The 57,671-nt window shown below is 48.9% G+C and carries 37 protein-coding genes, 2 tRNA genes and 1 riboswitch; of the genes, 16 read left to right on the top strand and 23 right to left on the bottom strand.

Going from position 1 to position 57,671, the window contains the following annotated elements; genetic code table 11:
• Positions 1 to 146: 146 nt before the first annotated feature.
• Complete coding sequence (locus tag F4Y64_01390; GenBank protein MXX96253.1) at positions 147 to 950, top strand: SIS domain-containing protein; 804 nt, start codon at positions 147 to 149, stop codon at positions 948 to 950.
• Here the strand turns inward: F4Y64_01390 and F4Y64_01395 are convergent.
• The 5 genes from F4Y64_01395 to F4Y64_01415 all read right to left on the bottom strand — a co-directional run bounded on the left by F4Y64_01395 (position 916) and on the right by F4Y64_01415 (position 11,783).
• Positions 916 to 2,544: a T9SS type A sorting domain-containing protein gene (locus F4Y64_01395; protein ID MXX96254.1), complete on the bottom strand. Its 1,629-nt coding sequence runs from the start codon at positions 2,542 to 2,544 to the stop codon at positions 916 to 918. The two genes, F4Y64_01390 and F4Y64_01395, sit on opposite strands and share 35 nt — an antisense overlap.
• 5 nt (positions 2,545 to 2,549) lie before the next feature.
• Entirely contained in the window at positions 2,550 to 3,599 is a 1,050-nt protein-coding gene (locus tag F4Y64_01400) for a PorV/PorQ family protein (protein MXX96255.1), read from the bottom strand.
• A 7-nt stretch (positions 3,600 to 3,606) separates the two neighbouring features.
• Positions 3,607 to 7,008 carry a hypothetical protein gene (locus tag F4Y64_01405; GenBank protein MXX96256.1) on the bottom strand — a complete coding sequence of 1,134 codons (3,402 nt, stop codon included), beginning with the start codon at positions 7,006 to 7,008 and terminating at the stop codon, positions 3,607 to 3,609.
• Complete coding sequence (locus F4Y64_01410; protein ID MXX96257.1) at positions 7,008 to 9,755, bottom strand: TonB-dependent receptor; 2,748 nt, start codon at positions 9,753 to 9,755, stop codon at positions 7,008 to 7,010. Before F4Y64_01410 ends, F4Y64_01405 begins: the two co-directional genes overlap by 1 nt.
• 108 nt (positions 9,756 to 9,863) lie before the next feature.
• On the bottom strand, positions 9,864 to 11,783 hold the full coding sequence (locus F4Y64_01415; protein ID MXX96258.1) for a T9SS type A sorting domain-containing protein: 1,920 nt from the start codon (positions 11,781 to 11,783) through the stop codon (positions 9,864 to 9,866).
• 284 nt (positions 11,784 to 12,067) lie between these two features.
• Between F4Y64_01415 and F4Y64_01420 the strand changes: the two genes are divergently transcribed.
• The 3 genes from F4Y64_01420 to F4Y64_01430 all read left to right on the top strand — a co-directional run bounded on the left by F4Y64_01420 (position 12,068) and on the right by F4Y64_01430 (position 15,849).
• Positions 12,068 to 13,084 carry a methionine synthase gene (locus F4Y64_01420; protein ID MXX96259.1) on the top strand — a complete coding sequence of 339 codons (1,017 nt, stop codon included), beginning with the start codon at positions 12,068 to 12,070 and terminating at the stop codon, positions 13,082 to 13,084.
• Positions 13,085 to 13,140: 56 nt separating this feature from the next.
• Positions 13,141 to 13,959, top strand: coding sequence for a hypothetical protein (locus tag F4Y64_01425; GenBank protein MXX96260.1), 819 nt, complete (start codon positions 13,141 to 13,143; stop codon positions 13,957 to 13,959).
• A gap of 630 nt (positions 13,960 to 14,589) precedes the next feature.
• The gene (locus F4Y64_01430; GenBank protein ID MXX96261.1) at positions 14,590 to 15,849 is read left to right on the top strand and encodes an ATP-binding protein; all 1,260 of its coding nucleotides are present in this window, start codon (positions 14,590 to 14,592) and stop codon (positions 15,847 to 15,849) included.
• Positions 15,850 to 16,110: 261 nt separating this feature from the next.
• Here the strand turns inward: F4Y64_01430 and F4Y64_01435 are convergent, their stop codons facing one another.
• The 4 genes from F4Y64_01435 to F4Y64_01450 form a co-directional block, all read right to left on the bottom strand.
• Entirely contained in the window at positions 16,111 to 17,472 is a 1,362-nt protein-coding gene (locus F4Y64_01435) for a T9SS type A sorting domain-containing protein (protein MXX96262.1), read from the bottom strand.
• A gap of 12 nt (positions 17,473 to 17,484) precedes the next feature.
• Positions 17,485 to 19,314: a TonB-dependent receptor gene (locus tag F4Y64_01440; protein ID MXX96263.1), complete on the bottom strand. Its 1,830-nt coding sequence runs from the start codon at positions 19,312 to 19,314 to the stop codon at positions 17,485 to 17,487.
• Between the two features lie 94 nt (positions 19,315 to 19,408).
• A riboswitch (cobalamin riboswitch) is annotated at positions 19,409 to 19,663 on the bottom strand.
• Between the two features lie 486 nt (positions 19,664 to 20,149).
• A tRNA-Asp gene (locus F4Y64_01445) sits at positions 20,150 to 20,224 on the bottom strand.
• A 63-nt stretch (positions 20,225 to 20,287) separates the two neighbouring features.
• Positions 20,288 to 20,360: transfer RNA gene (locus tag F4Y64_01450), tRNA-Phe, on the bottom strand.
• A gap of 60 nt (positions 20,361 to 20,420) precedes the next feature.
• Between F4Y64_01450 and F4Y64_01455 the strand changes: the two genes are divergently transcribed.
• Positions 20,421 to 21,365: a threonylcarbamoyl-AMP synthase gene (locus F4Y64_01455; GenBank protein MXX96264.1), complete on the top strand. Its 945-nt coding sequence runs from the start codon at positions 20,421 to 20,423 to the stop codon at positions 21,363 to 21,365.
• On the opposite strand, the gene F4Y64_01460 is transcribed toward F4Y64_01455, so the two are convergent.
• Entirely contained in the window at positions 21,349 to 22,116 is a 768-nt protein-coding gene (locus F4Y64_01460; protein ID MXX96265.1) for a phosphatase PAP2 family protein, read from the bottom strand. The genes F4Y64_01455 and F4Y64_01460 overlap by 17 nt on opposite strands.
• A gap of 392 nt (positions 22,117 to 22,508) precedes the next feature.
• On the opposite strand from F4Y64_01460, the gene F4Y64_01465 reads away from it, so the two are divergent.
• The 3 genes from F4Y64_01465 to F4Y64_01475 all read left to right on the top strand — a co-directional run bounded on the left by F4Y64_01465 (position 22,509) and on the right by F4Y64_01475 (position 25,390).
• On the top strand, positions 22,509 to 23,447 hold the full coding sequence (locus tag F4Y64_01465) for an ABC transporter ATP-binding protein (protein ID MXX96266.1): 939 nt from the start codon (positions 22,509 to 22,511) through the stop codon (positions 23,445 to 23,447).
• 108 nt (positions 23,448 to 23,555) lie between these two features.
• Entirely contained in the window at positions 23,556 to 24,101 is a 546-nt protein-coding gene (locus F4Y64_01470; protein ID MXX96267.1) for a cob(I)yrinic acid a,c-diamide adenosyltransferase, read from the top strand.
• A 50-nt stretch (positions 24,102 to 24,151) separates the two neighbouring features.
• Positions 24,152 to 25,390, top strand: coding sequence for a peptidoglycan DD-metalloendopeptidase family protein (locus F4Y64_01475; protein ID MXX96268.1), 1,239 nt, complete (start codon positions 24,152 to 24,154; stop codon positions 25,388 to 25,390).
• Here F4Y64_01475 and F4Y64_01480 read toward each other — a convergent pair.
• The 3 genes from F4Y64_01480 to tmk all read right to left on the bottom strand — a co-directional run bounded on the left by F4Y64_01480 (position 25,371) and on the right by tmk (position 29,851).
• Complete coding sequence (locus F4Y64_01480; protein ID MXX96269.1) at positions 25,371 to 28,244, bottom strand: glycosyl hydrolase; 2,874 nt, start codon at positions 28,242 to 28,244, stop codon at positions 25,371 to 25,373. The two genes, F4Y64_01475 and F4Y64_01480, sit on opposite strands and share 20 nt — an antisense overlap.
• A 67-nt stretch (positions 28,245 to 28,311) precedes the next feature.
• Positions 28,312 to 29,028: a hypothetical protein gene (locus F4Y64_01485; protein ID MXX96270.1), complete on the bottom strand. Its 717-nt coding sequence runs from the start codon at positions 29,026 to 29,028 to the stop codon at positions 28,312 to 28,314.
• A gap of 136 nt (positions 29,029 to 29,164) precedes the next feature.
• Complete coding sequence (gene tmk, locus F4Y64_01490; protein ID MXX96271.1) at positions 29,165 to 29,851, bottom strand: dTMP kinase; 687 nt, start codon at positions 29,849 to 29,851, stop codon at positions 29,165 to 29,167.
• A gap of 218 nt (positions 29,852 to 30,069) precedes the next feature.
• On the opposite strand from tmk, the gene F4Y64_01495 reads away from it, so the two are divergent.
• From F4Y64_01495 to nqrF, 3 genes are all read left to right on the top strand, one after another.
• Positions 30,070 to 32,064 carry a TonB-dependent receptor gene (locus tag F4Y64_01495; GenBank protein ID MXX96272.1) on the top strand — a complete coding sequence of 665 codons (1,995 nt, stop codon included), beginning with the start codon at positions 30,070 to 30,072 and terminating at the stop codon, positions 32,062 to 32,064.
• 3 nt (positions 32,065 to 32,067) lie between these two features.
• On the top strand, positions 32,068 to 32,871 hold the full coding sequence (locus F4Y64_01500) for an SAM-dependent chlorinase/fluorinase (GenBank protein ID MXX96273.1): 804 nt from the start codon (positions 32,068 to 32,070) through the stop codon (positions 32,869 to 32,871).
• A 295-nt stretch (positions 32,872 to 33,166) separates the two neighbouring features.
• Positions 33,167 to 35,458, top strand: a complete 2,292-nt coding sequence (nqrF, locus tag F4Y64_01505) for an NADH:ubiquinone reductase (Na(+)-transporting) subunit F (GenBank protein ID MXX96274.1) — start codon at positions 33,167 to 33,169, stop codon at positions 35,456 to 35,458.
• A 184-nt stretch (positions 35,459 to 35,642) separates the two neighbouring features.
• Here the strand turns inward: nqrF and F4Y64_01510 are convergent, their stop codons facing one another.
• The 5 genes from F4Y64_01510 to secD form a co-directional block, all read right to left on the bottom strand.
• A complete protein-coding gene (locus F4Y64_01510; GenBank protein ID MXX96275.1) occupies positions 35,643 to 36,923 on the bottom strand; it encodes a HAMP domain-containing histidine kinase in 1,281 nt (426 codons plus the stop codon).
• 33 nt (positions 36,924 to 36,956) lie between these two features.
• The gene (locus F4Y64_01515) at positions 36,957 to 38,225 is read right to left on the bottom strand and encodes an adenylosuccinate synthase (protein ID MXX96276.1); all 1,269 of its coding nucleotides are present in this window, start codon (positions 38,223 to 38,225) and stop codon (positions 36,957 to 36,959) included.
• Between the two features lie 85 nt (positions 38,226 to 38,310).
• Entirely contained in the window at positions 38,311 to 38,655 is a 345-nt protein-coding gene (locus F4Y64_01520) for an STAS domain-containing protein (GenBank protein MXX96277.1), read from the bottom strand.
• Between the two features lie 15 nt (positions 38,656 to 38,670).
• Positions 38,671 to 39,612, bottom strand: coding sequence for a protein translocase subunit SecF (secF, locus tag F4Y64_01525; protein ID MXX96278.1), 942 nt, complete (start codon positions 39,610 to 39,612; stop codon positions 38,671 to 38,673).
• Between the two features lie 33 nt (positions 39,613 to 39,645).
• Complete coding sequence (secD, locus tag F4Y64_01530; GenBank protein MXX96279.1) at positions 39,646 to 41,529, bottom strand: protein translocase subunit SecD; 1,884 nt, start codon at positions 41,527 to 41,529, stop codon at positions 39,646 to 39,648.
• Positions 41,530 to 42,098: 569 nt separating this feature from the next.
• Between secD and F4Y64_01535 the strand changes: the two genes are divergently transcribed.
• The 4 genes from F4Y64_01535 to F4Y64_01550 all read left to right on the top strand — a co-directional run bounded on the left by F4Y64_01535 (position 42,099) and on the right by F4Y64_01550 (position 50,527).
• Positions 42,099 to 47,063 (top strand): DUF1998 domain-containing protein, encoded by a 4,965-nt coding sequence (locus F4Y64_01535; GenBank protein ID MXX96280.1) that lies wholly within the window; start codon positions 42,099 to 42,101, stop codon positions 47,061 to 47,063.
• 4 nt (positions 47,064 to 47,067) lie between these two features.
• A complete protein-coding gene (locus F4Y64_01540) occupies positions 47,068 to 48,246 on the top strand; it encodes an AAA family ATPase (GenBank protein ID MXX96281.1) in 1,179 nt (392 codons plus the stop codon).
• Between the two features lie 187 nt (positions 48,247 to 48,433).
• Complete coding sequence (locus tag F4Y64_01545) at positions 48,434 to 49,414, top strand: hypothetical protein (protein MXX96282.1); 981 nt, start codon at positions 48,434 to 48,436, stop codon at positions 49,412 to 49,414.
• Between the two features lie 51 nt (positions 49,415 to 49,465).
• Positions 49,466 to 50,527: a Gfo/Idh/MocA family oxidoreductase gene (locus F4Y64_01550; protein MXX96283.1), complete on the top strand. Its 1,062-nt coding sequence runs from the start codon at positions 49,466 to 49,468 to the stop codon at positions 50,525 to 50,527.
• A gap of 64 nt (positions 50,528 to 50,591) precedes the next feature.
• Here the strand turns inward: F4Y64_01550 and guaB are convergent, their stop codons facing one another.
• Genes guaB through F4Y64_01575 form a run of 5 tightly spaced genes read right to left on the bottom strand, consistent with a single transcriptional unit; the run spans position 50,592 to position 55,242 of the window.
• Positions 50,592 to 52,106 (bottom strand): IMP dehydrogenase, encoded by a 1,515-nt coding sequence (gene guaB / locus F4Y64_01555; GenBank protein ID MXX96284.1) that lies wholly within the window; start codon positions 52,104 to 52,106, stop codon positions 50,592 to 50,594.
• Positions 52,103 to 52,876 carry an rRNA pseudouridine synthase gene (locus F4Y64_01560; protein ID MXX96285.1) on the bottom strand — a complete coding sequence of 258 codons (774 nt, stop codon included), beginning with the start codon at positions 52,874 to 52,876 and terminating at the stop codon, positions 52,103 to 52,105. Before F4Y64_01560 ends, guaB begins: the two co-directional genes overlap by 4 nt.
• 35 nt (positions 52,877 to 52,911) lie before the next feature.
• On the bottom strand, positions 52,912 to 53,595 hold the full coding sequence (gene scpB / locus F4Y64_01565; protein ID MXX96286.1) for an SMC-Scp complex subunit ScpB: 684 nt from the start codon (positions 53,593 to 53,595) through the stop codon (positions 52,912 to 52,914).
• The gene (locus F4Y64_01570; protein MXX96287.1) at positions 53,588 to 54,310 is read right to left on the bottom strand and encodes a hypothetical protein; all 723 of its coding nucleotides are present in this window, start codon (positions 54,308 to 54,310) and stop codon (positions 53,588 to 53,590) included. The genes scpB and F4Y64_01570 overlap by 8 nt, the downstream gene beginning before the upstream one ends.
• Positions 54,310 to 55,242 (bottom strand): NAD-dependent epimerase/dehydratase family protein, encoded by a 933-nt coding sequence (locus tag F4Y64_01575; GenBank protein ID MXX96288.1) that lies wholly within the window; start codon positions 55,240 to 55,242, stop codon positions 54,310 to 54,312. The genes F4Y64_01570 and F4Y64_01575 overlap by 1 nt, the downstream gene beginning before the upstream one ends.
• A gap of 164 nt (positions 55,243 to 55,406) precedes the next feature.
• On the opposite strand from F4Y64_01575, the gene F4Y64_01580 reads away from it, so the two are divergent.
• Positions 55,407 to 57,191, top strand: coding sequence for a GWxTD domain-containing protein (locus F4Y64_01580; protein MXX96289.1), 1,785 nt, complete (start codon positions 55,407 to 55,409; stop codon positions 57,189 to 57,191).
• Positions 57,192 to 57,671: the final 480 nt, after the last annotated feature.

Here is a 57,671-nt window from a genome sequence, read left to right on the forward strand (position 1 = left end):
ATACATAGCGCCCCGTAGCCTTATCTGACGGCCGTCCTACTATACCAGGGAATCGAGGAGGGAAACAAGAAAAATCCTGTATCTTACGAGGCATGTCGAGAGATAGCAAGTATCCGCAATAATTCCCAAAAAAACATACAATCTGAATGAATCCTGCCCAAGCCTATCTAAACGAGGCCAGCCGTGTGCTGGAACGAATCTGTAGAAGTCAAATGGATGCCTTGGAAGAAGCGGCGGATATTTGCACGCAAAGCATTATGGGAGGTGGTCTGGTGCATCTCTTTGGGTCCGGCCATTCTCGTATGGCGGTCGAAGAAATGTTTCCCCGCTATGGAAGTTTCCCAGGGTTTCACCCAATTGTAGAGTTATCTCTCACTTATCATAACCAAGTCGTGGGGGCGAATGGCCAGCGCCAAGCTATCTTTCTTGAACGTGTTGAGGGACTAGGAAAAACAATCCTTCGCAACTTTGTCCTCAAACCCCCAGACAGCTTTATCGTGTTTTCCAACAGTGGTGTCAATGAAGTTGTCGTTGAGGTGGCATTGGAAGCCAAAGCCAGAAATCTGCCACTTATTGTGGTCGTCTCTGAGGCACATTGTAATGCTTCCCCTACTCAGCACAGTAGTGGGAAGCGGCTCACGGATTTGGGTGATGTTATCCTGGATAACTGCGTGCCTGCAGGTGATGCAATGGTTCATATAGAGGGACACCCTGACCCCATCGGTCCAGGTTCTACCGTCGGTGTCGCACTGCTGGTCAACAGCCTAAAGTGTCTGGTTGCTCAGAAACTCACCAACTGTGGCATGCCACCGATTGTATTGACGAGCAGTCACCATATCGGCAGTGAGGCATCCGCGGCCAGATTTGATGAGTGTTTTGATGATTACCGTGCCCGGGTCCGCAGAGTTTACGGAGCTACCGAAGGACAATCAGCGGCTTGGTCGCCGTAAAGACCGTAGAAGCAAATCCGTCAACCAGGATTCTATATAGATAAACTCCACCCGGCAAGGTGGATGCATCCAAGGTCGTGACATACCACTGTCCGGAGTCCCTGTGCTGATTTTCCCCGGTCATCACTAGCCGACCATTGAGGTCAAAAACCTCCAAAGAAACGACACCTGATTCTCCTTCAAGAAAATATCTGATGGTGGTCTCGCTGGACGTTGGATTCGGGAAGGATTGTGCCAAAACACTGGTGAGCTCGGGCTCTACAGAAATTTCGTCAATTGCGAGTCTCTGCTGCTGACCGCTCTTGTTAAGAGCAACTAGCTCATAAATATGTTGCCCCACGCTAGGAAGATCAATCGTACTTCCGTCCACAGCACCTTCACCTCTGGTGATCTCTGTGACTCTTTCATCTTTTTCACGTCGCCGAATTACAAATTCATCAATGCCGTAATCCGCGGTAAACTCCCACTTGAGCCCCACGATACCCGATTGATTGAGCCGAGCTATGATGGTTCCCCCTCCCAATAGATTATTGCCTCTCAACAGCAGATCTTCTACTTTCATCATAAAATCTGAAAGCATCCGATAATTATTATCTCCCGGGCATGCGGTACTGCCAAAATCACGATGTCCTCGCATATAGTCTGGAGGCACTTCATAACGCTCAGACATGAAGCCAAAGGTGGCCACTAACGAATCAATAGCCGACAACGTCATTTCATCACGACACCTTGCACCTTCTGGAGGGTGATAACATCCCATGAGAGATATCCCAATATTCCCTGTATTTGCCCCTCCGGCATGGGCACCATGAGCCAAACGCGGCCCCTGATCAAAAGGCTCTGACTCATTCAAAAAAGGGCGTCCCTGATACAGGCGTCCCTCTTGATCCATTAGAAACTGGTATCCAATATCACTCCATCCACGACCATTCTGATGAAAATCCTGAATCCGACGAACCTGCTCCAATCCTTCCGCAAGTGTCGTCGCTGCAAACCCCGCAGTATGATGCAAGGTCATATAATCATAACTTGGGCGATTCAGGGGGATCGGGGTGCCTCGGAATGGCTGTGCTCCCCATTCCGTGCGTCGACGAATGTGAGGTGCTCGGATCAAAAAATCATCACTCTCTTCAACCTTTTGGGTTGATTGACCAAACCCATCCTCATCATCTAGACGCTGATCAAAGGTCCCCGCACTCAGTATGCGCACCTCGTAAGAGGAATCCACTGCAAAACGAATTTCCAAGCTGGATGCCTTAAGGACACGGTCCCCACGGTATGCCGCAAGAAATGCATTATCCGTAGCACTACGGACGATGTAGAATGCCTGCCATTCTCCCCAGATCCCATCCTGTTCAAGAAAGCGAACACTACCAGATAGGGAATCACTGTCCGTGAAACCCTGTAGGGCAATTCCGGTGAATTCGGCAGGAAGTTCATGGCTGACAACACTCACTGTCAGGGTCTTTCCTAGGATAGTAATCTCCGGGGATTGAAGTTCAATTTCTGCATGAATAACGTCATGCAGAAGCTGTGCCCGGGCTGTTGTTACAAAAGAAAACAACAAAAGAAGGCAGAAAAACCATGACCTCATTAATCCTAAAAGGAAAGATTGAAGGTAAACCAATGGGTTTGTGTCAGGCGTCCGAAGTCAGCATATGCATAATCAAATCTTGTAGCCAGATCCCTATTGATACGAACCATGAGGCTGCCACCCGCAGTCAATCCCTGTTCGGTATCAGGCTCAAACAGGTTTCGGTACCCAGCCCTGAACGCAATGAGGTCCCGGAAGCTGTATTCTGCACCTGCATTTACATATTCTGCGTTATCATTGGGATGCGCAGCATCAGTCGTGATCAGAATCCGATGGGTTCCAGTATCCATTGCATCCCAGGCTAAGCCCACTCGAAAAATTAATGGCATGGAGAATCCATCCATGCGGTACTGCGCATTGACGATCTCAGCTGTTCCAATCGTATTCGGACTCGGATCTTCACTGAAAAGAATATCCCGCCCATCCATGCGCATTTTGGGACCCAGGTTAGACATGCTAGCTCCAAGACGGAGCCTCTCGAATGGTGTAGTAAATAATGTCCCTATATCAAATGCAATGGACGAAGCTTTACTGTGCCAAATACGCTCCTGAACAAATTTCAAGCTCCCACCGATCGAAAATTGATCACTTAGGTTTCGCGCGTAGGTGAGTTGAAGTGCAAAACTGAGGGCGTTGAACTGCTCTCCCGTCCCTTCCGGCTCCATCTCTGTACGAACAGGCATGTCTCCGCTATTCACCATCAGCAGTGAGAGTCCTATAGAACCAACCGGCTCCACCGTCGTGCCAAACGCGACAAAGTTGTAGTTAATATCTGCCAAGTACCGAGTATTGCTCAGTTGCAAGTGGCTACCCGAAAGCCGTGCAAACCCTGCCGGATTCCAGTACACGGCACTCATGTCGCTTGCTTCGGCCACATATGCACCACCAAGGGAAATAGCGCGTGCCCCTGCACCTAATTTTAGAAATTGGGCAGCCGTAGTTCCAACACGAGTAATGGTCCCTTCTTCAAGTGAAGCCGGATCATCCTGTGCCATGACCAAACCATTGGTAGACACCCCCAAAAGCACAATAAGCACATAAATGAATCTTGCCATGTGAGATTTACTTGATCACGGCAAATTTTCCGATGTAGGACCCAGCTGGACTGTCTACGTGGAAGATATAGAGACCATACGCCAAGTTCATATTGTCCTTGGTTCGCATATCCCAGAACACTTTTCCATTGTCCAGTGGAGCATCATGGTAAAGGGTCTCCACCAACTCTCCTGCCAAGGTATAGATTCGGATCGTGCACTGTTGGGGTACATTCGCAAAATACAACCTTCGCTCACCCCGTTCGGCACGTGAAATCGGATTGCGAGGCTCAAATACCGATGTGGCAACGTATGGATTCGGAACCACATAGATATCCTGTAATTCCTGAGCCGCCAACGTGTCGTCCGTTCCCGCTGCAACGGTACGGAATGTGTACTGATCTCCTTCCGCAAATGGCTTTCGAGTAGCTACAAAAAGTACATCCCCATCTTGCGGGGTTGTACCAATATCGTCCATACGTATCTCCCAGGTAGCAGTCAACTCCCCATCCAATTGCTCCAGAAATACGATACGTTCATTTACGTCCCACACCCTATTACGGTTGACATCTGGAACGAATACCTGAATTGGACGATTGGCTTGTGTCACATTGACAACCTCAAATGGAATCGGAATATTGTTACTAAAACCGGTACCGATTGGAGAGTCTGCAAACCTGATTTCATAGTCGAAGGGCTGAGTCCTGCGTCCAGGACCGGTGCTTGCTTGCTGAAATTGAAAGGGAATGTCTGTACTGTTACCGACCCATCCAGAAGCTTCCACATCAAATTCCAGGGGATCTTCCTGTACAAAAATGTGAAGTCCTTCAAATACAATGTTAGCCTCCTCGCTCTGCAGATACCTGCTTTCAAAAATCGGTGCGTATTGAAAAGAGACCATCAACTCTTCCCCAGCACGAACCCCTGCACTCGGATTTATGTGGATGGTCCCTAACTGACCATTCACGCTATAGTCGGTATCACGTGCCAGAAGTCGACCGTCTTCGGTTCGAAGCTCTACAGAACTCTCGACAATATTCTCATATAATGTGCTTTGGCTTTTCCCGGGTGCTGCCCGAATGATTGCCGTGACCGGCCCCTCGTTGATAACCGAATACGCAATCCCCTCCTCAGTCTCATCGAACTCAATACGATAGGCCTGATTATCCCTGACTGCCAGTTCGTCAACTACGTTGATGACAATCGTACCGGTTGCGTGTCCACTACTATGGGTTAAGCCTGATGGATCCAATGCCGACGCAGAGACATAGCCAGCTACCCTGGGGCCCGGTATAACTGCAGCAGTATTTACATCAAAAATGTACCGATCCGTCGTTGGATCGTACGTGATCGTTTTGCTGGTCTCGCTTGGTGGAATTCCATTCGCGAATGCATCCCCGGCTGCACCTGCAAACCCCCGATCATAAGCTGCAACTGAATAATAGTACGTCTGTCCATTCACGACATTATTGGAATCAACAAACGTATGGAAGAGTCCCGTATCATCACCTAGGTCATAGGTTACTCCTCGACCGGGAAATGGGATCGGGCTGGGACCATTTAAGCCATTGTCCAGATCAAACCGGGCATCTACTCCGAGTACAGTCTTGAGCGGCGTGAAAAGAAAATTACTTCCGTTGATATCTGTAATGGTCTGCTGATCGGAGAACTCATGATCGGTTGAACGATAAATCACATAACCTTCAAAGTCACTTTCTCGTGTGAGCGGATCCACAGATTCCTCAGCTGCATCGTCCCAATACAGTGTGACCTTCTTGTCCCCCGGCACCGCTCGGAGATTTGGTTTCTGTGGCGGTTTCGCAAAGACATAACCCACATCGTAGATCTGTTGGGCTATATTTGCATTGAGTCGTAAGTCCTCCCGATTTTGGCCAACAATCAGCGCGATTGAAAACCGTTTGGTCGCTCCGGCCCGGAGCCCAAAAGATCCCGATCCATAGAGAAACACATAATCTCCCGGTGTGGTTGGCACAACGTCAAATCGTCCAGGCTGAACAAATCCCCACACACGTTCATCATTACTGACCCGATTTCCTGCAAAAGGTGGGGAAGCAAAAGAGGTAAGTCCAAACTGGTCACTTTCATCAATATCCGTGAATTCAAAATTTGGCTCTCCAGGCTTTGTAATATCAAACTGATCTCCCGCAGTCGGTACCCCATCGCCCTCTCCCTCATCACCAGTACCTGGGATGCCATCTACACCGACATCATCAAGGTCAGGATTCCAGTCCCCATCATTATCAATCCCGTCCGTCCATGATTCATCAACGAGACCATCATCATCATTGTCAATACCATCGTCATCAACCCCTGGACTTTCCAGAAATTTGTATCCAAAATACCCCGGCACGCGCCCAGCAATGTCACTAATACCATCATCGTCCCAAGCAAAAACCATGTTGAGATTTTCGTCGTAGAACGCCCAGTCATCCGGCCAGTCGTTTGGGCCTCCTACGTGCGGGTCCCCCCACATTCCAAAAATCACTTTATCAAGGTCTTTCTCACTTTTATTCGTGATTTTGTAGATCAAAAAGATCACATCTTCTGCCAAAGGGTTTGCCCATTGGTACAACCGAACTTCCACTTCCAGCCCCAGTCCTCTCTTTGTACTGTCACTGGGGAAGGGCCAGTAGCTGAACTCGCTATTGTTGTAGTCATTCATAAAATATAGGGTCTCCTTATCCGCATTGGAGGCCCCTTGTCGGAGTGCGCCAGGCCACAGGTACTGCTCTAAAGTTTCATTGTACCAGTCATCCGGCCATGAATCCGGTTTCCCATCCAGATCATTATCCGCGTCATCGTTTGTTGGAATCTTGATGGATTGGGGATTCACGACTTGCAGCCCTCCGAAACTCCCGACGGGCTCCGCACACGATATAGGTTGCCAACCCCAATACTCAGAGCCATCCGGCGAGAGTTCTCCACCATTGGAAACCAGGCCATCAGAAACAATCCGCATCACATATACCTGATTCCCGTTCTCATCCAATACCGGCCTGCCGTTGTCATCCCGCAGGGGAACACTCTGAGGATCTCGAGCACGCCCGTCTTCCCGATAGGTGTCAACGATTTCTGCTGCAACGAAGGGCCCAAACTCATAGCCATAGCCGAGACCATTCCATACAATATCCGTGATGGTATTGCCGGGAGCAGAGATTGACCCAAAGTTGAAGATCTGCGTGGTAATCCGATTGCCATTCAATATGACATCCCGGCGGTTGGTCAGTCCTTCTTCACAATCCAGATTTGCCCCTTTTCGAAAGGGTATCTTACCCAAGTTGGTGAGCCATGCATTGACTTCATGCTGATCCCAGCCTCGCAAGCGCTCCGTTTGGTTTTGTTGAGCATGGACCTGACTAGTGACTAGAAATAGGCCCAGAACCAAAGAAATCCCGAATCTAAGATTCATTAGAAAGAAACCGTTAGACCGGCTCGTACCTGACGTGGAGAAGAGTACCAATGCGGCCGTGTATCATATTCTTCTAGGGTATGAACGCCCGGAAGATGATAATTCCGTTCCCATGTGGCATGAAGGTTCCGCTGCGCTGATAGTGAGTAGGTTGCACGACCCGTATCGTTAAAGACAAAGTTCTCGTTCAAGCGATCCAATAGATTAAAGACCTTTACAAAGGCGCGGATCGGTACACTGACCACATTAAACTCCTTGAATAGGTGTACATCTATGTCCAATTTCGCTGGCTTGCGTCCACTGCGTGTAGGCAGGTCCACATTCTGATCCAGAATCAGCGGCGAGTATGGATAGCCTGTAGCGAACTGACCACTGAACGAGAGTCCCAGCCTTCTGGAACGCGACAAAGTCACCGTGGAAGAGATCACATGGCGTTGATCAAAGGTTAGTGGAACCACCTCTAACTCATTCTCCCGGCCAGATAACCGATTAAAGAAAAACCGATTCGCATCATCATCACTTCCTTCCGCAATCTGGAACGTGTAATCCAGCGTGGCCGACAAAAACCCGTCACGCGCCCGGCGCTTGGTCAAGGAAACAGTAAGCCCGGTCACATTCGCATATGCCTTGTTCAGGTAAATATTGTAGAGATCTTCTCCGGCAATCGTAGAGTGGCGCACGAGCTGCAGCGCCATATAGTCTCGTATGTTTTTGAAATACCCCGTCAGATGAATTGCTAATAACTCGCCAATTTGCTGCTGCACTCCAAACTCATATTGCACGGTCCGTTCGGGGCGCAGGTTTGTGTTGCCAAATGTTGGCGCACTCCCCTTGGGAAATTCAAATTCTGGATTTACAAACAGATTGCGCAAGGAAGGCATTTGCGCAAAGTGTCCATAGGAAAAGTGAATGATCCCGCGTTCCGTGATCGGAAATGAGACTCCGAGGCGGGGAAGCAATAAGTTTTTGGTAGATGCCTGACCCAACTCTCCCTGAGGGTTAAACAGATCTGGGATGTAGGTACCATTTGGATCAAAGCGCTCAAATCGCAACCCTGCATTAATGATAAAGTTATCGAATTCAAGCTTGTCCTGAGCATACGCACTCAATTCGAGGACTTTCTGATCATCATACCGGTCGTGGGACGGATTATCTACCGGCTCAACCGTGGGTTCTAAATACCGATTACCATCAAAGAGTACAACAAAATTCTGGCGGCTCAGACTGTGCTGTTGAACTTCGACTCCAGCCTTTACCTCGTGTGTGATCCCGAACTGGCGCGTAAAGTCTGCCTTACCACGAAGGGACTGGGAATCCTCGTAGATATGGGATTTTTGGTTCCCCCCAAAGAGATAATTGATTCCCGGAAAGCCAGTGACATTGCCCCCACCAATCCCTCCGATATCCTTAACATAGCGTTCATCAAACGGATCTTCATAGAGAAAGTACTCATACGAAGCCTTAGCCCAAGAAAGCTTGACGGTGTAGAATGTTCGCGTATCCAGAGTATGCGTAAAGTGCAAACTGTGATTTTGATTCCGACGCTGATTACTGGCTACCCCGTCAGGATTATATCGGTACCCAAAACTGAATCCTTTTGCCTTGCTATTATCAATCAGGTACGAATACTCCAACTGTGTATTATTCGTTGGCCTAGCCGTCAATTTTGAGAGCACATTGAACCGCTCACTCGGGTTCATTGCTACACGTTCATTAGGAAGTGCAAGCCCTCGTCCTCCAACTACACTCCCATCAGGGAGAGTGATGGTACTGTCTGCGTAATCCCACCAAGGATTACCATGGATTTCATAGTACCATGGATTACTGTTGAAATTCGCTGAATCGCTCGGCAAATGCTGCCGTATTCCGTACAGATGACCGTCGCTATTATCGTACCTCCCTGAAACTAGAAACCGCAATCGGGGACCCAAAGGGATGGGACCACTGAGAGACCCTTCTATGGTCGTGGAATTAAGATTCACTCCTTTGGGCAAAAGGAACAGATCCTCATTTCGCGTCACATAGTCTCCCCCGTAAGCAGTGACTGATCCTTCATATTCCTCTCCACCTTCCTTGGTGACCAGATTGACGACTGCAGACATTGCCTTCCCGTATTCCGCGTTAAAGGCTCCAGAGATCACCGTCAGTTCTTCTATGGCATCAATCGCCACGCGTGTATTGATGCCGTTCGTATTGAATGGATTGCTGACGGCAAGTCCATCAACTAGATAGGAAATCTCATTACTGCGTCCCCCGCGCACATGCAGCTCTCCGCTGGCTCCGGTCGTTACGCCCGCAGTCGTAGCGAGGACCCCAAAGAGGCTCTCCACGGGAAGTGCTTCAATTTCTTCGGAAATCACCGTTTTTTGGGAGGCAGTCAAATCCTTCCGAACCAAGGGACGCTCTGCCTGAACGATTAACTCTTCCCCCTCAATAACTGACTGGTTGAGTCTAACGTCAATCCGGGTAGTCTGACCGCTGGTAACCTGGATGTCTGTGATGCGCTGACTCTGGTAGCCGATGTAAGAATATACGAGCGTATAGAATCCGGGACGCAGGTTAAGCAACACGTAGTTCCCTTCCACATCTGTGGTGGTACCACGCCCAGTGCCTTCAATAAGAACCGCAACCCCGATGAGCTCCTCCCCGTTACCCGCATCCTCTATGTGTCCGGCAACTTTCCCCTGCCCCAACGCAGGCATACACCAAAGACAAGTCAGGAATACGAGACCCCAAAGTTTGCGCATGTGTTATCAGAGATTCACAACACGAACGATCCTCAAAACCAACTTATTCCGTGAGCAGACCAGATGGAAGGGATGAGTCGTCCCTTCCATCTGGCATAGCTCATAACACTACTTTACAAGAACCATCCGTCTTGCATGTCTAAACTGGCCCCACTCCAAGGTGTAGATATACTGACCACTTGCAACTGCCATCCCACTATCCCCCAGTCCATTCCAATCGACGGAGTGCGTACCCTGAGCGTAGTTCTCGTCATTGATCAGAGTTCGAACCAGGCGTCCCGTCATATCATAAATTCTGACACTGATACGCTTATCCACTGGAAGCGTAAATGAGAATGTCGTGGACGGATTGAACGGATTGGGATAATTCGAATGCAGCTCAAAATCAGTGGGAATAATCACCCTGTCATTTGAAATACGAGTAGCGATTCCATCACCCGAAAGAATACGCAGGAACGCCCGCCCGGGATTGGGAGCGGCAGATGTGGTTGTACGGGTGTACGTTGAGTCAGCAGGATTGAAAACTTCGCTGATTACAAAGACACTATCGGAAACCGCTTGGAAATTCATTGCAACCTCGTTTTGCCCATCCCCATCTACGTCTCCCAAGTAAGCAAATTGATGTGCGGCTCCACCCGATCCTTCAAGATAAGTCGTCATGGTTCCCGCGCTGTCGCGGTTGACCGTATTAAACATCAACTCAGATGGAATCGGGAATTCGACATTCCGCACCGAGTAGTTCGCTGGGTCTTCCACATCGTCCCCACCATTGAAGTCTACTATTGTGACCCATCTGGGGGCAGCCCCAGTTTCCCAGGCTGATGGAGGATAGCCTGGGCCTGTTCCAATCAATTCTGGAATCCCGTCCATATCAATATCACCGGATGTGATCCCCCAGCCTATTGCATTCTCAACAATCGGATAGACTGCATTATTCATACTTAAATCAGCACCGGTTGTATCTGGAGTAAAGTGAATCTCCAATGGATTCTCGCCAGCTTCATAGTTGATTAGAGCCACTCTGCGAGTGTTGAAATCTGGGCAATAAACCTCATCATCTCCATTCCCATCCATATCCACTGCCGTGCACCCAAACAAGGAGACCGTGTCGCCAGGACCTAATCTCGCGTAGGCATTATCCCCTACAGGACTTGCGTACAAGTTAGGAGCGAGTACATCAACATTTGAAAAATTCAAATTATTCCAACTCTGCAGTACAATCTCGTAGGTTCCGTCTCCATCCAAATCGGCCGGAAGGATGTCGTATGCACTACCGCCTCCGCGATTAACTGGATCATAATCTTCCGAACTCCTACTGCTCCATCTCGCTTCTTGTGTCCATGTTGCAAGCGGCGTACCTAGGTCATTTGCGGTGACTACATACCAGCTATCGTAAGCATTGTTACTCCCATTATTTCCAAAGAGCAACTCTTGGATACCGTCTCCGTCCACATCAGCCATATTGATCTGTTCAGTTCTCCACCGATCAGGAAGATCTCCATCAAAATCCCAGAGACTGGGCAGCCCACTAAATTCATTATTACCCGTGGCTTCCATGGCAGCGAGTCGTGGTCCAGCAAAAAATGTTTTGATGATGTTATCATCCGCAATCCCATACCCTACAAAAAGGAAAATTTCTCCCATACCATCACCGTCCAAATCTCCTGCTCCGACTCCTCTAGCATTATTCGCAGTTCCTGAAGTAGGCTCCAGCGGTGGGGAAGAGTAAATCAACTCCCAAGTGTCTACACCAATACTTTCAAGTACGTGCACACGGCCACCCCCTGAATAATCACTAAGAACAACTTCCATTTGTCCATCACCGTCCAAATCGACCGGGCCAGCAATACTTCTAGCACCAGAATGAATACCAGGTATGTAAGCAGGCGCGTCATAGTCAAGAGTCAATATCTGACCAGCAAACCCCTCTGACTGGCTGGGCTTCCACTCAAAGTCAACTTTTTGAGCAATTGCAGGAGCTACACAAAAAAGCAGAAGGGAAAAGAATAGTAAAGTGTTTCTGTACATGTGATTTCGTGATTTAATTATAGATGTTCAGGCTGCAGCCCAAGGCACTCTCTGACTTCGACTGGCAATCCCAATGGCTCAACGCGTCAATATAAGCAATCTCGTAACAATTGTGGCCATGTACATCCTAAGGCTATGCATAGCTGCGTACAGGTTCTTCATACTCTACTTACTGCACGATTTTCAAGTAGCATTTTGACCCATCCAAATTCGTCCAAGCACTATTACCCTTTGAGAGTTCGCTAAAATTCTCTTACCTTTTGCCTCATCTGATCAATCCTTATATGATGCTGACGACTAGTGTAATCGGTAGCTATGCCATCCCCTCTTGGCTCATTAGCTCAATTGAAGCGATGAAACGCGGCGAATATGGTCCGTTGGACATTCAGGAGACGCTTGATGACGCGGTGGATATGGCACTTCGGGACCAAGAAGAAGCAGGTATTGATATCGTGAGTGATGGAGAAATGCGCCGATTTGGCTTCTTTACTGCTGGCTTTTATGAGCGACTGGATGGGTTACGTGCTCTTGAACCGCTTCGAAAACTGGGGCCGGGAGGACACGACCAGCGCGAGCGCTATGAAGCTGTCGAACCATTCTCCGCACCCAATGGACTTGGACTGGTTGATGAGTTTCTGTATTCAAGCATTCGCACTGATCGGCCCTTAAAAGTCACCTGCCCTGGCCCCTATACACTCGCAGGACGGATCCAGACCGGGGGAATCTATGCTGACCGCATGGCGGTGTCTGCCCGTTTTTCCGAAATCATCAATTCTGAACTGAAGGCTGTGGTTGAGGTTGGTGCCACTTTTATTCAACTGGATGAGCCATCCGCTGCAGTCCATAAAGATGCGCCAGGTAAACATGTTGAACTCTTTAATCAATGCGTCGAGGGTGTAGACGCAGAAATCGGACTTCACCTATGCTTTGGTAACTATATCGGTCGCCCAGTTGCTCATCGGACATACGCTCCCCTCTTCCCACGTATCCTTGACATTGCAGCAGGGGAGATTCATCTGGAATTTGCCAACCGGGAAATGGCAGAATTAGAACTTGCTGGCGAAATTGCTGCCACTGGCCGGAAGGTCGCCGCGGGCGTCATTGACGTAAAAAATTACTTTATCGAGACACCGGAAATTGTCGCTGATCGAATCCGTCAAGTCTTACAACATGTACCTGCAGAACAGTTGGTGCTTGCTCCAGACTGTGGTTTCAGTGAAACTGCGCGCTGGGCGGCACGTGCGAAGATGCATGCCCTCGTTGAAGGTACACGCATAGTCAGATCTGAATTGGGTGTATAGCAGTTTTGTAATAGGGTGTCACGATTCGTATTGAGTGGCAAGAAACCATAGATAGAATGCCAAAAAATCAGAAAACAGGTTCTCGGAGCATGATGATCGTAATTGCGATGATGATCGGTGTTTCCGAGATCGCAGTCGCGCAGAATAAAAGTTTCTACGCAGGCACTTTCGTCGGAACTGAGCACGTTAACTTTGAACATGCAAAAACCGTGGACAATACGGATGTACCGGCGAATTATTTGCAGAGAGGAAATATCTACAGTACGAGCGCTTCAGCGAGCGAATCAGGTTTTAGTACGGGATTTCTCGTCGGCTACCGCCTAGATTTGGACCCAAGCAACACCTTTGACATAGGCCTTGAGATTGATGTGCAATTCCACGGCGGCGCGGCAAACGGTATGTTTCCCGGAGACGGACAATCCAATAGTAGAACCCAGTATGGAGAGGCTTGGCCCGACAAGTGGAGTGTGAAGAGAAATAACAGCTATGGTGCGGCATTGATGTTCCGTGTGAGCCCCTCGTTCATGGTTTCGCTTCTTGGCGCGGATACCGGTATTTACATTCTCGGCAGAGTACGCCGCTTGGATGCAGATTTAATTGTCAACTACGACGGGTGCTTTAATCCGCTTGAACTTTGCGGGCCGGGGGAGTTTGATCCAGGTACCGATTCCCATGACGAAACATTCTACACATTTACTGTAGGCGCGGGAATCGAAAAGATGATCGGAGATCGGCTAGGGGTCCGCGGCGAATTGCACCACACACAGTACGGAAAAGAAGAATGGGAAGCCTTTTCGGGGGAAGAAGCCAGGGTTCCCATATCACTTGATGGAAGTGAAACCGGGTTTTCCGTAAAAGCGATTCTCTACTTCTGATTCAGTTCTCAGGCGTATTTCCGTTTAACCTCGCGGTGATCTGTTAGTAGCTTCTATTTCACCAACTTGCAGCTAAAGAGGGGATTGTCGAATCAAGCCCAGGCGAAGAGTATCCCCTCCATTCATGTTCGCGCTCCACAGACCAACATCGTCCTGATTTCCCTGAAATTCAACGACATTGGAATCGTTGATCCCCCGTAAGAACCTCAACTTGATCAGGTCTCCAACGCTGTTCCCGGTCTGTATCTCTTTATTTAATTGAAGCCTCGACGAGTTGAACTTAAGCGTGAGATGTTGGGAAGGGCGCGAGGCCACGCATTCTGCGGTTCATCCAAAATATTTTTGACAATCTGCCGGAGGGTATATTGACAATTTTCCGAAATACTTGCTGACAATCTGCCGAAGACCATTACATTGTTCTAATATACCGTATATCCGTGTATGGAGCCTATCAAAAGAATCAAACCGGCATTCGGTACTGAACTTCTCTGGTGAACTAATTATTCATAGAATCGTTAATTGACAATCTGCCGAAATTATTTTGACAATTTGCCGATAACACTATCAACGATATCAACACGAAAATATAATTCAACGTCTGCTGTATGATTCGCTGAAAATCTACCACAAATGACTACACAAAAATTTATTCCTCGACAATCTGAACAGTATCTTGCCGAGTTAATTCCACACTCGCCAGTTGTATTAATTCATGGCCCTCGACAATCTGGCAAGACAACCTTGGCAAAACTGATTGGTGACCGACTCGGATATTCCTATTATACATTCGACAACTCGAAAACCCTAACAGCAGTGCAAAGCGACCCGACGGGGTTTATGAATGCACTCCCAAACCGCGTCATACTTGATGAAATTCAGCTTGTCCCAGAGCTATTCCGACTACTAAAACTGTCTGTGGACCGTCAGCGAAGGAATGGTCAATTTATCCTGACTGGTTCAACCAATGTCCTTTATCTACCTGGGTTGATGGATGCGCTCACTGGTCGCATGCTCATCGTTCGCCTACATCCTCTGTCTCAAGTGGAAATTGAACAAACCAAATCGGTCCCTTTCCTCGAGCGATTGTTTACGGGAGATTTCCGAATGAGCCAATTCGAGCCTCTTGGAAGTAATCTAGCAGATCGAATTGTGGCTGGTGGCTATCCCCCTGCTCTGGCGATCCCTGTAGATAGCATACGCTCTTCTTGGTACAATAGCTATGTCGTCAGCTTGGTTCAGAATGATATTTCTGGGCAGCTGAAGGTTCATTCTCCTGAATCGATTCCCAGTTTACTTACTGTTGCAGCCAGTTTATCTGCACAACTGTTTAACGTGTCCGCTATCGCAGCAAGATTGCAAATGAATCGCAATACGGTTCGGCATTACTTGGCAATTCTGGAGCGCCAATTCCTGATCAAGAGACTGCCACCCTGGTACAGCAACCGCATGAAAAGGATGACCAAGACTCCCAAAATTCATATCGGCGACACTGGCCTTGCATGTTCACTATTGAATGTTGATGCAAATGATTTACTGAATGACCGTAGCCTCCTGGGTCAACTCGTAGAGTCGTTTGTCTTTCAGGAATTGAGACGACAAGTCAGCTCATCGGGCAAACCATACAAGTTCTATCATTTTCGAGACCGTGACGGGATTGAAGCAGACATGATCATTGAACTGGGAGGCTCCAAATTAGCCGCCATTGAAATAAAGGCGGGGGCTTCGATAATTAGTTCCGATTTCAAAGTACTACGCAAGATTAAGGCAGCTCATGAAGATAGATTCACGTTTGGTGCACTGCTGTATGACGGAGAACTTTGTGCAAGTTTTGGGAATGGGATGTTTGCCGTCCCTATCCGCATGCTCTGGGAAACCGACTCAAAACCGTGAAGTAGTCAAGATGAGAAGAATTCATATCCACTCAGGGGGCGCTACCGCTAAAGCTGTACGAAGTCTTTTCCGGGGGTGTGCCATTCTTAGTGGAGGTTCGTCAAGTTAGGGTTTTGGGACTAGGGTTGCCCACCTAAGCTCCACCAAAAATGACACCTCCCCGTGTGAAATAAGGGATCAATTAGTGAGAGAATTCGTCATGTGATTTGTGCACATGTTGGAGGTTCATCGGGGTGCTGGGGGATTTTCGCACGGATACGATTAATGGGTCCGTACAAGCGTTTCGGTGGCCACTACCTGACTATCAATCATCAGCCGACTGAAATAAGCCCCCGCCGGCAACTGGTCAGCTTCCCATACAACGCGATGCTCTCCGGCTGACCGTAGACCAGACACCGGATGGGCAACCTCACGACCCAATGCATCATAGATCGCCAGAGATACTTGCTGAGTCCGTTCAAGCGCAAAAGTGAGTGTGGTGAAGTCATTAAAGGGGTTCGGATAGGCTGGTGACAAACTTACAACTTGAGGCACGCCAATTTCATCCACGGCTGTAGCCTGAGGGGATCTATGCAAGACGAAATGCGCTGGAGCAATGCCCGCAGTGAATCGACCAACTTCTGACAGGTCATCTCGATTTGCAATCTGAACGAAACCGGGTTGTGTAAAGCCTATGAGCGGGTTACTGTCAAATCGACCAATGTAGAACAGGCGCTCAGTCGCATCGTAAGCCAGACCACCCACACTCTCGGTCCCCGAGAAGGGGATGGACTCCTTGTACATGTTTGTGGTGGCATCAAAAACCAAGACCATCGCACTGTCGCTACGAATCAGAAATATTTCTTCACTCTCGGGGCTATAATGGGAATCTTGGCCAGGCCCACTTGAGCCGATTTGGTGGCTGAATTCAATGCGATTCAGGATGTCACCGGTTTGCGGATTCAGCACGACGGCCGCGCCATTGGTTCTATCGACTATCTGAGTGAAGTCCGAATTCCAGACCGTTTTGCCCGTACAAAATGCCCAGAGATCGCCCTGCTGGTCAACTTCAAGGTGCCGGGGACCATCACATCCCAAATCGATCGTTTCAATTACCGTATCGGTCCGGGTGTCAATTACCGTAAGCGTAGAGTCACTACCCCATCCTGAGTTGGCCACGAATGCACGACTGCCCGCCACGGCAATGTCCTCAGGCCTAGAGCCTGTGTCTACAGAGCCGGACACAGTCCGTGACTGCAAATTCAGCACCTTGACTTTGCCTGGATCCAGTTGCTCAGATACGTAGGCTTTGTCCTGACCAACCACGCTGATATATCGCGGGCTGGCTACCTCACGAATCTGGCCGACACGCATATTAGTGGATAAGTCTAAAATATCTACATTGTTTGATGTATTTGATGCGATATAGCCATAATTACCGTGTAGCGTGATGCTTTGGGCGATAGTGCCAAAGTCAGATAGAACCTGCTCTGCCTGTCTGGTTGATAAATCGTACCATGTAATCGAGGCATTACCGTCAGAAAAATTCCCTTGATTAGCAATGTACACGCCATGAATTTCCTGCGCGGAAACCGGTGCGGAGATCAACAACATCAAGGTGCAAAACCGAAAAAACTTGGTCATTTTTGAGAATATTTAGTGAAAGGTGAGAGTTAGAACCAGCCGTACTTGCCTCGGAGGCATTGGATTGGCCGGCAGATATTCGTAGCGGGCATCCAGAAGGTTTTCACCGTGGATACCCAAGGAAACAGGACCCATGTACATCTTCAGTTGGCCGTGTAATAGCCAAAAGGGATCTGATTCCGTAACCGACGTTACCGCAAGTGCGCCAGTGTAATTTGCGGCAATACTGGCTGCCAAAAACCTCCAGCGAAAGTGTGCGTGGCCTTTGATTGCATTCCGTGGGATAAGCCGCAAGAACAAATCGCTCTTCTGTGCCACACGTATCCACACCAAACCAGCTTGAGCTTTCATCCTCGTAGTAAGCGGCCGTTGAAAATCAACAGAGGTTTCCAGGCCGTAATTAGTCGCACGACTGACGTTCAGCGGTGCCCAGTACCCGGTCGGCGTGGGCTGCCAAACAATTTGATCGCGCAGCCGGATCATGAAGGTGGTCATTTCAATCTGAAGCCCACCATACAGCCATATCAGACCGGCATCGTAAGCCTCACCACGTTCAGGCTTCAGATTTGGATTCCCCCCCGGTAACCAAAACCGGTCATTAAAGGTAGGCATCCTAAATGCCGAGGCTGCCGTGCCCTTTAGATGGAGGTTGCGTCTCAGACGGACATTTACTCCGAGACTGGGAATGACTGGACTAATCCTTTTTGGTCGGGCATAATGATCCACGCGCAGGGCTGGGTAAATGGATATCGGCCCCCAGTTACCTATCGCGTGGGCATATATAGCATAACGACGCTCCAAATTACCCTGTCGCAGACTTGGGTGATCTGCTTGACCAAAACCCGCCTCTACTCCTCCACCCAGTTGCCAGGCGCGGATTGGCGTTAGTTCAATATCGGCCTGGATAGATGATAAAATCGTTCGCCCAGTGTTATCAATGTGCATACGTGGATTGATGTAACGGAGCGCCCCCGCTTGCACGAGACCCCCGGCCTTCAATGAACCCCACGCCCACTTCCGCCTAACATGTGTCCAGACACGCAGATGCTCATCCCACTGGCGCTCACCTGCGGGCAGCGAGGAATTAATGTCCGGCAGCCCACGTTCAGCGTCATTGTACCATGCACTCACCCGCCATTCGTCATTGGGTCGGGTCCATGTCATTGACCCGAAGATCGAACGTTTTTGTTGGTCGCCTCCTTCGCGGGGTGATTCTTGCGGGGGGAACAGTGCACGATTCAGGTAAGGATAGTCACCTCTATACCGATCTATCTCACCTGCCACTGTGCCCGCTAGGCGTCCCTTGCGCATGGTTCCGTAAACGGCACCACGACGTTTTCCCCATGCTCCTGTCTCAGCATGTACTGTGATGAGGTTTTCGGAGGATGCTGTTTGAAGGTTTACCACACCGCCAATAGCATCGGTGCCATATAGAACTCCACCCGCGCCAGAGGTGACCTCTACCGCATTCAACAGTATCGTTGGCAACAGGGACAGATCCAGTTGTCCAGCTTGTGGGCTTGCGATTCGGTGGCCATCCAGCAGGACAAGAGTTTGTGAGGCCGTGCCGCCACGCTGAGATAATGTAGATAACCCTCCTACGTAATGTCGCACATACAACGCAGAACGTTGGCGCAGTAGATCATCCACGGTCAGCGAGCCAGATTCAATGATGGCACTCCGATCAAGCACCTGCGTCCGTATGGGGGCGTGCACTACAGAAACGGGCACCCGCAAAGCGGTAACCGTAATCGGAGGAAGCACCACAGTACTATCGGCTACTTGCGCGGCGAAGACCGGAAGCGGCTGAAGTGCACAAAAAAGAAGTAGGATACGCAGCATGTTAGTGCCTGAACCCCAATCAAGAGATCCCGGCCGCCGCGTCAGCTGGTCATCCCAGCAGATGCCGACCACAGACCTCAACGCCCGGAGGTTGGTGGCGCGTTTTCCCGTCGGCAGGTTTCCTGACTCGCCGTACGCACACTCAGTGTGCCCGAAGAAGCGGTGTTCATAGCCTTCCCATCAACTCAGACAGTGACTATGTACTCCCTCTCTCCTCTTCTCTGAAAGTATCACTACTTCCGTACGGCCTACAGTTGCGGGTACAGTCCCGGCTTATTCTTGCAGCAAGAAGGCACCGGATTCCCCTTTACCCAGGCAAAATGCCCGGACCGAAGGCGCAATGGCCGCAATATACGAATAAAGATTTATTCCTTGTCAAGTGGAGAGCCATTACCTAGGAAGTGTTCGGTATGTTGGTGTAAGCCTGCAGACGAAAACCTCCCCGCACGGTTCAGGCAGCTGTGCATCTTGAATGGAGTCACAAACCACCAAAAGGCAAATTCATTTCCATTACCTATCTTGGCGCGTCGAAATGATGCTTACGGAGTCCCTGCGTGCCAGTATGCCACGGGCTCCGTAAGTTGATCATCTTTTCGTAGGCTCACAGCCTCGCAGAAATGCATCCGATTCAACTATGATCACATCATGGCAACCTTGGATTTTGTAATCCTCCGTTGATTTTCAATCGGCGTGAATATTTCAATGATCTGGACGAGACAGCGGATCGATTGCATAAAGAATTGCTGGAATTTCGGATGGAGGCAACACGTTGGGAAAAAAGAGAATGACCGACAATAAAAAGGGGGCATCTCAACAGTGAGACGCCCCCTTCATGCGGTCCGGACGGGACTCGAACCCGCGACCTCTGGCGTGACAGGCCAGCATTCTAACCAAACTGAACTACCGGACCAGCAAAAGTAAAACTACGAGATCCAAGTTATTTTAACAACTGCGACCCATGATTGTTTTGCTGTGGTCAGGGAGGGATTTGAACCCCCGACACACGGATTTTCAGTCCGTTGCTCTACCACCTGAGCTACCTGACCGGCAGAGCGCATAAACCCATTACGAAGGATTCTGGTTTCAGTCGGATACCGTCGAAGACTATGAATACACATTTTACTGAGGATCCAGCTAAAGCTGCGACCTATATTCGTGATGGTAAACTGGCAGTTTTCCCAACCGAAACGGTGTACGGGCTTGGGGCCAGCGCCCTTGATCAAGACGCTGTTGCACAGATCTATCAGGCAAAAAGACGCCCCTCTTCCAACCCGTTAATTGTTCATCTAGGATCACTTTCAGATATTCTGCGCGTGGTATCTGAGGTAACATTTATCGCAGAAAAACTGATGGAAGCATTTTTTCCTGGGCCCTTGACTCTCATTCTTCCTCGACATCCCTCCATCCCCACGATTGTTACTGGTGGCTTGGATACTGTTGCGGTCCGAATGCCCGGTCTGCCAATTGCCAGAAAATTTTTGGAATCCGCCTGTACTCCGGTTGCTGCACCTTCTGCTAACATTAGTGGTCGCCCCAGTGCTACCACATGGCAATCTGCTGCAGAAGATCTGAATCACCGTGTCCACTGTATTCTTTGCGGCCCTCCGGCAACCGTGGGTCTTGAATCAACAGTTGTCGACTGCACCGAAACCGCACCTACGCTTCTCCGGCCAGGAGCAATCAGTATGGAAACGCTGCGTACTGTGATTCCAGAATTTTCAACCGATGCCCCCAAAGCATTTCGCAGTCCCGGAATGTGCTACCATCACTATACACCCGCTGCTAAAATTCAAATTGTAAGTCATCCTGAAGAGATAAATCCAGGGAATCACACAGGTTACATTGGCCTTGAGGCACCGCCTTCAGACATGCAATTCAAGAAATTCCTAGTCCCAAATCATGTCGAAGAGTATGGTCACTACCTTTTTGAGTTTTTCAGAGACTGTGACCGCTTGGGGATCACAATGATTTACTGCCAGGGGGTCGCCGAATCCGGGCTCGGCCACGCACTGATGGATCGTCTCGTACGCGCAGCTAAATCGTCCAAGTAAGGGAGATCCTGTTTGCGCTCAATCCCAGTTGTGGTCCACCCGCCAAACGCTGATGCCTCCGTGAGAGCAGATACCCAGTCCCAAATCCAATCAATGCCCCTCCCAGTACATCGCTGAACCAATGATATTCATCTGCCATCCTCACCACTGCAGTCCCTACCCCCAGAACAAAGAGGGCTCCCGATGCAATACCAGGGTAGTATAAAACCCATGGGGTCGTAACGGCAAAAACAGTTGTAGCGTGCCCGGATGGAAAGGAACGATCTCCACCGAAGGGCTTAAGCGAATTAGGGCCTAAATCAGCATGTGGCCTGGCACGCCCAACTACAAGTTTGAGTGCATTCGTTAGCAGGTTTGCCAAAACAATTGACTCCAGAGAGGTGAACGCAGCATCCTGAAAATAGATATCACCACTGGTCAGAGATCCCACAAACACGATCGCTGCCATGGGACGGATAATATTGGCATTGCCTACTTCATGCAACACCCTGCGCATGCGAGGTGCCGTTGAATCAGCAAACTTTTTCGCCTCGCCTGAAAGACTACGATCAAAATGCGACACCGCCAAAATACCGCCAGCAGCAACTCCGAGTGTCAGCCCCGTCCGAACTGTTAATGTCGCCTGAGGAACCGCAGTTATATCTCCAACTGTCCAGCGTACAAATCTCAGCGGATCTGCTGACTGTGCTTCAGCAGTATAAGCTATGAGCATGCAGATCAACCCCGAAAAAATGCTCCATCGCTTCATCACCAGTCGTTATCCGTTTATGTGTATATCTCCATACGATACCAGCCTACCCCGGGTATCTACGATAAATACTCTGATTAGCCCTTCGAGGCCCAATACACTCGGCATAAATCGAAAGACGTAGGAGCCGGTCTCGCTGGCATTCGAGATACTGTCTAATCTGCGTGGGATTCTATTACTGTCATAACTGGTGACTTCTAGGCCTCCCTGAACGGAATTGGATAATCGAATGCGAACTGGAATTGCAACGGATGCCCCTGGTGGGACTGGATTGGGAAAAGCCGGATCTATAACGATACGCCCACTATACACCGGAGAGATCCGCCAGTCGTCATCATCTTTGGATTGGATGGCCCCATTTTCAGCTGTCTTCGTAAATCCCTCTGGATCTGAAAATGCTTCATTCTCGAATGTATCCTGATCCTCCCCGGCGTCGCAGGCACCGAGTCCACCAATTATCGTTAACGCCAGTACAATCCGAAAAGCTATCATCAACCGCATCCCGATTCGTGAAGGTTACGCAATCAAACAACAATGTTCCAGACACCCCAACGGCCCCACTGCTGACCGTTGCTGATTTGAGCATTCAGCTTCTGGGGACTCCAATTGTTCATTCTCTTCAATTTAATCTGCATCCAGGAACGATTACTGGGCTTGTTGGACCGAATGGTTGCGGGAAGACGACGCTACTTCGCGCAATCTGTGGCTATTTACCGTACTCGGGGTCAATCCTGCTCGAAGAAAAAGAAGTCAGCGAGTGGCCTAGACGGGAGTTGGCACGTAAAATATCTTTTGTCCGACAAGCCCCCATACTTTCTTTTGATTTTACGGTGGAAGAGCTTGTCCTATTGGGATTGTTGCCACACAAATCGCTTTTGGAGGGAATCTCCCGTCAAGATCAGGAGTCACTGAACGAAGTCTTGGAACAGATTGGACTTTCGGGTTTTTCGAAACGATCTGTCCAATCACTTAGCGGCGGTGAACGTCAACGCGCATATCTCGCGCAAGCGATCCTACAGGATTCGGCACTGCTCCTACTTGACGAACCCACTGCTCACCTGGATATAAGTCATCAGTACCAGTTCCTTGAATTGTTGAAAGACTTGGCCACTAAAGGAAAAACTATTCTTGCTGTCTTTCATGATCTTGAACTTGCAGCAAAATTTTCCGACCGCCTATTGGTATTGCACCGAGGATACCAAATTGATCATGGTAGTCCCGCAAATATTTTGAACGATGAATTATTCGCCAACGTATTCAAAATGCGCGCCAGTGTTGGGATAAACCAGAATGGCGAACATAGAATCACCTATGTATCCTCCCTAAAATCCTAACCTCCAAACAGATCAATCAGGGAAATGACGTATCTTAAAAACTACCGGGCTTTAACCGCCTACCTGCATTGAGTAAGCCATAATCGATGGCTACCTCCAAGGCACCTCATGAAGATCTACACCCGTACTGGAGACGATGGCACCACCGGGCTTTTTGGTGGAGGTCGAGTACCAAAATTTCATCCACGTGTCCAGGCTATGGGTGCCGTAGATGAAATCAATGCTGCTCTGGGTACTGTCTGTGCAGTATTGCCTGCTCAGTCGGAATCTATGCGCTCATTCATCGTGCATCTTCAGCATGAATTGTTTACCCTTGGGGCAGATCTTGCAACACCTGCTGACTCACGGGCAACGGTCCCACGCATTGAGCAGGAACATGTACAGGCCCTTGAGAGAGCAATTGACGACTGGGACGCCAAGCTAGAGCGCCTCCAGTATTTTATCTTGCCAGGTGGCACCCAAGCAGCTTCCATGCTGCATCTGGCACGTGCAATATGTCGGCGTGCAGAACGTGCCCTTTCAGAACACCTGGATACTATCTCAACAAATCCGTACGTTCTCCAGTATCTTAACCGATTATCTGATCTACTTTTTGTTCTTGCTCGGCGGGCAAACCATGATTCAGGTACTCCTGATGTGAGATGGGTTCAATGAGTAATCGCGATCGGCACATAGCAAGAAAGCGAACTTGACCTTAGCATTGGATGTGGGAAAACATGAAACGCTTCTATATATGCCTTGGCATATTGGCTATATTCCAACTACCGATTACCCCGGAAACTGAGACGGGATTGTCCGCATCCGCCGAAGTAAAACGGAATCAGTTTGATCTGGCTGAGACCGGGCTAATAGAGCATACTTCCGAAGTCAAGCGAGGGGAATCTTTGGGATCAATTATGTCCGAATGGGGCATATCTCAGGACAAAATTCATCTTGCTTCCCAGAAAGCTGCATCATTCGTGGATCTTCGGAAAATTCAAAGAGGCAACCCCCTGTATGCTTATACCGATTCGATCAAGGGGACCACTTCGTTTATTGTCTACCAACCCAGTGTTGAGCGCTTCCTGGTGTTTGATTTACGTGACTCTGTACTGGTTCACGAAGGGGTTTTCCCAGTATCTAAGATTTCGCGTACTGCATCGGGTACTATCGAGTCTTCACTTTATCAGGCAGTGACGGATGCAGAACTCCCCGGAGAACTCGCTATGAAATTGAGCGAAATATTCGCTTGGCAAATCAGCTTCTTTCACCTGCAACCCGGAGATGACTTTTCGATTGTGTATGAAGATCACATCGTGAATGGGCAATCCATTGAAACCGACATTGAGGGAGCCCGCATGAATCATGACGGGAAAGAATTCTTTGCCTTCTATTTTCCTTCTGACAGTGTCAGTGGTTTCTATGATGAAACCGGACATGCACTGAAACGACCGTTCTTGCGAGCTCCCATAGAATACACACGCATATCCTCTCGATACAGTCTGAGTCGTTTCCACCCGGTCCAAAAGCGTTATAAACCCCATCTGGGTACTGACTTTGCCGCTCCTACAGGAACCCCGATCGTTGCAACTGCAGACGGCTCCGTAACCCATGCATCGTACACGGGCGGAAATGGGAACTATGTGAGAATCCGCCATAACGATGTTTATAGCACGGGCTATCTGCATATGTCCAGAATCGCAAATGGGATTCGTCCAGGAGTACGAGTGGAGCAAGGCCAGTTGATTGGCTATGTCGGCAGTACCGGCATAGCCACAGGCCCCCATGTCTGTTATCGCTTTTGGGAAAATGGTCGGCAGGTGGATGCCATGAGGGTAGAAATGCCTCCCTCCGAACCACTGTCCGAATTACTGCTGCCGCAGTTCACTCAAATCATCAGCGAATTGAAGCCACAGCTAACGCCCCCGAGTACCACAGCAGCGGCTAGCGCCGTCGTTCCCTAACCCGGAGTGTAACGGTATCTTCCTCGTCTCCGAGTTGGAAACGAACCTGATATTGTCCAGGAAGCATATAGTACACGCCATTGTCCGCCGCCTCCAAGCTTTCTTCATCTTCTCCCACTGGTACCGTTACCTGATCCACAGATAGATCGTACACAAGGAAGTTCAATCCCTGCTCCGCTTCTTCCACCAGAGTACGGACTACCGCTCCCTCTCCATCTGTTATATCTACTGTCGCCTGCCCCATAGATCCAGACCAGTAAGCAATCTGGAGTTCCGGTTCAAAATAGTCTCCCCACCAGACAAAACGATTCCCCCAGTTTGAATTATAAATCTGTTCCTCCGGCTCAAATGCCACTAATGGACTCGCGATGACTTCAGGGGTCAGGGCCTGGAGTGGGGCGATATCTGCACGATAAATGGATCGGCCATGTGTCCCCACGAGCAGATGGTTTCGACGTGCTTGCAGTTTCAGATCATGAACAGGCACATGTGGAAGCCCATTCTGCATTGCCGTAAAGGAGTCTCCTCCGTTTGTGGACACATATAAACCATGATCTGTACCCACATACAGCAAGGCGGAATTGACTGGATCTTCAAGTATAACATTAACTGGCTCCGTCGGTAAACTGGTGTCCAGGGCCTCCCAAGTCTCTCCAAAATCATCGGATCGGTAAACATACGGAGCAAAATGATCCCACCTGTATCCATTGAGCGTCACATAGACCCGGCCAAGTTCATGATTTGATGCTTCGACACGGCTCACCCATAACTCCCCCCAGTCTTCTGCCGTGATATCTTTCCACGTATATCCCCCATCCTTTGATACATGTACCAGTCCATCATCTGAACCGACGTAGAGTAGCCCAAATCTGAGTGGCGACTCATCTATGGTGGTTAGTGTACCGTAAGGAACATCTCCGCGGCGGCCTCCGCGTGTCAAATCATCGGAGAGTGTTTCCCAGTCATCTCCGCGGTTAAAAGAGCGATGAAGTTTATTGGAACCATAGTAGAGGACATCCTGATTATGGCGAGACAAATGAATCGGAGTCTGCCAGTTATATCTGAGAGGACGCTCTCCTAACTGATGACGTGGTCGAACTGATGTACTTGTTCCAGTACTTGTTTCAATACGCCGATATGCACCAAACTGCGAGCCGGTGTATATGATGTCGTTTGTACGAGTATCAACCTCAACCTGCATGCCATCACCGCCTAGGTATGACCTATACGAATACCTTCCACTGCCATGCCAGCCGGTTGACTCTTGATAGGTATGAGGGCCGCCCCATACCCCATTATCCTGCAATCCTCCGTAAACATGGTAAGGGGTTTGATCATCTACGCCAATCGCATAAAACTGCCCCACTGATGGTGTATTTCCTTTAAACCAGGATTCACCATTGTCATAGGTAATGTTCAAACCCCCATCATTCCCATTGATCAGGTGACCTGGCCTGGATGGATTGATCCAAAGAGCTTGATGATCCACATGCACGCTCGGCCCACCGATGGACTCCCAAGAGGCACCACCATCGCCTGACGTCAAAAGTGGAACACCTAGAATGTAGATGCGCTCAACGTAATTCGGATCAACACGGATTTCTCCAAAATAATAGCCATAGGAATTGTATACGCGGTCGAGATAGTTTTCATGAGTCCGTGACCATGACTGTCCTCCATCTTCTGAGCGATAAACTTCCGCACCCACCACAGGAGTATCGAACAACTCCCTGTTCGCATCTTCAACGTACCAAACCAGATGCACCGGCTCAAGCGATCCCTCTTCCACCATCGTTCGAATCTCCTCAACGTCGAATTCGAAATTATTCTCCTCGAGGTATTCTGCAATCGCCTCTTCGTCCAATTCCAGAAACTCCGCAGTGGTCATTGAGCGCAGTGCTTCCCGTGTCAAGGCGGGGACTTCGTCCTCGTCTTCTGTTGGCCTGCGAGACTGATTGTCAATGAGGGCATACAAAATCTGAGGGTTACCAGGGAAAATTGCCAGCCCAATACGTCCAACCGTATCACCACTGGGCAATCCCTCTGCTGCCATCCGCTCCCAGGAAGTCCCCCCATCAATTGACTTCCATATCCCCGATCCACTTCCTCCTTCGACAAAATTCCACGCTCGGCGATCGCGTTCCCAGCCTACGGCATACAAGATATCCGGGGTTGAAGGATCGATTACAAGGTCAATCACGCCGGCTGTATCCGAAATAAACAGCGTCTGGGTCCAGGTTTGTCCACCATCACTCGTCTTATAGACCCCGCGATGGGGACTGGAGGAATACAGTGCCCCCAGCGCAGCGACCCACACGGTTTGAGAATCTGTGGGGTGAATGAGAATTCGGCCAATCCTGTGTGTGTCACTGAGTCCCATATGCTCCCAGGATTCACCATGATCCAGGGATCGATATATACCGGTCCCTGCATAGGAGGAGCGACTCGAGTTATTCTCCCCCGTCCCGACCCAGATTACCTCATCCCGAGCCCAGTCAACCGCAATGTCTCCCATCACCATGGACGCCTCCTCGTCAAACAAGGGCTCGAACGAGAGTCCGTTGGTCCTGCTGCGCCATAATCCGCCAGATGCGTACGCCACGTACATCTCTGTGGGATTTAATGGGTTGGCATCAATGTCTACGATCCTTCCACTCATGACGGTTGGCCCGATGCCCTGTAACTCCACATTGGACAAGGGCGAAGACTGTGCATCCAGGAGACGTTGTTCAAAGCTACTCAACCGTTCAGCGGCGGGAGTTGATTCTACAGGTGACAGCATCTCCGGCACCTGTGCCACAGAGAGATGAACTCCAAAAAGGAGGAAAAAATAGGGAATTAGACCACGTCGCATCAGAAGAATCGAATAAGTGTAGGCGCCAAAGTTACGACGATCTACGCTTATGATTCATATCCCCTGACTAATCGGCAGTTAACTCTGCCAACCTCTCCAATCGCCTGAATGAAATTTTGTCTCGTGCAGACTTACATACGGACATCGGAACTCCGTCACCCGAAATTGTGATCAGAAACCGATCCTCCACCCATGAATGCAGCTCACAGACTTCGTGGCCACGTTCATTGTGATATTTTTCGTAGATAGGATATTCTTTCGATCGGTTCTGGAAAATGTGTGTGCGCTCAAAACCCCGGTCACTCTCACGATCAATGTCCTCACCAACCCAGTCTGACAATGCCTCCGCGGCGAGCTTGCCAAATGCCGCCAAATCAATGATCGTGACCGTAACAACTTGTTCTCCATCTTCATACTCGCCACTTATCATCGAAAAACCGCTCCCAATTGAAAGTGTCTGTCCTTCGGTGATCGTCGGTCGAACCCCATTCACTCTTTCAGGCAGAAGCTTCTGTAAGTCCTGATAACTGATTGCAGGAGTGTGAGGGGGCTCCCCTAGTGTCTCTTCAAGAATTTCTCCTAATACTGTCGTGATAGACTCGGTATTCTCCGTATCGTACACTTTCTCAGGAAAAACACTTTCCATACCTTCTGAATTCGACATCACTTCAGAAGCATCTACCTCCTCTTCCTCGGAGGTCGTTTGGCACCCCAAGAGAAGGAGCATGAAAAGGTTTGCAGAAAAAATCCGAACCCACACGGCCTGAGCTGAATAATGTCGCATATGGTCGCCTTGGAGCAAGCTTCTTTACACTGCCTTTACGTTACGATTCCTATCAAGATTCATTATTACTGAATTCAATCTTATGGGAGCGAATGGAGATGGATAGGTATTCTAAATGTCTCGTCAACCTGACGAACTATCCTGCGTTGGAATTTTTGTACTGAACCACTGCATCACAAACCTCTTGTCCTATATCATCCATCGCGCGTAGTGTGCCATTACGATCCTGACAGTCTATGATGAGACAGGGATCTATAATCCGTGAAGTGATCAGCGCATGATATACCTCTCTCACACTTGAGAGATAGATTACGTCACGCTCGTGTAAATCATAAACCTTTTCCGTGTATGTCCGCGTCTCCTTCTGGGCTACCAATTCCTTGGAGGTATGAGCAGGCACTTCCAGAAAGAACGTCAAATCAGGTTTCGGCAGATCATAGATCTCGTATTCTAGGTTAAAGAGCCATTCTGTGAACGTTGCGCGTTCCGGGTTTGTGATCCTGGCGCTTTGATACGCCAAATTTGATGCTACATATCGATCCACAATCACCAGATCATTCTCCTCACATGCCCGCTCAATATGAGCACGGCTCTCGAGACGATCCAAGGCAAAGAGTGTTGCTGCAAATACAGGAGGAACCTCCTCAAGCGTACCAAACTTCCCATTCAAGTACGCCGCAACCATCTTTGAACAGTGGGTATCTTTGTAGCGTGGAAAGGAAACGAGTTCGGAGGTATACCCTAACTTTCGGGTACGCTCCAGAAGTTGGGCCGCCTGCGTCCCTTTTCCTGAACCATCAATTCCCTCAATCGCAATCAGCATCTTTTGTGACCATATGCAATTAGGCACCGAATCATTGAGATTTAGTTGCAGAGAGAAAACACCACACCCGACAAAATAGAATGGGCTTGTGGATTTTCTATGCTCTAATTTACAGAATTAACGTTGACCATTGATAGGGCCTCATTTAATTCCTTCTATGTGCCCCATATTCCCAGTGGCAACCTCTAAGCACCACTGCCTAGATACTTCTCCAAGTCATGAATATCCATTCTCTCTTCCTTGTATGCGGCTTTGTATTCCTCGTCCATTTGAGCCCGGCACAAGATTCTACGGTGTATTTACCCACGATGACGGTCCAGGCGACACGGCAACTGGAAACATATGCAACGGCCACTCGAAGCATTTATATCCAACAACATGACATAGTTGCCTCCGAACCCGGTTTATCACTACAGCGTGTACTGAGAGGGATCCCCGGGATACAAATCAGTGAACGTGGCCATTATGCTCTTGGTGAGCGTATCCTCATTCGGGGAATGGGATACCGTGCCGCATTTGGAGTTCGTGGGCTGCAGGCATTTCTGAACGGGATCCCCCTCACTATGCCAGACGGTCAAAGTATGCTGGATGTAGTTGATCCAGTGTTTATTGGATCTTCCGAACTGCTTAGAGGCCCCAGCTCCCTTTTTTGGGGGAATGCCAGTGGAGGGGTTTTACACCTTGTCAATGTTCAAAGCTCTTCCCCGCTACGACTCAGGTACATGAGGGGGAGTTATGGCCTCAACCATGTGCTGGCAAGTACAGGCCTGAAACTTGGCCCTCATCAGATACAGGCCTATGCTTCACTGGTGGAAAAAGACGGATATCGAGCACATAGCAAGGGGGATTTTTTTCGCGCAGGTCTAAGCACCCGAACAATCCCCAGCCCCAAAACAATCCTCTTGGTAACACTCAACGCCGCCATCCAGGATGTTCTGTCTCCTGGTTCCCTTACACTTGAACAATTATCCTTTGACCCGAGACAGGCAGATCCCAGGTATGTAACTACAGCGGTAGGTAAAGCCAGCACCCATCTACAGGGCGGTGTGACACTGCATACACAAATGGGTCTGGGGAATTTGTCTGCGACCGCTTATGGAATACGAAGATCTCTTGAGAACCCGCTCACCTTTGCGTGGAGTGAATTGGAGCGTATCGCGGGTGGTCTGTATGCCCAATTCCAGATGGATATCGGAAGTGCAGTCGGATTCACTACCGGTATAGATCTACGACAATTACAAGATGATCGCGTGCGATTCAACAATGATGCGGGCCGCCGGGGGAATCGTACTCTCCTTGACCAACAGGAAAACGTTGGCAGCCTTGCCGTGTTTGCGGGCCTGAGTACACAACTCTCATCTCGGGTTGGGGTATCCGCTGGAGTACGACTTGATCGACTGCAATTTGAGATGATGGATCATCTACATACAAATGGGGACCAAAGCGGTAGCCGAAACTTCACTGCACTGAGCCCATCACTGGGACTATCTTACCGTACTACCTCCCTAACGTGGTATGCCAACTGGAGTACTGCTTTCGAAACCCCGACGACCACAGAACTCATCAATAGCCCATCTGGCATGGGTGGATTCAATTCAGATCTTAATCCACAACAAACCAGGGGAATGGAAGTCGGCATGCGCGGCCAACTTGATGACTTGAAATTAAAACTGGATTTTGCACTTTTCTCCTTGCGCATAAATGATCGGCTTCTGCCTCAGCAAGGAGAAGATGGACGCACCTGGTACAGTAACGGCGGAAAAAATCGCCATAATGGTGCTGAACTTGCGCTCGAATGGCCTGTAGACTCCCCCCTTCATGCCCAAATAACCTACAGTTACGGATCTTTCATCTTCCTTAATGATCCTGGGGACGGTCTGGAAATTCCAGGAGTGCCTGCCCATCAATTTCATCTATCGCTACACGGTTCGACTTCCAAGGGATGGAGTGGACAGGTTGTTCTTGAATCTGCATCAGAGATGTGGGGGAACAATGCAAATTCCGCCAAATCTGATGGCTTTACAGTCCTGGATGTGTACCTTGCCTACTCGGACTGGGACATAGGGCGAATTACACTGCACCCCTTTGTTCGAATTCAAAACATTCTGGATAGCCAATATGTACGTTCGCTGGTTGTGAATGCCTTTGGGGGACGCTACTTTGAGCCGGCCGAGGGTCGCTCGATTCAAGGAGGTATCGGAATCAGTCTCTGACTCATGGATCGCCATAATCCCATTGTGACTCTGACGACAGATTTTGGCACTCGCGAAGGTTATGTAGGTGCCATGAAGGGCATGATGCTCGGCATCAACCCGAACTTGATGCTGGTTGATATTACCCATGAAGTTCAAGTCTTTGACGTCATGGCGGCGGCGTTTGTGGTGCAGCAGTCCCTGCAATACTTTCATCCAGGAACTGTCCATCTGATTGTTGTGGACCCCGGCGTTGGATCTGAGCGTCGCGCCGTCGCATTGAGACATAATGACCATTACTTTGTCGGCCCAGACAACGGATTGTTTGCACTCCTTCTGGAAACGGAAACACCCGATCAAATGGTCGAACTGAAGGTAGACAAGGACCAATCGCTCTCTTCTACCTTTCACGGTAGAGATCTCTTTGCACCTGCAGCTGCAAGATTGGCGAGTGGGGTTCCGCTTGAAGACCTGGGATCCCCTGCTTCGCACTTAGAGCCGCTTCACTGGGCATTGCCGATCGATGATGAAGAAGGTATTCGAGGCTGGGTCGTGTATGTTGACCACTTTGGAAACTGTATCACGAATATTTCCCGTACCCTTTTTGCAAGACGTTCAGTGGGAAGAGAGGTAACGGGCTATGTCGGAAGTGGAATCATCCGCAATGTTCATCAGACCTATAGCGATGTGCCTGTGGGGGAGGCCTTGATGTTGTTTGGGAGCACCGATCTACTTGAGGTTGCCGTAAATCAGGGCAGTGCTGCAACCCTCCTTCACATCCAAAGAGGAACCCCCATCAATATCGTGTTCGGTAGCTCCGTGGCCTAGTTCCCAACCAATATCAGGATACATTCAAATATCCCCCAGATTCCTACCCATTCACGCGGATTCAGGTTAGTTTCGGTAAAGACTGCTTTTCTGCAATAGGCGGAAGATCCCCGTGTTACCTACACTCAGGATCATTTTCTGAGATCCAAAATGCCCACCTTTGGATAGTCTAAATCACGGGCATGAACCGGTGCCCGATCAATCAGTAAAGACACCGGAATTCAGAGATGGTTGGATATTCTCGTAGTCACTATGGGCACAGTTTTTTCAGTTATTCACTGTAATTCCTAACGGTATGCCCCATCACGACCACGATACCGCCGTGTTACTGCACCCGCCTAAGCACCTTGATTACAGTTTAACGGGTGAAAATGCGGCCGCTGCTATAGAGAGAGGCTTGGCCGAAGCCGATTGGTATCAGAGTCCTGTTTCCCGCGCGCGGCTACGCGAACTTCTTGAACGGCGAGATGGGCCAGCCATCCGTGACACAATCATCTGGTTTGTCCTCATCGCTCTGTGTGGCTGGCTAACTATTGTCTTCTGGGGAACAGTCTGGGCAGTGATACTCTATCTGACCTATGCGGTCCTGTTTGCATCCGCTTCCGACTCTCGTTGGCATGAAGCAGGCCACGGAACGGCATTCCGCACCGACTGGATGAACAACGTGCTTTATGAAATCGCCTCATTCATGGTCATGCGCGAATCCGTTATACGGCGCTGGAGTCACACCCGCCACCACAGTGATACACTCATCGTGGGACGTGACCCAGAAATTCTAGTCCCGCGTCCCCCTGATGTCAAGGCAATCGTGTTGAGATTTACCAATCTTTCCGTGTATTTGAAATACTTCAAGACGATTACGCTCCACGCCCTTGGCAGACTGACTCCTGCTGAGAAGACCTTCGTTCCCGAGAGCGAATTTCCGAAGATCTACCGCAACGCACGAATCTACTTTGCCATCTATGCTGGAGTCGTTGGCCTCTCCATCTCCACATTCAGTATTCTGCCTCTAATGATGGTCGGCCTCGTCAATCTGTTTGGCAGCTGGCTCATGGTTATCTATGGCTATACCCAGCATGCTGGTATGGCAGAGAACGTGTTGGACCATCGCCTGAATTGCCGAACGATCTACATGAATTGGGTTAACCGCTTCCTCTACTGGAATATGAATTACCACACGGAGCATCACATGTATCCCCTCGTTCCGTACTACAACCTCCCCAAGCTCCACGAAGAGGTTAGAGATGATTGTCCGCCTCCATACACGAGCTTACTAAACGCTTACGCGGAGATCATTCCCACAGTCTTCAGGCAGATTCAGGATCCCGCATACCATATCAAGCGCAGTCTTCCGGCGCCCAAAGCAAGAGACGAAGAGGCCAAACTTACCTCCGCCGCTGATCCAGACACGGAGGGATGGCTTGAGGTTTGCTCGGCGGAGGACCTGGGTAAGGAAGATGTCATTCGCTTCGACTATTCCAAGAAAACCTTTGCCCTCTACCGAGACGATGAAGGCAATCTCTATGCCACGGATGGTGTCTGTACGCACGGCAATACTCATCTTGCAGATGGTCTCGTCCAGAGCAAGATCATTGAGTGCTCCAAACACAATGGTCGCTTCAATCTGGCTGATGGCTCCCCGGCCCGTGCCCCAGTTTGTCGAGGACTTGCCACGTACCCGCTGGAGGAGCGCAATGGCCGACTTTGGCTCAATGTTTCGACACCTGGTGGTGATGGGACTCGGGAACATAAAGTGTATCGTTTCCGGGTAGTCAGCAACCGGAATGTCTCTACGTTTATTAAGGAGCCTACATTGGAGCTGATTGACAAGACTCAGAGTATCGGCGCCCGTCCGGGCGAGTACATGCAGTTGGATGTTCCTGTATATGATCAGATATGCTTCAGCGATTTTGATATACCCAATCCCTATGCGGATGTATGGGAGCGCCAACATGTCTTTGACTTGGTCGTCGCAAATTCCGAAGAAGGTCGTCGCAACAACTATTCCCTCGTCGGAGACCCTGACCGTGATGAGGTCGTGCGCCTAAATGTGCGCATTGCCACCCCTCCTCCCGGACAGGAATGTCCTCCGGGCGTCGGCTCCAGCTATATGTTCAATCTAAAGCCTGGAGACGAAGTCACTGCCATCGGACCATTCGGGGATTTCCATATCAAACCCACACAAAAGGAGATGGTATACATCGGCGGCGGTGCTGGCATGGGCCCCCTACGTGCACACCTCAATCACCTGTTTGAAACCGAACAGACTAGGCGCCGGGTCAGTTACTGGTATGGCGCGCGCTCGAAACAAGAGATCTACTATTCGGATTACTTCGAGCGACTTGCATCCGAGCATTCAAATTTCAGCTTCCATCTCGCCTTGTCTTCACCGCTCGAAGAAGATAATTGGAGTGGTCATATAGGTTTTATCCATGAGGTGGTTTTTGCGCAATACCTGAAAGACCATCCTTCGCCAACCTCCGTTGAGTACTATCTCTGTGGCCCGCCGATGATGATCAAGGCATGCAACAGAATGCTGAGAGATCTAGGTGTGGACGCTCACCAGATAGCCTACGACGAATTCTAAGCATTGCTACATACCATGGGTGTAGCGTGAATGAGTCGAGGCTTGGATTCGGAAGCTTTAGATTCTAGGGACTGCCTAGATCCTTCAATAAGAATAGCAGGTGCCTGTCAGAAAGAGCTTTGTTTTCGACTTCGGCTCGTTTCAGTGGGCGTCCTGGGATAGGGATTGTGGAAAATCACTCGTGTTACGACTGCGGAAGCAGAATCCGAAACGTTGAGCCTTGACCAACAACCGAGTGCGTCAACGTCAGCATACCACCGTGGTAATCCACAACAATACGTTTGGCTAAGCTAAGTCCTAGGCCCCATCCCCGCGTCTTTGTACTGTACCCCGGCTTGAAGATAGTTGACCAGTCTCCACGGTCAATTCCCTTGCCATTATCACTCACATCAATATAGACACGGTCTTTCTCCTTACCCGAATTGATTTGAATTCGTCCCTTCTCATTTTCAATGGCATCCATCGCATTCTTGAGCAAATTTTCAACCACCCAGGCAAATAATTCCGCATTGATTGGAGCCTGTAATTCTTCCGGAACATCCACGGTAAGTGCCATACCACGACGAGGAAATCGCCTACGAATATAGTTCGCTGTTGCGTCTACAACTGGCGCCAGCGCCTGAACTTCAAGCTTCGGTACCGAGCCAATGTCATTGAACCGATTTGCAACTAGGCCAAGACGTTGAACATCTGCATCCACTTCTTTCAGGGTGTCGTGATCTGCTTCGGGATTCATACGCATCACCTCAATCCAGCCCATCAGGCTTGAGATTGGCGTTCCCAACTGATGGGCGGCTTCACGAGCCATTCCGACCCATAGGTTACTTTGTTCACTCCTGCGGGCATACGAAAAGCCGAGATAGCCAAACGCTATAAACAATGCCACAAATGTGAGCTGCAAGTAGGGGTAAATTCGCAAATCCCGAATGATGGAGCTTTCCCCATAATGCACTCTCTGAATTAATCCCGGGGCAAGATCCATCATAATCGGGTCAAAATTTCGATCCATTCGGGCGATGCGCTGCATAACCTCAAGGGAATCCTCCGGCGTTAGCTCACTGTCCTCTGGAATACCAAGATGCTGCCACGTAATCGGGTTCCCCACCTCATCAACAATTGCCGCCGGCACATCAGGAGGGTCGGAAATAATATCAAAAATGAAGTCATTGTGATCCCCCGGAGGTAACCTGCTTGCCCATGCTAACGCCGCCCGATGTTGCTGAGTCATCGGATCATTTGGATCCAACTTGTCGGCAATAACACGAAAATCGGCTTCATAAGGGTTTTGTGTTGCCGCAAGTGCAACCTGTTCAATTGCAGCAGCCCATATCGTGACGCTCGTACGCTCGCGCTCTTTTAAGTGCCGAACGAGGTTACTGGTATACAGGAGTGATGCCAGTGCAATGCACATAGCAAACACGCTGAGCAAAAGCTTGAGCTTACGCTTCGCGATAAAGGCAAACATGGACTAAGTGATCTGCAAGTGAAAGAGGGCTCGTCAGCAGCCCATTTGAATCGTCTGAGAACGCTTTGGGCCCGTCGAAATCATCGTAACAGGTATACCCGTAAAGGATTGTATCCGATTAATTAGGTCCTTTGCTGTACCCGGCAATTCATTAAAATCACGACACCCACGTATATCCTCCTCCCAACCCTGCATCACTTCGTACTGGGGGCTAACCGTATCTAGAAGCCGGGCATCGTTGATGAAACGAGAATCCGTCACGCCCCCCTGCTCGTATTCAACACACACCTTTACATTTTCCAGGCCAGACAAAACATCCAATTTCGTGAGGGCCAGTTCTGCAAATCCATTAAGCCGACAGCTGTAGCGAAGTGCAACCAAATCCAGCCATCCACATCTGCGTGGTCTGCCGGTTGTCGCACCAAATTCGCCGCCGGCATTCTGAAGATATGCCCCGGTGGTATCGGTTAATTCGGTTGGAAATGGACCATGACCTACCCGTGTACAATATGCTTTGCTGATTCCGATGGTTCGAGTGATAGCAGTAGGGGGCACTCCGAGGCCGGTACAGACACCACCGGCAGTTGGTGTACTGGAGGTTACGTAAGGATAGGTACCAAAATCAATGTCCAGAAGACATCCCTGCGCCCCTTCGGCGAGGATCTTCTTCCCATGATCAAGCGCTTCATGCAGAAAATGAGCAGTATCTGTAACGTACTCTGCAAGGGTACGTGCGCAATCTGAATATTCTGCAATAATCTCTTCTGCGTCCAGGCCTCGTTCACCGTAGCTGCCGCGAAGAATCAGATTCTTTCGTTCCACTTCGGCCCGCACGCGCTTCGAAAACACGTCTACATCAACCAACTCCGCAATCCGAATCCCTGTCCGCGCGACTTTATCCGTATACGCCGGCCCAATCCCTCGTTTCGTTGTCCCAATTCGATCTGCAGACCGAATGTTTTCTAGCGCTTGGTGATACGGCAAAATACAGTGTGCATTTCCAGAAATCCACAACCGTCCCTTTAAATCATATCCCAACTCCTGAACATTCTGAATCTCGGAAACCAACGCCTTCGGATCAATGACTACCCCATTACCGATAAGGCAATGTACACCGGGTGCAAACACACCACTCGGCAGGAGATGGAGAACATGCTCCCTGTCGCCCCACTTTATCGTATGTCCGGCATTGGCACCGCCCTGATAGCGTGCAACGATATCAAACTGGGATGCGAGCAGGTCTACAACTTTCCCCTTTCCCTCGTCACCCCACTGACTACCTACCACAACCGTTACTGCCATCCGGGAATCATTACAGGACACATCCCCGCATTGAACAGTCCTTGGACATACGAACTGCTATGGAGATATGTAGGAAGGTTGTGGTTTAGGAAGTCTGATAGCTCTCCGCTGCTTCCTGAACCGAGTCAAAGTGTTCGAACACCGTAATCAACTTGGTTACTACAAGCAGGGATCTGATTTTCGCAGCCGGGTTCGCGAGACGTACGTCACCGCCAGCATTTCGCATCGTGGTCATGGCACTGATCAGCATCCCAAGACCACTTGAATTCATGAATTTGACTTTGGCCAAATCCACAACCACATTTAATTTGCCCTGTTCTTTCAGGCTACCGAGCGTGTCCTGGAGCTTTGCTCCCATTGGGCCTCCCATAACATTCCCTCTGAGAGTGATGACTGCTGCATTATAAACTTCATCGACTGAAAAACTCATGCTTCTTGCAAAGGATTAGCGGCGGCCGGCTTTCTTGGCCAAACCAGACCGATGATACAATTCAACCACTACAGGAGTGGCTACGAAAACGGACGAATATGTCCCGATAATGATACCTATGATAAGTGCAAATGAAAAACCACGCAAAACCTCCCCCCCAAACATAAACAACGTTGCAACAACTAGCAAGGTCGTTCCTGAAGTAACAAAGGTACGACTTAGCGTCGTATTCACCGATCGATTGACAACGGTTTTGTATGGCTCTGTCTTAAACAGGTTCGTGTACTCACGAATACGATCAAAGATAACTACGGTATCATTTAAAGAGTAACCTACAATCGTAAGAAAGGCTGCTATGATTGCCTGATCAATCTGCATAGAAAAAGGCATAATCCCCTGGAGTAGCGAGAATACCCCCAGTGTAATCAAGACATCATGGAAAAGGGCCGCAACAGCCCCGAGTCCGAATCTCCACTCAAAGCGAAGCATCACATAAAGGAAAATTACCAAAAGCGACCCCAACACTGCATAAAATGAACCCCGCTTCAAATCTTCAGCAAATCGGGGACCCACAATATCGGTCTTGATGACTCTCGGATTGCTATCTGGAAATACATCTGAAATGCCTTGGATGATCAGTAACTGGACTTCTGTCGTCTCTCCTTCAGATGCGGTTCGGATCAGAAGTGCATCTTGTCCGCCCGCTCCCACATCACTGTAGGTTTTGACCTCAGGGGAAGTTTCGAGCACCGATGTTAAGGCAGCACGTACTTGGGTTACTTCCAGCACCTCATCACTTTCAACGACAAACTCCATCCCCCCTCTGAAATCTATCCCAACCTCCAATCCACGGGTAAGGATTGCTCCAATGCTGAGAAGAATGAGAATGCCACTGAGTATATAGCCCCTTTTCCTGCTTCCAACTAAATTATAATTCGTATTCTCAAAAATGCGCATAACGGATATCTCGGTTCGATTGTACTGCGCTGATCAGCCGAAGCCAACAACTCCACGGCGGCCAATCACTACGTAATCAAAGATGATGCGGGTAAACACAATCGCACTAAAGAGCGACGCCAAAATGCCTGCCATCAGAGTCACCGCAAAACCCTGAATCGGACCAACCCCGAATGAATAGAGAATGATGCCTACGAAAAAGGTCGTAATATTGGCATCCACAATCGCGCTGAGCGCTTTGCCATAACCACCGTCAATGGACGCTTTCAGTGTTTTCCCGGTAGATTGCTCTTCACGTACACGCTCAAAGATCAACACATTTGCATCAACTGCCATACCAATCGTAAGAACGATCCCCGCAATACCAGGTAAGGTTAACGTCGCGTTGAATCCCGCTAGAATGCCCAGGATAAAGATGATGTTGATAATCAATGCGAGGTCAGCAACCATCCCCCCTCCCCGATAATAGATAATCATAAACAGGGCCACGATAGAGAGACCAAACAGAAGCGACGTGAAGCCAGATCTTCGAGCGACAATGCCCAAGCTTGGGCCCACCGTCCGCTCTTCAACAATCTCCACAGGTGCGGGAAGTGCTCCACTCTTGAGTACTGTGACTATATCATCGGATTCCTCCTGTGAAGCCAACCCTGTAATTTGGGATCGTCCGCCACTGATCTGGCCAATGACCGTTGGGTACGAGTACACGACACGGTCAAGAACGATAGCTACGTTCTTACCTACATTGGCACCGGTAATACGAGACCATACTCGAGCTCCTTCGGAGTTCATTTCCATATCAACGAGCGGTTGGTTTGTGGTCTGGTCAAAATCGGCTCTAGCGTCTGTAATTACATCTCCCGTCAATTCGGCATTTACATTGACTGCCAATACCGGATAATACTCTGCCCCTCCTGTGCCACTGGGGTTTGCATCATAAAGCAGCTCGATATCGCGTGGAAGCATTGCCTGTACTTCTGGATCTGCCATCAACGAATTGAAGATAGCGGTATCCTGCACCGATACTTCACCGAAGACTACAGAACCTTGACCAGCTGGAATCAGAACATCCAAAAGCGGATTCCCCACATCGTCCAAGCCTTCCGTTTCCGCGAGTAACTGACTGACATCAAAGGACGTATCTGCTTCCTCGGAGGTGTCCTCTTCTGCAGGAGTTTCTACGGAATCTGCCTCAGCTGCTACATCTACTTCATAGTAACTGATGATCCGTTGCAAGGACGAATTCAACTCACCCGGATCCGCCATAAGCCGAAATTCCAACCTTGCCGTCCCCTTGAGCAGGCGGCGCACACGCTCAGGATCATCTATGCCTGGCAATTCAACCACAATCCTTCGGCTGCCCTGCGTCTGAATAGAGGGTTCTGTGACTCCATACCGGTCGACACGGTTACGAATGACCTGCATGGCACGCTCGATCGCCTCCAATGCCTGCGTATTCAAATAATCGGTCACTTCTGCATTACTGGAACGTCGGGTGATCTCTTCACTACGAAAGTAGCGCGATAGGCTCGCGTCGGGATCACGACTTTCAAACTCCTCCACAAACGCATCAATCAGCGAGATGCCTTCTGCTTCGGTGCGCACATCTGCTGCCACAAGAACCTGATCAAACATGTCATCCCTGCGCTCTCCCGCCAACTGAACGAGTAATTCCCTGAGTCCAACTTCCATGGTGACATGCATCCCTCCCTGGAGATCTAACCCGAGATTGAGAGATTTTTCCTTGATTGACTCAATCCTGGAATAATTATCGCGCTCATACTCAACTCTCTCTTCCAGAGCCATCCCCTCCAATCGGTTGTTCAGGGAAAGTCCCTGGAATGATGGGAATAAGTACCAGGCCGAAAGTGCTAGAAAGAAAACAACTGCACCTACCTTGAATCCGTTACCTTGCATGTATGCCTTTGACTAAATTAAAATGCACCGCAAATCGCGCGGTGCCTATTTCACAGCCCCGTGGAACGCTAATCTACCCAAAAAGGTGCCCAATTTCATCAGAGCACTGCGAATATTGAAAAAATTGGTGCAGTCACAGTGATCGATTGTACCTGTCCTTGCAGTTCGTGATCTGCCAGGAACTAATCCGGTTTCTACCCAAGAGCATCAGATGACCCAACCGCCGCTTCGTGCGAAACTCCCTGAATTGAGACGATAACTGCCTCTGGAGGCATTATAGACAGCTTTTCGGTTTTAATGTTACTTGGCAACAAACTTGTTCGGGTTTTTTGCCGCATCTCGGTGTCATGTCCCGTTGCGCACTGACCGTTACGTTTCTTTGTGTATTTTCCTGAGAGAATTGCAAAATTTTCTTATGATGTGTATTGAAATATGGTAATCATTGCACCCAGAAAATAACTCGGCTGTTTATTACATCTTGAAATGCTAATCAGGTTCAACTACTATACTAATATACCCCGCCGTATCACTGCCGATTGTGCCCCTTAACATCTGGGTATACGCTCTCTATGGATTACGTTGAGGCACGAAACCGCTTGGTTGCATGGCTGCGTGAACAAATGATCGGCCCCGCAACCGAAGACGCTGTTGTAAACGAAAACCCACTAAAACTTTATCCTGTGGGTGTGCTCAGTCCGACTGAGTCCACTTCAAACCCTCGCATTGATGACCTAAAAGCTATTCACCCGGATGGCCCTTCAAATGCAGAGAATGATATAGATGAAGCTCTTTCATATAGACGCTACTATACGGCTCCATCCAGTGTTGGGTTTACTTTCTTTGTGAGCCGTGATGCACAGCTTTCTATTACAGTATCTGCAAGCCGTTATAAAAGCCGAGGGGAAAGGGATGAGTCTGGGAGATTTGTTAAGCAGTCCTATAATCGTATAGAGTTGCAACCGTTTGAAATCACGATTGATAAGCCTAGTGGCACAATCAAACAAGCAATTTGGGAGAATCGAGCAAGCATTGTATTGGAACCACGCCTACAAACGAATGGAATCCTCTGTACATTGGCGCTATCAAATCTCAAAAGGGGTCCAGAAAGCTTGAGGCATTCCGATAAGGCAGAGTTATACCTTTTTGAAGTCCATCTCTGTTGCATCGTTGAGTCGGGAGATCTCTTAGAGCTCCCCCGCCTTGCTCCATCCATGATGAGCGAGGAAGAGCTTGAACTGGAACTTCAATACAAAGAGAGAAAGATATTCGGTGTCGGGCATGGCGCTGCGGTAGACTGGAATGTGAGCCCTAGATGTATTACCAAGATCTGGTCAGAGTTTATGCCAGTGGTAGAAACGCCCGCACTATCAACGAATCCGCAAGGAGACCATGATGCGCTTGATTTGAAGCGTTTATGCGATGAGGATATTACAACACTCTTAACCACGTTGAGGGATTTTTTGGACGGATACGAAAAATGGATTGTTAAGCAACGGAAGATTATTTCGGGGTTTGCTGATGAACTGGAGAGAGAAACAGGGGAACGCATGGTGAAGCGTATGGAAGTTGCATTAAAGCGTATGCACCAAGGCGTAGATCTGCTTGAGGATGACGAGTATGTTGCAGAGGCATTTCGCTTGGCAAATCAGACTATGCTGAATCAGATGCAACAGGCAGATAGAATTGAGGGACGGGATCCAAGCACAAATAATTACCGATGGAGATCATTTCAGTTAGCTTTTCTTCTGACCGTGCTCGAGTCTGCTGTTCAGGAAAAAAGCAGCTTTCGAGAAACCATGGACCTCATATGGTTTCCGACTGGCGGAGGGAAAACGGAAGCGTACCTTGGACTCATCGCAATCCTCATTATATGGCGCAGGCTTAATTATGGAACGATGGGAGGTGGTACCGTTGCAATCATGCGTTACACGTTGCGACTGCTGACCCGGCAGCAGTTTGAACGTGCTGCTCGAATGATCTGTGCACTTGAGTTGATTCGCCAAAAAGATAATCGTCTGGAAGAAGAACCGTTTAGCGTAGGATTTTGGGCTGGTACGGCAGTGAGCCCAAACACATACGATCAGGCGAAAAAGAAAGTGAAAGCCATTGCGGATGGCAGCAACTCTGAGCGTTTCAACTTTATCCTTACCTCCTGCCCCTGGTGTGGTGAGGAATTAACAAAATACGGGTACGTGTATACGCCTGACAGTTTCAGGTTTTACTGCACAAATGAATCCAATTGTGATTTTGGAAGACGCCGCGATTCCAAGCCACAACTCCCACTTCCCTGCCAAGTTGTAGATCATGCCTTATATGATGCTCCCCCATCACTTCTTATTAGTACGATTGACAAGTTTGCCAGACTTCCTTGGATTGAAGGGCCATACGCTTTCTTTGGCCGCAATACGCGGCGGTCCCCGGAACTCATCATTCAGGATGAACTCCACTTGGTAACTGGCCCTCTTGGGTCAATCGCTGGTGTTTATGAGGCAGGGATTGAAACGGTCATCAGGGAACTGGGCGTGAGCCCAAAATATATTGCCTCCACAGCTACAATCAGCGAAGCCCGCAAGCAGGTTCAGAGCCTATATGGGCGCGACATTGAGGTTTTCCCACCGCCAGGGCTCTCTTGTGACGACATGTATTTTGCTACTACAGATCATAGCCGACCAGGCCGTAAGTATCTGGGATATCTAGCACCAAATCTCAGTAGGCAAGAAAGCATCAGCCCGATTATGGCCGCACTGATGGCGGCACCAAGTGTTTTATTTGGGGAAAATCAAAATTTTGCAGATCTGGCAGAGGCGTGGTGGACGATGATTGTATTTAATCGCAGTCTAAGGGATGTGCGCACCTACCATAACGAGGCTTTCCGTGGTGTGCGAAAGGCAGGAATGAAGTTTGCCAATAAGAATCACTCTCAAAGCGAGAATCATGAGACGCTGGATTCGATTCGTGAGCGATTCCAGAAGCCTCGCATATCTGAACTCACCAGTCTCAGATCGGCCGAAGATTGTGCCATCACATTCAAGGAGTTAGAACATCCACGAAATCACGCGAAATGCCTTGACGTGGTATTTGCAACCAATATGATTTCTGTGGGACTTGATGTTTCGCGGTTGGCCCTGATGGTGGTCAATGGACAACCGCAATCGGCAGGGGAATACATTCAGGTTACGGGCCGTATCGGACGGGCCGAAGTGCCCGGTTTAGTGATCGTCAATTACTATCGTACACAAGCCCGAAGTCTTGCGCATTACGAAAATTTTCGACCATTCCACGAGTCATTCCATCGGTTTGTCGAGACTTCCAGCATCACCCCCTTCACCTATCAGGCACGGAAGCGAGCCCTTCATGCAGCTTTGGTCACCACACTTAGGTACCTGTGTAATCATTTGATTGGAAATGCTGGTGCACTTAAAATCGGGGAACAAGAGGAGGAAGAAAGACAGATCTTAACCCAATTAAGCAATCGGTTCACGAACGCATGTCTAGACCCGGTGACACAAACTCAAGTGGATGAGCATCTCAAACGGCTTTATCAAACCTGGTGTGATAAAGCTGAAGAGTGCAAGAAAAGACGCCGAGAACTGTGCTACTATGTAAGGGATGACCGGAATGATGCTGACCGCCTGCTTAAGAGTGCTGAGTTGTCTGTCAAAGGAGTATGGGATACATTGAATTCCATGCGAAATGTGGAAGAGTCGGCAAAATTAAATTATGGGCCTCATACGGTAGACGTGCGATTCTCGAACTTGCTGGGTTCATCAGGAGTCGGCTCCATAGTCCCTATGGGAGAAAATACAGAGAGTTTTAACTCGGTTGTGAAAGACATCACCCTTTGGCCTCAAGATTTACTGCCTGACCAAGAACTGAAGTATGTTACTCAGATCAGCAAGCACCCAAATATCAGTAACCGTAGACTTATCAGGCCGCCGGTCCCAATAAAGAGAGATGACAAGTTCACTAATTGTATCCCGGCAGAAAAATTTCCACGGTGGTCATATTGTATTAAGTGTGGACTGCTTAGTTATTACTCCCTGACCGTTGCAAATAAATGCCCCGACGAAAGCTGCGATGGAATCACGAGACAGGTTCATTGGGTTCTCGTACATCGGCAAGGCTTTTTAGCTGATGTGGACTGGCACTATATGGCACATGGGAAAAAGTCAAAAGATTGCCCCCGCACCAATGATCGGGCCTATCTCAAACTGATTCAGGAACCTAAATACCTAGTCCAGTGCACGAAATGTAATCGCACGGGTTGGCAAGATATAGCCCAGTTTGGGAGGAAAACGTGGCAACAGCCCTGGGTCCGCGAGCCTGCGGAGGAATTCATTGCCGATAGTATGGCAGAAGTCATGTATATCGGTGACTCCCGAATGTACCAAGAAGAGAAACACAGATCCCTAGTAATACCACCTGAATCACGCATTAGACGAGGTAGTATCGTTGATCTTCTGTATAGAAATAGCGATGATCAACGGAAAATTAACCAAGATCAAACAGACTTTCAGCGTAAAAGCGTGATAAAACGTATTGCAACAAAATATGGATGCGGTCCCAAAGAGATCAGAGATGCATTAGCGGAGATTGAACGTGGTTATCCTCTCTATGATGAACAAGTGGGCGCGGATCATCTGATGCAACTTGAATATGATGCACTTTCAAATCCCATTCCGGACCAACGGGAGGACGAAGATCTTGTCACGACACATCATACCCTAGAATGGAAAGAACGGAGTGGTGATCATTTGCCTCCTGAAATCGTGTCGTTGGTTAACAGCTTAGCTGCAGTTGAACGTCTACGAATGGTTTCTGTGTTTTTAGGGTTCAGGCGTGATGCCTTTAGAGATCAATCTAGGGGTAGCAACATGAAAGGAAGACCCAGTTTGGTACCCCCCGATGTTTTTGGTACTTCTGATTGGCTCCCCGCAGATGAATTATATGGTGAAGGAATATTCTTTACATTGAGCGAGCCTTTGCTGCAGGTTTGGGAGGAAAAGGTCCGAATAGCTCGACAAACCGACCGTGAACTGAACAAATTATTGGGGCGGATAGATTCCTCTATGAAAGAAAATGACGAGGTGTCGAAAACACCACGGTTTGTACTTTGTCATTCACTATCTCATCTACTGATTCGACAACTGGAGCGCAACTGTGGTTATCCATCTGCCTCTCTCAAAGAGCGTATATATGTAAAAGATGGTGAACGTCCCATGGCGGGGATTCTGATTTTTGTCGCTGTTTCTGACAAACATGGCTCGCTGGGCGGGCTGACGGAATGGGCTCAACCACAAAAATTTTATCGCTTGATTTCACGAGCGTTTGATGCCTCGCAGTGGTGTTCATTTGATCCGGTGTGTTGCAATCCAGAAGACAGCAAGCTTGAGCAACTAAACGGAGCAGCGTGTCACGCGTGTCTGATGATCCCCGAGTCAAGTTGCTGCTGTAACAACAAATACCTTGACCGAATTCTGATCAATGGAAACGGTAAAACTCTCCCATCACTTCTTGAAATAAACGAACTATAATTGTATGCAGACCCGTAAATGGAAACTGCCTGGGGTGCAGGATCTGACGAAGGATCAGGAGGCAGCACTAGCATACTCGGCCAAGGGACAGCATCTTGTCATTGGTGGCCCCGGTACAGGCAAGACAGTGGTTATGGTGATGCGAGCAATACAGCTCCGAAGACAAGGTACGAAACATGTTTTCCTGGTGTACAATCACATGCTGCATCAAGCAAGCCAACAGATGGCGGGAGAGCCGTTTACAAGCTCCACATATATGTCCTGGTTCTGCAAAAAATTCAGGGAAATTACAGGCGAATATGTGCCTAACTTAAAGCCATATGAATATGATTGGACGGCATGTGTAAGTATAGCAAGTGAGATATCAGGGAAACACATTTCATTGAACGAGAAAGAACTCCTCATCATTGATGAAGGGCAGGATATGCCTCCGGGCTTCTATGAAACACTGATTTACCTTGGTTATGAAAACTTTTTCGTTGCGGCGGATCAGAATCAACAGATCTGGGGAGATCGTAACAGCAGTCGTCAAGATCTTGAGGATGTACTTGCAATTGATACCACAGATGTAATAGAACTCAAACACAATTTCCGAAACAATTATGGAATTGCTCGCCTAGCGCGGGCATTCTATACCGGTGATCCGGCTAGCCCCCCACCTAAACTACCAGACCAACAAAGAAGAATCTATGTCCCGATACTGTACACCTTTCAGAATCAACCGGGGGTATACATTGGAATCGCAAAAAAAATCATCAAGTTCTTCCTCCGTGATCGTCAAAAACTCATTGGCGTGATTACGCCAAATCACCGTGTTCGGAAAAAATATTTAGATGCCTTAAAGGAGTCCGCGGTTTTGCTTAGCGAAAATTCCGTAAAGATCTATACTTATGACTCCGAGAATAAGCATGTCCGATTTGATGAGGGATGTATTGTAGTTCTCAACGCTCAATCATGCAAGGGACTTGAGTTTGATGCCGTCGTTCTGGCTGACATTCATGAACACTTCATCCACCGTGACGACCGGGATGCGACCAAAAAGTTGTTTTATGTGATGGTTTCGAGGGCATGTGATGCAGTATTTCTGCTAATGAAGGATGACTCCTCTAATCAAATTCATGACATCCTGCCAAAGGATGTATCTGTGTTACAACGCAAGAAAATTGCCGCCTCCCATGCCTAAATCACATTCAATAGACTCAGGACTGTTCGTTACAAATCATTTGAACCTGATGTTCTGCTTTGCTTCTGGATTCATCACCCCGCCGTCTGGATTCGGAGACAAATACTATCAAGACACCCTCGGTGTACAACCTGGATCAATCCCACTCTTTATTAACAAAGTCCCACAAAGTGCGATTGACCTATCTGTGGAAGAAGCAGCACATCTAATTCCAATCATCGCAGAAATTAATCTCACAGATCTTGAACTGTCTGCCCCCATTCGACAACTTCAATTATTCGAACCTCTACCTCCGAAAAAGAAAACTCAAAAATCTGTCACGTTTGCACGCGCTCCTATTTCAATCACACGAATTCTCCGAGTCTATGTTAAATCAGACAAAACACGTGAGGAAGTTCTAAGTCAGGTACAACTTCGAAATAATGTCCCTCTAAAGCCTGGAATCATAAAACGTAGAAAGACATCCTTTACCACGGCGTTAAAGAAATGGACTTGGAAACAAAACAATCAAACAGAAGAAGTAGACCCGCCTATCCTTCTTGCCCAAGCTTCAGGAGGAATTCTTGCAATGTTGAACCATGTAAAGGATAGAAGCATGGCTGCTAAGAAAGCATTTTCATCGGCGTTTGAAATTGAGTCTACAGATCCTCCCATACCGGGCCTTAGCGAGTGGATAGAAAAAGGTCACATTGTACCATGGACAGAATCAGAGGAAGGCTATCTGCTGTGGAGTCTCGTAGAGAAATTGGCTACGCATCGGGACAATAGCAACGACAATGATTTGGACGAATTAGTCCTTCATTTCCTTGAAAATCTTCCAGCGAAAATTCATCACCGAACTCTTCCTCTTTGCAAAACGTTGTTAGAACTCGGTGGGCTTGGTGGATCCACGATACCTGAATATTTTAATTTGCACACAGACCCACTGGGACGGGCGGTCATTCTTTTTTTCCTGCGTCGCCAATGTCGAGAGTTGTTGGAATTTGACCAAGCAATAATGACCGACCATGACTGGGCATATTCAGCGATTCTTTTTGGAGCTCGTTCTGGTTGGTTGCGACTGTCTCTAGAATTACGCAGCGACGAAAACTTGGGAGACAAGATTTGCGACTGGATGACTTCTTATTGCCATCGAATAGAAAATATCAAGACTCCAATGTCGCACTGAACCCTGATTGAACCCATCAGTAACAAAGCCCGAACTAACTGAACGACCAAAGTGAAAAAACTTAAAGTACTTGTAGCTGGCTGTGGCCACATGGGGACCTCCCATGCACGCGCTTACCACTCCATGGATGCCTTCGAAATCGTTGGGCTTGTGAGTCGTACATCTTCATCTCGTAATCGACTCAGTGAAGAACTAGGCGGACTGCATACATATGCTTCATTTGAACATGCACTAGCCGCTACCACTCCCGACGTTGTCTCTATCAACACGTATCCTGATACCCACGCCAAATACGTACAAATGAGCCTTGAGGCAAATTGCCATGTATTTGTGGAGAAGCCTCTTGCTGAAACTGCAGAAGAAGCCCAGTCGCTCGTTGATCTGGCCAAAAAGACAGATCGAAAAGTCGTGATTGGATATATCCTGCGTGTACACCCGGCCTGGAAGAAATTTATTTCTCTCGCACAACAATTGGGGAAACCCCTAGTCATGCGCATGAACTTAAATCAGCAAAGTAGTGGCGCTCAGTGGGGTACGCATCGGAAATTAATGGATTCTATGTCCCCGATCGTAGACTGTGGGGTTCACTACGTAGACGTAATGTGTCAGATGACCCGTGCCCGTCCAGCAGCTGTTAACGCCATCGGAGCGCGACTATCAGATGAAATCGCGCCGGAGATGTACAACTATGGACAACTTCAGGTATTCTTTGATGATGGCTCTGTTGGTTGGTATGAGGCTGGTTGGGGCCCAATGATGAGTGAAACCGCTTCATTTGTGAAGGACGTGGCTGGCCCTCTCGGCTCTGTGAGTATTATTGATGAGGTAAAAGAGCAGACCGATGATATCGAAGGGCACACTCAAACAGGTGGGTTCAAAGTCCATCATAGCAGCCGAGGCGAAGACGGACACTTCGACCGTCCTGACGAATTGATTGATACGTCGGATGAGCCCTCACACGATGAGTTGTGTGCCCTGGAGCAGGAATTCCTGCTCCGTGCAATTCAAGAGGATCTTGACCTGACGGACCATATGCAAGATGCCGTCAGCAGCCTAAAGATCGTACTCGCAGCCGACCAAGCTGCACGTGAGCGGCGTACGGTTACATTCTAGGGTTAACGTTCTTGCCGGTTATTCCCCTCCACGACTGCTTCACCGAGCACAGGAATCAATTTGCTTACCTGCGATAGCTGTAGTTCGGGGCCTCCTTCGTGACATGTACGCTATGCGGATGGCTTTCACGGAGCCCGCTGTCGGTAATTCTTACAAACTCAGCCTTGGAACGGAACGCATCTAGGTTTTCGCCTCCGCAGTACCCCATTGCAGCCCTCAGTCCACCAACCATCTGGTAGATCACCTCATGCAGATAGCCACTGTAAGGGACTCTGCCTTCAATACCTTCAGGGACCAGCTTCTTGATGTCGTCCTCTGCATCCTGAAAATATCTATCCTTACTTCCCTGTTTCATTGCTCCCAAAGAGCCCATTCCCCGATAGGATTTGAACTTTCGCCCCTCAAAGATTACGGTCTCTCCGGGGCTTTCCTCCACTGCCGCAAACAGACTCCCAATCATAATACATGACGCACCGGCCGCCAAAGCTTTGGGAATATCTCCCGTTTGTTTGATCCCCCCATCCGCTACAATTGGAACCCCATGCGGCTTCGCAGCATCCGCACATTCAAGCACAGCGCTAAACTGAGGGACACCTACTCCGGCAACGACCCTTGTCGTACAGATTGATCCAGGTCCAATTCCCACCTTGACCCCATCTGCACCCGCTGCAATCAAGTCCTCCGTTCCTTTCGCGGTAGCTACATTCCCGGCAAGAATCTCAAGCGTACTGTGCTGCGCTTTCAAACTTTCTACTGCTGTTAGAACTCCTTCAGAATGTCCATGAGCAGTGTCGACCACAACAAAGTCAACTTCTGCCTCCACGAGCGCATCCACACGCTCTAACATATCTCCGAACACCCCGACTGCAGCTCCAACACGTAGGCGGCCCAAGGAATCTTTGCATGCAAAAGGGTGGCGTCGCTTCTTTTCGATATCCTTGAACGTGATCAGTCCTTTGAGATGCCCTTGGTTGTCCACAACGGGCAGTTTTTCGATCTTATGTCGCTGAAGAATCTCCTCAGCTTGCTCAAGCGTTGTTCCCACAGGTGCCGTATAGAGCGGTGTCGAAGTCATCACATTTCGGACCGGCTTCCGGTTATCCTCCTGAAACCTCAAGTCCCGGTTCGTAATAATCCCAACCAAATGTTTTTCTTGATCTACAACGGGGATCCCCCCAATTGAGTAACGCGCCATGAGTGCACGGGCATCTCCCACTGTACTCTCCACTGCCAGCGTGATCGGATCCTGGATCATCCCGCTTTCAGAACGCTTGACTCTACGTACCTGTATGGCTTGATCTTCTACCGACATATTCTTGTGCAATACTCCAATCCCTCCCTCTCTCGCCATGGCGATTGCCAGCCTTGCTTCCGTGACGGTATCCATTGCCGCTGAGAGCAATGGAATGTTGAGTTTGATTTTGCGCGTAACCCAAGTATCAATCTTGACCTCTCTGGGCATCACACTTGACCTTCCGGGAACCAGTAGCACATCATCGTACGTCAACCCTTCGCGCGTCACTTTATCCGTAAGAATCTGCTCCACTCCAGAGGAATCTTTTGTCTGTGATTGTTTCATGACCGATTATGCTGACCTACCATACGATATAATTTACGTATCTCGTTTTCTCTGAGCTCACGCCATGTTCCGCGTCGTAAATGGCGTGTTGTTAATCCGGCGTAAGATGTTCGTTCCAGAGCCACAATTTTATTGCCAAGCGCAGCGAACATCCGCCGGATTTGACGATTTCTTCCTTCATGCAATTCAATGCCGATTTCGAAGGGATTTCTTGATTGGATATAAGCAGCTTGATCACAGGTGGCTAGGCCATCTTCCAACTCAATACCACGGCGAAGTTGATCCAGCTGTTCTGGACGGACCGGCTCTGTCGTACGTACTAGGTACTGCTTCGGGATTTGGAAACTTGGATGCATTAGCCGGTGTCCTAGATCTCCATCTGAGGTCAAGAGTAGCGCGCCCGTTGTGTTGCGGTCAAGTCGCCCCACAGGAAACAATCCGCTGATCCCTCCATCCATGTTAATCAAGTCTAGAACTGTTTTCCGCTCTTTTTGATCTTTGACGGTAGTGATTGTGTCCTTGGGCTTATTCAGGAGTATGTATATATACTGTCGTGGCGAGATCACTTTCCCGTTGACACTGACCTTATCTCCTTTCTTGACCTGATACCAGTACTCGCGCACAACCTGTCCATTCACCTGAACCTGGCCCCTTTCGATGAGTCCATCTGCACTTCGTCGCGAGCAAATCCCAGCGCGTGCGATGTAACGATTCAGCCGCCCAGCTTCCAATGCCCGATCTTGTGCTTTAGCCGCCTTCGCTCGTGCCATAAATCGCTTGAATAAAACGTAGAAATCTGCTGTACTTAGGTTGTTGCCTGATCATCGGATGAGTTATTGGTACGGCTCTGACCGTTATCGTCCAGGCCGTTTGGTATTAACAGGTTTAAACGCTCTTGATCAAAATTCGAATCTCCGAGCAATTCTTCTGCCTGACGCAGGTTCGGCAGTCCATCTAAATCACTTAATCCAAACTCTTCTAGGAACCGATCCGTAGTCGTATACAGTATAGGTCGTCCGGGAACATCTGCTCGTCCGATGATAGACAGCAGATCCAGTGACAGTAATTTTCGGATTGCATACCCTGAATCTACTCCGCGAACCGTATCCACCTCTACTTTTGTTGATGGCTGCTTATAGGCAATAATGGCCAATGTCTCCATTAGCGGCCTCGTTAAGCGACGTGCTTGCTCACGCTGGAAAAAAGCTTCCAAAAATGGTGCAACGGTAGCTGTGGTTGCCATGCGTAGTCCACCGGCCCAGTATTGAATCCGCAGAGCACGCCCTTCTTGTTCAAGAGAGGCATTGAGGTTTTCCACCGCCTCCTCCACCGTTTCCTCACTTGGAAGAACATCGCTCGCAGTTACCTCAGCATAAACACTACAGATCTGCCCCACACTTACCGGGGTTTCTGCAGCGAATGTCAGAGCTTCCAGAACCATACCCAAGGTTACTTCTGCATTAGAAGCTTTCTGCTTGTTATCACACATTCTCAAGCTCTCCTTTCTCAATTACGAAGGCATTTTCATCACTGACGTTCAAAATACAAATCTCGTGTCCGTAGGCCATCTCCAATATTGCCAAAAATGTGACCACGATGAAACTTCGCGCTTGCCCTCTTACCAGATCCCGGAAGCTCACCCGTCTTTCCGTAAACAAAATTCTGCGTATTCGCTCAGATTGATCTTCAATTGAATATCGTTGTGATTCAATCGTAATCGTTTCTTCTTCTGGTGCCTCTTCCAATACCAGACGAAGAGCATTCATTAACTCAAATATCGTTGTCTGCACTAGGACCTCTTTCTCGGGTGATTCTACTTCAGCTGGCGTAGATGCTTTCCCCCGAGTAAAAAGCCTGGAACGCTCCTCTAACTGTTGATTCAGTGTTTCTGCCGCATCCTTATACCGGATGTACTCAAGAAGCCGATCTACGAGTTCCTGACGTGGATCAAAATCCTCCTCTTCTGTATCAATTTCTGGTTGTGGGAGCAACATCCTCGCCTTGATACTGATCAGTAATGCGGCGAAGTAGATGTAATCTGCAACACCGTCCAGATTGATGGATTCCATCAACTGGACATAGGTTAAATACTCATTCGTGATCTGGGCAATCGGTATATCGAAAATATCAACCTCTCGCCGATTAATTAAAAGTAGAAGAAGATCAAGGGGGCCTTCAAAATCCTCAAGTTCAACTCTATACATTAACCAGCGATCTTGCGGAAAGCAAACCAGTCTGCCGTCTGCTGAAGCCCCTTATCCAGGCTAACTTTTGGCTCCCAGGAAAGCCCATTACCGGCCTTTGCACAGTCAAGCACGCTACGCCGCTGCTCCCCTGGCTTCTCTGGACCATGTGCTGGATCCTGTTTGATACCAAGAGCTTCTTGAAGCTTGTGGTGAAGCGTGACAACATCTGTTTCAATGCCCGTACCAATATTGAATGCAGTTGGAGATTCTCTAAAAGTAAGTGCTGCGAGGTTTGCACGAGCTACGTCATCAACATAGACGTAATCCCGCGTCTGAAGTCCATCTCCATGAATGATGGTCGGCTGACCTGCCAGCAATCTCTCTGCAAAAATTGCAACGACTCCCGCCTCCCCATGCGAATTCTGGCGAGGACCGTACACGTTCCCATATCTTAATGCAACGTACGGGATCCCATATTCATGATAATAGAAATGCAGCAATTTCTCGCAAGTCAATTTACTGATCCCGTAGGGGGAAAGTGGTTGCTGTTGATGTATCTCGCTCTGTGGGCCTGCCTCTGGTTCGCCGTAAATTGCACCTCCAGTTGACGCAAACACCACTTTCTGCAGACCACTTTTTATTCCCGCCTCCATGAGATTAATTAGTCCAAGGATGTTGACTTGGACATCAAAAGCCGGATCCGAAACGCTGCGGCGCACATCCATCTGTGCAGCGTGGTGAACCAAAGCAGTGTACTGATTTTCCTGTACCAGTGCGAACGCATCAGGCGACCGTACATCCATCACATGAAGCTTTACGGAAGGTGGCACATTCTCCCGAAAACCACTGGACAGGTCATCCAATACTTCGACGTTATGCCCTTGGTGAATCAGCAGATCAGCAACATGTGAGCCGATAAATCCTGCACCACCTGTAACAAGAACTTTCATCTGAGGGACGGATGGAACCGACTTCCGTTATCTTGCTGTATAAGTTGACTGATCTTTATAGTTTTCCTATACCCAAAGTTAGCAATTTGTCGACGATTTGCGTTGACCTCTGCATGTGAAAGCTCTGCGTTGGGATCGGATACCGACTACGACTCGGGACGAATATGCCACTCACTCACTACAGGCATCGTCATTTTGAGAACTGGAGCTACATTCTCCAAGTGAGATGTAGTATTTCCTTTGGAATCTGCACAGTTCTGTGTGCGATCTTCTGTGTGGCTGCGAGGGCCCAGGCACCATCCGAGTTTCGTCAAATTTTTGATAATCAAGATGTCTTACGCTACGAAGAAGGAGCTTCCATGTACCTTGACCTGCTTCAGCAGGCTTCAGAGCCCCCACTATCGGAGGAACTGCAACAGCATTTACAATTGCTGAAACTGATTACTCCCGCGACCGGTCCCGTACGTTCATCCCTGAATGCGCTTCAGAAAGAAGATGGAGGGCCTGCTGATGTTACTACCCTCATACGTTGGTGGAACCAGCAAGACCCGATGCCAACCACCTTTGCAAATGAGCGCATCATTGAACACTTATCCCGCATCTATTATGCACTCCATCACTACGGCCATGCTCGCAGTGAATTCGGGGTAGACGACCGTGGTGAAATCCTGATACGATTGGGATGGCCGGATACACAAACCGAGGTCAAGCTCAAAAATGCGGGCCTTTACTTGCGCCCGATTGAATACACGCTGCCTCGGAATGAATTTTGGGTTTATCGGCGAATCCATCAAGATGCACACTACTTTTTCATTTATCAATCCAAGCGTCACGGATATAAAATAGGGACCGTCGAGGACCTGATCCCGAACAGATTTCGCACCCGGCAAGAAGATGCTGTGGTTCTTCTCAGGTGGCTTGATGAAATCTATCAGCAGCTTTCCGTCGAACATGAACACTACGGTCCCCTATTTGACACGGTCACCAACTATGTTTCGATTGGCTACTCGGATGAAAACCGTCCTTTCTATTTTACGAAGCAGATACTACGGGACGCACGAATACTGGATGATTTTCACCAGAATTCCCGAAATGAGCATGTCCCGATATCGGATACAGAGGTTGCCCGCTCGCCTGTCCCCCTAATTCCCGAAGTACGGTGGGCTCGCTTCCTAGAGCCGGAAGGTACTACGCGTCTGGATATTTCATGGGCCGTTGATCCGAAATCCCTACGGCCAGATCGCAGAGTGATGCGACACTTTCGCAGAAGTGGCACCCAGCCAACAGAAGATTTTCTGCTGACAGCATATCTCATCATGCGAGATGATTTCTTTCGCCCCTCTAATCTGAGACTTCGACAATACCATTTGAAGGAGGGAGTAAACTCATCCTTTGCGCCACGTACATGGGTCACCAGAGGACTGAGCGGAAATACCAATGTTGCACTGCAATGGGAGTACGCCTGGACTCATCTCGACAGTTTGAACAACCTTTTACCCGCCGCAAAACTTGGTTTTGGCGTGCAGGCACTCGATTCTATTGAGGCGCTGAACGGCGATGGACGGGCTCTCGAAATGAGTGACATTCTCTTGACAGAACTTGATGATGAAGGTCTCCCCGACAAGGGCGTGCCGGTAACCGCGCCAGACTGGGACTCAGTAGATCCGCTTGGGATCTACTTTGAGGTCTATTTTCTGCGCTTCGACGATCAAGAACAAACCAGTTACACTGTTGCGTACGAGATCCAGAATGAAGACGGCACTAGAGAACCAAAAATCTCTACCTCAACCGCATATAACTCTGCGTCCACTACAGTAAAGGAGCACATCGTACTGGATCTTTCCGCTTGGCAAGAGCCTCAACTGGTCGCCATCAGTGTAAAAGTCACTGACGATACGTCGGGGGCTACTGTAGAGCGCTCCACCCTGTTGCAGTTAAATACACGATAATGAAACTGTAACCAGTGCTCTAAAGAGCTATTTGCCCAGATATACCACACTCAAAGCCTTGCATTTTACGAAATTGTATGAGCCACAATTTTGGCACAATCGGTTGATGCGCCCCTACTGTCCTCCCAGAGCACACAGACACCAGAATGCATCGAGAAAGGCTTGGGAAGTGGCTCAAAACCGAGAGGAGTTAAATACCATTGAATTTTTTGACCAGTATAACCTTCACCACAATGAAATAAATTGATTTTTATTTTTTGCCAGCCACCAACTGCACAATCTATCAATCCATCATGAACTTTTTAAACAACTCCAAACCACACATGCCCTATATCCTTCCATAACCGACAACCAACTGTGAATCGGATACGGTACAAATGTTCAGCCAATGCATCTAATTTGATGAAACTTGCAACCGATGCTGGACGTCAAAGTACTCACCACTAAAGTTCAATGCAGCTAACGCTACACAAGGAGCGA

Source organism: Rhodothermaceae bacterium, assembly GCA_009838195.1.
Classification (GTDB): domain Bacteria; phylum Bacteroidota; class Rhodothermia; order Rhodothermales; family Bin80; genus Bin80.

Bases quoted from the DNA above. Each gene is read 5' to 3' on its own strand.
- F4Y64_01390 (MXX96253.1), top strand. From the start codon at position 147: ATGAATCCTGCCCAAGCCTATCTAAACGAGGCCAGCCGTGTGCTGGAA.
- F4Y64_01395 (MXX96254.1), bottom strand. From the start codon at position 2,544: ATGAGGTCATGGTTTTTCTGCCTTCTTTTGTTGTTTTCTTTTGTAACA.
- F4Y64_01400 (MXX96255.1), bottom strand. From the start codon at position 3,599: ATGGCAAGATTCATTTATGTGCTTATTGTGCTTTTGGGGGTGTCTACC.
- F4Y64_01405 (MXX96256.1), bottom strand. From the start codon at position 7,008: ATGAATCTTAGATTCGGGATTTCTTTGGTTCTGGGCCTATTTCTAGTC.
- F4Y64_01410 (MXX96257.1), bottom strand. From the start codon at position 9,755: ATGCGCAAACTTTGGGGTCTCGTATTCCTGACTTGTCTTTGGTGTATG.
- F4Y64_01415 (MXX96258.1), bottom strand. From the start codon at position 11,783: ATGTACAGAAACACTTTACTATTCTTTTCCCTTCTGCTTTTTTGTGTA.
- F4Y64_01420 (MXX96259.1), top strand. From the start codon at position 12,068: ATGATGCTGACGACTAGTGTAATCGGTAGCTATGCCATCCCCTCTTGG.
- F4Y64_01425 (MXX96260.1), top strand. From the start codon at position 13,141: ATGCCAAAAAATCAGAAAACAGGTTCTCGGAGCATGATGATCGTAATT.
- F4Y64_01430 (MXX96261.1), top strand. From the start codon at position 14,590: ATGACTACACAAAAATTTATTCCTCGACAATCTGAACAGTATCTTGCC.
- F4Y64_01435 (MXX96262.1), bottom strand. From the start codon at position 17,472: ATGACCAAGTTTTTTCGGTTTTGCACCTTGATGTTGTTGATCTCCGCA.
- F4Y64_01440 (MXX96263.1), bottom strand. From the start codon at position 19,314: ATGCTGCGTATCCTACTTCTTTTTTGTGCACTTCAGCCGCTTCCGGTC.
- F4Y64_01455 (MXX96264.1), top strand. From the start codon at position 20,421: ATGAATACACATTTTACTGAGGATCCAGCTAAAGCTGCGACCTATATT.
- F4Y64_01465 (MXX96266.1), top strand. From the start codon at position 22,509: ATGCTTCATTCTCGAATGTATCCTGATCCTCCCCGGCGTCGCAGGCAC.
- F4Y64_01470 (MXX96267.1), top strand. From the start codon at position 23,556: ATGAAGATCTACACCCGTACTGGAGACGATGGCACCACCGGGCTTTTT.
- F4Y64_01475 (MXX96268.1), top strand. From the start codon at position 24,152: ATGTGGGAAAACATGAAACGCTTCTATATATGCCTTGGCATATTGGCT.
- F4Y64_01480 (MXX96269.1), bottom strand. From the start codon at position 28,244: ATGCGACGTGGTCTAATTCCCTATTTTTTCCTCCTTTTTGGAGTTCAT.
- F4Y64_01485 (MXX96270.1), bottom strand. From the start codon at position 29,028: ATGCGACATTATTCAGCTCAGGCCGTGTGGGTTCGGATTTTTTCTGCA.
- tmk (MXX96271.1), bottom strand. From the start codon at position 29,851: ATGCTGATTGCGATTGAGGGAATTGATGGTTCAGGAAAAGGGACGCAG.
- F4Y64_01495 (MXX96272.1), top strand. From the start codon at position 30,070: ATGAATATCCATTCTCTCTTCCTTGTATGCGGCTTTGTATTCCTCGTC.
- F4Y64_01500 (MXX96273.1), top strand. From the start codon at position 32,068: ATGGATCGCCATAATCCCATTGTGACTCTGACGACAGATTTTGGCACT.
- nqrF (MXX96274.1), top strand. From the start codon at position 33,167: ATGCCCCATCACGACCACGATACCGCCGTGTTACTGCACCCGCCTAAG.
- F4Y64_01510 (MXX96275.1), bottom strand. From the start codon at position 36,923: ATGTTTGCCTTTATCGCGAAGCGTAAGCTCAAGCTTTTGCTCAGCGTG.
- F4Y64_01515 (MXX96276.1), bottom strand. From the start codon at position 38,225: ATGGCAGTAACGGTTGTGGTAGGTAGTCAGTGGGGTGACGAGGGAAAG.
- F4Y64_01520 (MXX96277.1), bottom strand. From the start codon at position 38,655: ATGAGTTTTTCAGTCGATGAAGTTTATAATGCAGCAGTCATCACTCTC.
- secF (MXX96278.1), bottom strand. From the start codon at position 39,612: ATGCGCATTTTTGAGAATACGAATTATAATTTAGTTGGAAGCAGGAAA.
- secD (MXX96279.1), bottom strand. From the start codon at position 41,529: ATGCAAGGTAACGGATTCAAGGTAGGTGCAGTTGTTTTCTTTCTAGCA.
- F4Y64_01535 (MXX96280.1), top strand. From the start codon at position 42,099: ATGGATTACGTTGAGGCACGAAACCGCTTGGTTGCATGGCTGCGTGAA.
- F4Y64_01540 (MXX96281.1), top strand. From the start codon at position 47,068: ATGCAGACCCGTAAATGGAAACTGCCTGGGGTGCAGGATCTGACGAAG.
- guaB (MXX96284.1), bottom strand. From the start codon at position 52,106: ATGAAACAATCACAGACAAAAGATTCCTCTGGAGTGGAGCAGATTCTT.
- F4Y64_01560 (MXX96285.1), bottom strand. From the start codon at position 52,876: ATGGCACGAGCGAAGGCGGCTAAAGCACAAGATCGGGCATTGGAAGCT.
- scpB (MXX96286.1), bottom strand. From the start codon at position 53,595: ATGTGTGATAACAAGCAGAAAGCTTCTAATGCAGAAGTAACCTTGGGT.
- F4Y64_01570 (MXX96287.1), bottom strand. From the start codon at position 54,310: ATGTATAGAGTTGAACTTGAGGATTTTGAAGGCCCCCTTGATCTTCTT.
- F4Y64_01575 (MXX96288.1), bottom strand. From the start codon at position 55,242: ATGAAAGTTCTTGTTACAGGTGGTGCAGGATTTATCGGCTCACATGTT.
- F4Y64_01580 (MXX96289.1), top strand. From the start codon at position 55,407: ATGCCACTCACTCACTACAGGCATCGTCATTTTGAGAACTGGAGCTAC.